This window comes from Yersinia sp. SCPM-O-B-9106 (C-191) (genome assembly GCF_026183365.1).
GTDB lineage: Bacteria > Pseudomonadota > Gammaproteobacteria > Enterobacterales > Enterobacteriaceae > Yersinia > Yersinia rochesterensis.
The window spans coordinates 3,975,465-4,033,135 of sequence record NZ_CP110791.1 but is presented as its reverse complement, the minus strand read 5'-3'; the positions used below and the strand labels follow the sequence as shown (position 1 = coordinate 4,033,135).

Genomic DNA, 57,671 nt, shown 5'->3' with positions numbered 1-57,671 from the left:
AGTTGAGTGGCCGGCGAAGAGAACAGAGAAAATCAACGAAATTAGTAGTTGACTCTGAATGAGGAAAGCGTAATATGCGCACCTCGCGTTACCAACCACGGGTTGCTAACGCACTGCTCTTTAACAATTTATCAGACAATCTGTGTGGGCACTCGCAAGACGATATCGAAGCCTGTTTCGGCAGGCAGAAGAAATATCAAAGTCTTGAAGAGTGACCAAAGCAGTACACATTTGAACTTCGGTTCGAATGCATATTTGCAGAAAGTAATCTTTGAGCATCGCTATGTTAACTCATAGCAAATCAAACAAATCTTAAATTGAAGAGTTTGATCATGGCTCAGATTGAACGCTGGCGGCAGGCCTAACACATGCAAGTCGAGCGGCAGCGGGAAGTAGTTTACTACTTTGCCGGCGAGCGGCGGACGGGTGAGTAATGTCTGGGAAACTGCCTGATGGAGGGGGATAACTACTGGAAACGGTAGCTAATACCGCATGACCTCGCAAGAGCAAAGTGGGGGACCTTCGGGCCTCACGCCATCGGATGTGCCCAGATGGGATTAGCTAGTAGGTGGGGTAATGGCTCACCTAGGCGACGATCCCTAGCTGGTCTGAGAGGATGACCAGCCACACTGGAACTGAGACACGGTCCAGACTCCTACGGGAGGCAGCAGTGGGGAATATTGCACAATGGGCGCAAGCCTGATGCAGCCATGCCGCGTGTGTGAAGAAGGCCTTCGGGTTGTAAAGCACTTTCAGCGAGGAGGAAGGCAGTCGTGTTAATAGCACGATTGATTGACGTTACTCGCAGAAGAAGCACCGGCTAACTCCGTGCCAGCAGCCGCGGTAATACGGAGGGTGCAAGCGTTAATCGGAATTACTGGGCGTAAAGCGCACGCAGGCGGTTTGTTAAGTCAGATGTGAAATCCCCGCGCTTAACGTGGGAACTGCATTTGAAACTGGCAAGCTAGAGTCTTGTAGAGGGGGGTAGAATTCCAGGTGTAGCGGTGAAATGCGTAGAGATCTGGAGGAATACCGGTGGCGAAGGCGGCCCCCTGGACAAAGACTGACGCTCAGGTGCGAAAGCGTGGGGAGCAAACAGGATTAGATACCCTGGTAGTCCACGCTGTAAACGATGTCGACTTGGAGGTTGTGCCCTTGAGGCGTGGCTTCCGGAGCTAACGCGTTAAGTCGACCGCCTGGGGAGTACGGCCGCAAGGTTAAAACTCAAATGAATTGACGGGGGCCCGCACAAGCGGTGGAGCATGTGGTTTAATTCGATGCAACGCGAAGAACCTTACCTACTCTTGACATCCACAGAACTTAGCAGAGATGCTTTGGTGCCTTCGGGAACTGTGAGACAGGTGCTGCATGGCTGTCGTCAGCTCGTGTTGTGAAATGTTGGGTTAAGTCCCGCAACGAGCGCAACCCTTATCCTTTGTTGCCAGCACGTAATGGTGGGAACTCAAGGGAGACTGCCGGTGACAAACCGGAGGAAGGTGGGGATGACGTCAAGTCATCATGGCCCTTACGAGTAGGGCTACACACGTGCTACAATGGCAGATACAAAGTGAAGCGAACTCGCGAGAGCAAGCGGACCACATAAAGTCTGTCGTAGTCCGGATTGGAGTCTGCAACTCGACTCCATGAAGTCGGAATCGCTAGTAATCGTAGATCAGAATGCTACGGTGAATACGTTCCCGGGCCTTGTACACACCGCCCGTCACACCATGGGAGTGGGTTGCAAAAGAAGTAGGTAGCTTAACCTTCGGGAGGGCGCTTACCACTTTGTGATTCATGACTGGGGTGAAGTCGTAACAAGGTAACCGTAGGGGAACCTGCGGTTGGATCACCTCCTTACCTAACGATACGCATTGCGCAGTGTCCACACAGATTGTCTGATAGAAAGTAACGAGCAAATAAGGCCGGGCTGAGAAATTAGTCGGGCTTTAGTACCTTGTTGGGTCTGTAGCTCAGGTGGTTAGAGCGCACCCCTGATAAGGGTGAGGTCGGTGGTTCAAGTCCACTCAGACCCACCAACTCACCATTCCCTGTTGAGTTGCAGCAATAAGGTGATTTGCTTTTTATATGGGGCTATAGCTCAGCTGGGAGAGCGCCTGCCTTGCACGCAGGAGGTCAGCGGTTCGATCCCGCTTAGCTCCACCATATAAAACTATTTCAAAACGTACTGCGGTCGCAAGACTCAGTGTGTTGTGAAATATTGCTCTTTAACAATCTGGAACAAGCTGAAAATTGAAACAATACAGCTGAAACTTATCTCTCCGTAGATGTACTGAGATAAGGATTAACCTGTATTAGAGTCTCTCAAATAATCGCAACACAAGTTGTCTGCAAAGACACCTTCGGGTTGTGAGGTTAAGCGACTAAGCGTACACGGTGGATGCCTAGGCAGTCAGAGGCGATGAAGGGCGTGCTAATCTGCGAAAAGCGTCGGTAAGGTGATATGAACCGTTATAACCGACGATACCCGAATGGGGAAACCCAGTGCAATTCGTTGCACTATTGCATGGTGAATACATAGCCATGCAAGGCGAACCGGGGGAACTGAAACATCTAAGTACCCCGAGGAAAAGAAATCAACCGAGATTCCCCTAGTAGCGGCGAGCGAACGGGGAGGAGCCCAGAGTCTGAATCAGTTTGTGTGTTAGTGGAAGCGTCTGGAAAGTCGCAGGGTACAGGGTGATACTCCCGTACACAAAAACACACTTGCTGTGAACTCGATGAGTAGGGCGGGACACGTGACATCCTGTCTGAATATGGGGGGACCATCCTCCAAGGCTAAATACTCCTGACTGACCGATAGTGAACCAGTACCGTGAGGGAAAGGCGAAAAGAACCCCGGCGAGGGGAGTGAAATAGAACCTGAAACCGTGTACGTACAAGCAGTGGGAGCACCTTCGTGGTGTGACTGCGTACCTTTTGTATAATGGGTCAGCGACTTATATTTTGTAGCAAGGTTAACCGAATAGGGGAGCCGTAGGGAAACCGAGTCTTAACTGGGCGTCTAGTTGCAAGGTATAGACCCGAAACCCGGTGATCTAGCCATGGGCAGGTTGAAGGTTGGGTAACACTAACTGGAGGACCGAACCGACTAATGTTGAAAAATTAGCGGATGACTTGTGGCTGGGGGTGAAAGGCCAATCAAACCGGGAGATAGCTGGTTCTCCCCGAAAGCTATTTAGGTAGCGCCTCGTGAACTCATCTTCGGGGGTAGAGCACTGTTTCGGCTAGGGGGCCATCCCGGCTTACCAAACCGATGCAAACTCCGAATACCGAAGAATGTTATCACGGGAGACACACGGCGGGTGCTAACGTCCGTCGTGAAGAGGGAAACAACCCAGACCGCCAGCTAAGGTCCCAAAGTCATGGTTAAGTGGGAAACGATGTGGGAAGGCATAGACAGCCAGGATGTTGGCTTAGAAGCAGCCATCATTTAAAGAAAGCGTAATAGCTCACTGGTCGAGTCGGCCTGCGCGGAAGATGTAACGGGGCTAAACCATGCACCGAAGCTGCGGCAGCGACACTTAGGTGTTGTTGGGTAGGGGAGCGTTCTGTAAGCCGTTGAAGGTGACCTGTGAGGGTTGCTGGAGGTATCAGAAGTGCGAATGCTGACATAAGTAACGATAATGCGGGTGAAAAACCCGCACGCCGGAAGACCAAGGGTTCCTGTCCAACGTTAATCGGGGCAGGGTGAGTCGACCCCTAAGGCGAGGCTGAAAAGCGTAGTCGATGGGAAACAGGTTAATATTCCTGTACTTGGTGTTACTGCGAAGGGGGGACGGAGAAGGCTAGGCTAGCCGGGCGACGGTTGTCCCGGTTTAAGCATGTAGGCGGAGCGACTTGGTAAATCCGGTTGCTTATCAACGCTGAGGTGTGATGACGAGTCACTACGGTGATGAAGTAGTTGATGCCAAGCTTCCAGGAAAAGCCTCTAAGCATCAGGTAACATTAAATCGTACCCCAAACCGACACAGGTGGTCAGGTAGAGAATACTCAGGCGCTTGAGAGAACTCGGGTGAAGGAACTAGGCAAAATGGTGCCGTAACTTCGGGAGAAGGCACGCTGGCATTAGGTAAAGGGACTTGCTCCCGGCGCCGAAGCCAGTCGCAGATACCAGCTGGCTGCAACTGTTTAATAAAAACACAGCACTGTGCAAACACGAAAGTGGACGTATACGGTGTGACGCCTGCCCGGTGCTGGAAGGTTAATTGATGGGGTCAGCCGCAAGGCGAAGCTCTTGATCGAAGCCCCAGTAAACGGCGGCCGTAACTATAACGGTCCTAAGGTAGCGAAATTCCTTGTCGGGTAAGTTCCGACCTGCACGAATGGCGTAATGATGGCCAGGCTGTCTCCACCCGAGACTCAGTGAAATTGAACTCGCTGTGAAGATGCAGTGTACCCGCGGCAAGACGGAAAGACCCCGTGAACCTTTACTATAGCTTGACACTGAACATTGAGCCTTGATGTGTAGGATAGGTGGGAGGCATTGAAGTGTGGACGCCAGTCTGCATGGAGCCAACCTTGAAATACCACCCTTTAATGTTTGATGTTCTAACTCGGCCCCGTAATCCGGGGTGAGGACAGTGTCTGGTGGGTAGTTTGACTGGGGCGGTCTCCTCCCAAAGAGTAACGGAGGAGCACGAAGGTTAGCTAATCACGGTCGGACATCGTGAGGTTAGTGCAAAGGCATAAGCTAGCTTGACTGCGAGAGTGACGGCTCGAGCAGGTACGAAAGTAGGTCTTAGTGATCCGGTGGTTCTGAATGGAAGGGCCATCGCTCAACGGATAAAAGGTACTCCGGGGATAACAGGCTGATACCGCCCAAGAGTTCATATCGACGGCGGTGTTTGGCACCTCGATGTCGGCTCATCACATCCTGGGGCTGAAGTAGGTCCCAAGGGTATGGCTGTTCGCCATTTAAAGTGGTACGCGAGCTGGGTTTAGAACGTCGTGAGACAGTTCGGTCCCTATCTGCCGTGGGCGTTGGAAGATTGAGAGGGGCTGCTCCTAGTACGAGAGGACCGGAGTGGACGAATCACTGGTGTTCGGGTTGTCATGCCAATGGCATTGCCCGGTAGCTAAATTCGGAAGAGATAACCGCTGAAAGCATCTAAGCGGGAAACTTGCCTCGAGATGAGTCTTCCCTGGGGCTTTAAGCCCCCTGAAGGAACGTTAAAGACTATGACGTTGATAGGCTGGGTGTGTAAGTGCAGCGATGCATTGAGCTAACCAGTACTAATGATCCGTGAGGCTTAACCTTACAACACCAAAGGTGTTTTGGTGATTTGAGAGAAATTAAGATTTTCAGCGAAGTTCCGAGATTGGATTGGCTGGCTGTGTGATATTACATAGCGGGTTAATTGAAACAGAATTTGCCTGGCGGCCATAGCGCGGTGGACCCACCTGATTCCATGCCGAACTCAGAAGTGAAACGCCGTAGCGCCGATGGTAGTGTGGGGTCTCCCCATGCGAGAGTAGGACACTGCCAGGCATCAAATTTAGCGTGCTGATATGGCTCAGTTGGTAGAGCGCACCCTTGGTAAGGGTGAGGTCCCCAGTTCGACTCTGGGTATCAGCACCAGTTACATGGGTTAAAGTTCGGTAGTTGTAGAAAAGAATTTACCTGGCGGCAATAGCGCGGTGGTCCCACCTGACCCCATGCCGAACTCAGAAGTGAAACGCCGTAGCGCCGATGGTAGTGTGGGGTCTCCCCATGCGAGAGTAGGACACTGCCAGGTATCAAATAAAGTAAAGACCCCATGCCAAAAGCGTGGGGTTTTTGCGTTTCTGCTATCCCGTTAATATCTATACTTCTATCTTTTGATAGAGAGTCAGTAGCCCATACTTGTAGTGTTTTATCATCTTAATATCAGTTACTTTCCTATAATTCATTAAAAATCATATTGATAGTTATGACCGATCCTTCTGTTGTTACAGAGGATTTTTGCGTTTCTGCCATATATAAAATGAATACCTGTCGTTTGCTATACTGCATATGCTGAAATTTCAGCAATGAAACATTTTCAGGTTGTCGCAGATTACTCGACTTTTTATCAAAAAGCGGCTATCTTCAGGCATCTAGAAGTCTAAACGTATAAATGGATATATTGAGGATATGGCATGCCAATTCGGGTTCCTGATGAATTACCTGCGGTGAGTTTCTTGCGTAATGAGAATGTCTTTGTCATGACCTCATCGCGCGCAAAAACTCAGGAAATTCGTCCCCTGAAGGTGTTGGTTTTGAATCTAATGCCTAAAAAAATTGAGACGGAAAATCAATTCCTGCGTTTACTCTCTAACTCGCCCTTACAGGTCGATATCCAATTGCTGCGTATTGATAGCCGTGAGTCAAAAAACACGCCAGCCGAGCATCTAAACAACTTCTATTGCGACTTTGAAGACATTCAAGAGCAAAATTTTGATGGGTTGATTGTGACCGGCGCTCCGCTAGGTTTAGTTGATTTTTGTGATGTGGCTTATTGGCCGCAAATTGAGCGCATTATTGCATGGGCAAAAGATCATGTGACCTCGACCTTATTTGTGTGTTGGGCGGTACAGGCGGCATTAAATATCTTATATGGTATCCCTAAAATGACGCGTGAGACCAAGCTCTCAGGCATTTACCCACATCAAACAGATAAACCCCAGGCGCTACTTACGCGCGGCTTTGATGAGACATTCCTGGCCCCTCATTCCCGTTATGCAGATTTCCCCGTTGAGGTGCTACAGCAATACACTGATTTAGATATTCTGGTCTCATCGGAAGAAGCTGGTGCCTATCTATTTGCCAGTAAAGATAAGCGGGTTGCTTTCGTAACAGGTCATCCTGAGTATGATGTCGGTACCTTGGCAGGTGAATATCAACGTGATCTGGCCGCGGGCCTTAACCCACAAATTCCCCTCAATTATTTCCCTAATGACGATGCTTCATTATCCCCAAAAGCATCTTGGCGTAGCCACGGGCACCTGTTGTTTGCTAACTGGCTGAACTACTACGTTTACCAAATCACACCATTTGATTTACGTCATATGAATCCTACCCTCGACTAATTTTTCCCTTCTCTAAATGTCAATAAAGGCGGCTGAATCGAGGCCGCCTTTGTATTTATTGTTCTAATAAGCACCATTAATCCCACCCAAACTGGTCTGATCTCTTTATAAAACAATAAGTTATCGCGTGAAAAATCCGTTAATGGAATCTGGTTCCTATCTGTTTAATATTAATCATCTTGTTAACAGTATGATAATAAAAGATTAAAAAATTATTTTAAATAAAAATGGAAATCGTTTTTGATTTTCTAAATTAATTGATTATTCTTAGTCCTGTCGGGATGAAAAGTAACCATAAAATCTAGCCTTCAATTTCCGGTTGGAATGCATCATCCGATACAAATCCAAGAGTGACGCTGTATTAGCGTTAGTGTGAAAGTTGTGAGATTGGGAAGGGGAAGGGAAATGACACAACAGTTAGTCGGCACGGAGTTAGTTTTCACACAGCATTTTAATGCGGCGGAACGTCAGGTTTTGCCGGATGAAGCTATCGAATTCTTAACAGAATTGGTGGTGAAATTCGCTCAGCCACGTAACGAACTCCTTGCGGTACGGGCATCCTGGCAGAAAGATATCGATCAGGGAGCGTTGCCGGATTTTATTTCGGAAACTAATTCCATTCGTGATGATGACTGGAAAATCCAAGGGATTCCTACTGATTTACGTGATCGCCGCGTTGAGATTACCGGGCCAGTTGAGCGGAAAATGGTGATTAATGCCCTCAATGCCAATGTGAAAGTCTTTATGGCCGATTTTGAAGATTCATTGGCACCAAGCTGGGACAAAGTGATTGATGGCCAGATTAACCTGCACGATGCGGTTAAAGGGACAATTTCCTATACAAATGAATCCGGTAAAATTTATCAGCTCAAACCCAACCCAGCGGTACTGATTGCGCGAGTTCGCGGCCTGCATTTGCCAGAAAAACATGTGAAATATCAGGGTGAAGCTATTCCTGGCAGCCTGTTCGACTTTGCGTTGTATTTCTACCATAACTATAAGCAACTCCTGGCCAATGGCAGCGGGCCTTATTTTTATTTGCCGAAAATGCAATCTTATCAAGAGGCTGCGTGGTGGAGTGATGTTTTCACCTTTACCGAGCAGCGTTTCGACTTACCGCAAGGCACCATTAAAGCCACGGTATTAATTGAGACATTACCTGCTGTGTTTCAGATGGATGAGATTCTCTACCACCTGCGCCACCATATTGTGGGCCTCAATTGTGGCCGCTGGGACTATATCTTCAGCTATATCAAAACACTGAAAAACCACGGCGACCGTGTGTTGCCAGACCGCCAATCAGTCACCATGACTAAGCCTTTCCTCAGCGCGTATTCCCGTTTACTGATCAAAACCTGTCATAAGCGCGGAGCTTTAGCAATGGGCGGCATGGCGGCATTTATTCCGGATAAAGACCCAGTAAAGAATGCGTTAGTGTTGAATAAAGTCCGTGCTGACAAAGAGTTAGAAGCCAGCAATGGTCATGACGGTACTTGGGTCGCGCACCCAGGTTTGGCTGATACCGTGATGGAAGTTTTCAACAAAGTATTAGGGGCACGACCAAATCAATTAGAGGTTAGCCGCGAGCAGGATAAACCGATCACCGCCGCTGAGTTGCTGGAGCCATGTAGTGGTGAACGCACGGAAGAAGGGATGCGCGCCAATATCCGGGTGGCGGTGCAATACATTGAAGCATGGATATCGGGTAATGGTTGCGTGCCGATTTATGGCCTGATGGAAGATGCCGCAACGGCTGAGATTTCCCGCACTTCTATCTGGCAATGGATACATCACCAGAAAAGCCTGAGTAATGGTCAGACGGTGACGAAAGAGCTGTTCCGTAACATGTTGAGTGAAGAAATGCAGGTAGTGAAGCTTGAACTTGGCGCAGAGCGCTTCGATGGCGGGCGGTTTGAAGAAGCTGCGCGTCTGATGGCGCGAATTACAACACAAGACGAGCTTATCGACTTCCTGACCCTGCCTGGCTACGCGCTGTTGGCATAACCCTACAAAATTGAATAATAAGGAATATCGCTATGACTACCTCTCGTACTCAACAAATTCAGCAATTGGAACAGGAATGGAAATCACCGCGCTGGCAGGGCATTATTCGCCCATATAGTGCCGAAGAGGTGATTAAATTACGCGGTTCCGTTAACCCAGAATGTACGCTGGCGCAGCACGGTGCGAAAAGATTATGGGAATTGTTGCACGGCAAATCGCGTAAAGATTATATCAACTGTTTGGGCGCGTTGACCGGTGGTCAGGCCTTGCAGCAAGCGAAAGCGGGGGTCGAGGCGATTTATCTGTCGGGCTGGCAAGTCGCGGCTGATGCTAACACTGCATCAAGCATGTATCCGGACCAATCACTGTACCCGGTGGACTCGGTGCCGGCGGTGGTTAAACGTATCAATAACAGCTTCCGCCGCGCAGATCAGATTCAGTGGTCGAATAATATTGAGCCGGGTAGCAAAGGTTATACCGACTATTTCCTGCCGATTGTGGCTGATGCCGAGGCCGGTTTTGGCGGTGTGTTGAACGCGTTTGAACTGATGAAAGCCATGATTGAGGCAGGGGCCGCCGGTGTGCATTTCGAAGATCAACTGGCGGCGGTGAAGAAATGCGGCCATATGGGCGGTAAAGTTTTGGTGCCGACGCAAGAAGCAATTCAAAAGTTGGTCGCCGCCCGGCTGGCTGCGGACGTGCTGGGGGTGCCAACTCTGCTGATCGCCCGTACTGATGCCGATGCTGCTGACCTGCTGACCTCTGATTGTGACCCGCATGATAGCGAATTTATTAGTGGCGATCGCACCGCCGAAGGCTTCTTCCGCACCCATGCCGGTATTGAACAAGCCATCAGCCGCGGTCTGGCCTATGCCCCTTATGCCGATTTGGTGTGGTGTGAAACTTCAACACCCGACCTAGCGCTGGCTAAACGTTTTGCCGATGCGATTCATGCACAATTCCCTGGTAAGTTATTAGCTTACAACTGTTCGCCGTCATTTAACTGGAAAAAGAACCTGACTGACCAGCAGATTGCCAGCTTCCAAGATGACCTGTCTGCCATGGGTTACAAATACCAGTTTATTACCCTCGCGGGCATCCACAGCATGTGGTTCAACATGTTCGACCTGGCCCATGCTTATGCACAGGGCGAGGGTATGAAGCATTATGTTGAGAAGGTTCAGCAGCCAGAATTTGCCGCTGTTGAGCGCGGCTATACTTTTGCATCTCATCAACAAGAAGTGGGCACCGGCTACTTTGATAAAGTCACCAATATCATTCAGGGCGGCGAATCCTCCGTGACGGCATTGACTGGCTCGACGGAAGAACAGCAATTTTAACCCGCTGTTTGAATAAAAGTGTTTTTTATCATGAGCCTGCATATGCAGGCTCTGTTCCGTAGGGCTGGGGGGTTATCATGGCGGTAAAACTGGAACACTTAATCGCTCAGACAATTTTGCAGGGGTTCGATGCGCAATATGGCCGATTTCTGGAGGTCACTGCTGGCGCTCAGCATCGCTTTGAACAAGCAGAGTGGCATGCTGTACAACAGGCGATGAAAAAGCGTATTCATCTGTATGACCACCATGTGGGTCTGGTGGTCGAGCAATTGAAACATATCACTGACCAGCGCTGTTTTGATGTGGATTTTCTGACTCGAGTAAAAGAGATTTACACCGAATTGCTGCCGGATTATCCGCGCTTCGAAATCGCCGAAAGTTTTTTTAATTCAGTCTATTGCCGGTTGTTCAAACACCGAGATTTAACGCCAGATAAATTGTTTGTGTTCAGCTCACAACCCGAGCAGCGCTTTCGGGAAATCCCCCGCCCATTAGCGCGCGAGTTTGCTCCTCAGGGCAATTTAAGCGGCATGTTGCAGCTGATGCTCAGTGATTTACCGCTGCGTTTGCCGTGGGAAGATCTGCCGCGCGATATTGGCTATATCGTGGCGGCCCTGCGGCAAAATTTTACTGATGAGCAACTCGCGGGTGCCCGCTTTCAAATTGCTAATGAACTGTTTTATCGCAATAAAGCTGCCTGGTTGGTGGGGAAAATGCGGCTAGCGGATGGGGTCTATCCATTCCTGTTGCCTATCCATCACAATGAATCAGGCGCGCTATTTATCGATACCTGCCTAACCAGCAAGGCAGAGGCCAGTATCGTGTTCGGCTTCGCCCGCTCTTATTTTATGGTGTATGCGCCATTGCCCGCGGCGATGGTGGAATGGCTACGGGAAATATTACCAGGCAAATCGACCGCTGAATTGTATATGGCGATTGGCTGTCAAAAGCACGGTAAAACCGAAAGTTACCGTGAATATCTCACCTTTGTTCATCAATCTAACGAGCAATTTATTATCGCGCCAGGGGTCAAAGGCATGGTGATGTTGGTGTTTACCCTGCCGTCATTTGATCGGGTGTTTAAGGTGATTAAAGATGAGTTTGCGCCGCAAAAAGAGGTCAGTCAGGCGCGAGTTTTAGAATGCTATCAATTGGTTAAAGAGCATGACCGGGTAGGGCGAATGGCCGATACCCAAGAGTATGAGAATTTCGTGATTGATAAGCATCGCATCAGTGCTGAACTGCTGGCGGAGTTGCAGAAGGAAGTGCCGGAGAAACTGGAAGATTTAGGCGACCAAATCATTATTAAGCACCTGTATATGGAGCGGCGGATGACGCCATTGAATCTCTATATGGAGCAGGCAAATGATCAGCAATTGAAGGATGCGATTGAAGAATACGGCAATGCTATCAAGCAACTGGCAGCGGCGAATATTTTCCCCGGTGACATGCTGTTTAAGAACTTCGGCGTAACCCGCCATGGGCGCGTAGTGTTCTACGATTATGATGAAATTTGCTATATGACGGAGGTGAATTTCCGCGATATTCCGCCCCCGCGCTATCCGGAAGATGAGATGGCCAGCGAGCCGTGGTATAGCGTGTCACCCAATGATGTATTCCCAGAAGAATTTCGTCATTTCTTGTGCAGTGACCGGAAAGTGCGGCACTTTTTTGAGGAAACGCACAGTGACTTGTTCCACGCCAGCTATTGGCGAGGGTTGCAGCAGCGTATTAAAGACGGGCATGTGGAGGATGTTTTTGCCTATCGGCGGAAGCAGCGCTTCTCCCAAAGGGTTTTAAATTAACGGCGACTGCGCGTTGTCACTCTGAGATGGCGCTGCATGTACACTCCGGGGCACTCTGCGCTGGGCGCACTCAGATTGACTTAGCTCGCTACGCCTTGATTCGGGGGGGGAATATTTCCTTAACCGCGACTCCCACCACCATAAGATTGAGTAATTTCTTTTGCGGCATGAATGACTAGCGCGCCAAGTTCTGTGACGCGATCGTCGGTAATGCGCGATACTGGGCCGGAGATGGAAATTGCGGCAAAGGCTTCGTGGTGTTCGTCGAACAGGCAGGCGGCGATGCAGCGCAGGCCGAGAGCATGTTCTTCGTCGTCAAATGAATAACCTTGCTTGCGGATCAGGGCCAAATTTTCTTTCAGACTGGCTGGACTGGTGCGGGTGTGTTGAGTATAGGCATGCAGCCCTTTCTTATGTAAAAGCTGCACCAGTTGCTCATCTGACAGGGTGGAGAGAAAAGCTTTTCCCGCCCCAGATGCATGCATGGGCAGCTTACCGCCAATCGGCGCTGACATACGCATCAGTGCGGTACATTGCACTTGGTCGATAATAATGGCTTGATAGTCACTGTGATCCAGTACCGCCAAATTCACGGTTTCACCGGATTCATCCATTAAACGGCGCAGCATCGGGTGAACCATAGCCAGCAAATTGCGGCTTTGCAAAAAGCTGCTGCCAACAATAAAGGCATGTGCGCCCATGGTCCAAAGGCCCAAATCACCCACTTGACGGACAAAACCTTGCTGTTGCATGGTAGTTAACAGGCGATGGGTGGTTGAGTTAGGTAAACCTGCCTGTTGGGCTAAATCTGTTAGCGCGACACTTCCTTGCGATTCGGAAATATATTCCAGTAATTTAAGTCCACGAGTCAATGATTGAACCTGACCTGTCGCCGCAGGGGTAGTTTGCGCGGCTGCCTTGGGTTTTTTTCCCCGTTTGATCGGAATCGGTAGCGCCATAAATCAGCCTCTTATCTATTATTATGGAATTCATTTTCGTTTTTCAATTATGCATGCAAACAGTCAAAAATGCTCATCCGATGAGTATGGCTTTCTACCTGAAAAAGTCTCAACTGTGACTGGACTCATTACATTGACAACTTGTGCTAGGATGACTGGCGGTCTGTTAAATGGCTTATTTTTGTAGCAAATGGATTTTTCAGCATATCTGATACAAATAAACAACAAAAGATGCATCAGATAATGGCAAGGCAACAGGGTAAAGAGGCGACAGTGGTGGATACAGTTACGAATAATAAGGTTAAGGAATTACATCAGCAATTAGCACAGCGGATTTTAGTGCTGGATGGTGGTATGGGGACTATGATCCAGAGCTATCGGCTGGAAGAGGAGGATTACCGGGGCGCGCGTTTTGCTGATTGGCCCAGTGATCTGAAAGGAAACAATGACTTATTGGTGCTTTCCAAGCCCGAAGTCATCATTGCCATTCACAATGCCTATCTTGAAGCCGGCGCTGATATTCTCGAAACCAATACCTTTAACTCCACCACCATCGCCATGGCGGATTATCAGATGGAGTCACTGTCAGCTGAAATTAACTATGAAGCTGCTCGTCTGGCCCGAATCTGCGCGGATGAATGGACTGCCCGCACGCCCGAAAAACCCCGCTATGTCGCCGGGGTGCTGGGGCCGACCAACCGCACCGCCTCTATCTCGCCTAAAGTGAATGACCCTGCATTCCGTAATGTCAGTTTTGATCAGTTGGTTGAAGCTTATCGCGAGTCGACCCGCGCCCTGATTGAGGGCGGTGCTGACCTGATTATGATTGAAACGGTCTTCGATACCCTGAATGCGAAAGCGGCTACTTTTGCGGTTGAATCTGAATTTGAAGCTATGGGTGTGCTGTTGCCGGTGATGATTTCCGGCACCATTACCGATGCTTCTGGCCGGACTTTATCCGGCCAAACTACAGAAGCTTTTTATAATTCTCTGCGCCACGTGAAGCCGCTTTCTTTTGGCCTAAACTGTGCTCTGGGGCCAGATGAGTTGCGTCAATATGTCGCGGAGTTATCGCGTATCTCTGAATATTATGTCAGTGCGCACCCGAATGCTGGTTTGCCAAATGCCTTTGGTGAATATGATCTGGAAGCCAAAGAGATGGCCGAGCAGATTGGCGAGTGGGCGCGGGCAGGATTTTTGAATATTGTCGGTGGATGCTGCGGGACGACACCTCGACACATCGCCGCGATGGTCAAAGCTGTCGCTGGTGTGGCACCGCGGCCGTTGCCGGATATCCCGGTCGCGTGCCGTTTAGCGGGGCTGGAACCGCTGACGATTGATGCGAATACGCTGTTTGTTAACGTCGGCGAGCGGACTAACGTTACTGGCTCGGCCCGTTTCAAGCGGTTGATAAAAGAAGAAAAGTATGACGAAGCACTGGATGTTGCCCGCCAGCAGGTTGAAAGTGGCGCACAAATCATCGACATCAATATGGATGAGGGCATGCTGGATGCCGAAGCCGCTATGGTGCGCTTCCTTAATCTGATTGCCGGTGAACCTGATATTGCTCGGGTGCCGATTATGATTGACTCCTCGAAGTGGGATGTCATCGAAAAAGGCCTGAAATGTATTCAGGGCAAAGGGATTGTTAACTCCATTTCGATGAAAGAGGGCGAGGACGCCTTTATCCATCACGCCAAATTAGTGCGCCGCTATGGCGCGGCGATGGTGGTGATGGCGTTCGATGAAACCGGGCAGGCCGATACCCGTGCGCGTAAAATCGAAATTTGCCGTCGAGCTTATAAAATTCTGACTGAAACTGTTGGTTTCCCGCCGGAAGATATTATTTTTGACCCGAATATTTTTGCTGTCGCGACCGGGATTGAAGAACATAACAACTATGCGGTCGACTTTATTGAAGCTTGTGCTGATATCAAAGCCGAACTGCCGCACGCTATGATTTCAGGTGGTGTTTCCAACGTTTCATTCTCTTTCCGTGGCAATGATCCGGTGCGTGAAGCTATTCACGCGGTATTCCTTTATTACGCCATTCGTAATGGCATGGATATGGGTATCGTCAATGCCGGGCAGTTGGCTATCTATGACGACCTGTCGGATGAACTGCGTGATGCGGTTGAGGATGTCATTCTTAATCGCCGCAGCGACAGCACTGAGCGTTTGTTGGATTTGGCGGAAAAATACCGCAGCAGTAAAAGTGGTGAAGTCGCCATTCAGCAAGCCGAGTGGCGCGGTTGGGCGGTGGGGAAACGGCTGGAATATTCGCTGGTTAAAGGGATTACCGAATTTATCGAGCTGGATACGGAAGAAGCCCGCCAGCAGGCCGAGCGGCCAATTGAGGTTATTGAAGGGCCGCTGATGGCGGGGATGAATGTGGTGGGCGACTTGTTCGGCGAGGGGAAAATGTTCCTGCCGCAGGTGGTAAAATCCGCGCGAGTGATGAAACAAGCGGTCGCCTATCTCGAACCTTATATTGAAGCCAGCAAACAGAAAGGCACCACCAACGGTAAGATCCTGTTGGCGACGGTCAAAGGCGATGTGCATGACATCGGCAAAAACATTGTTGGCGTAGTATTGCAATGTAATAACTATGAAATCATTGACTTAGGCGTGATGGTGCCGACCGAAAAGATTCTGCGTACCGCGCGGGAAGAAAAGGTCGATATTATTGGTTTGTCTGGTCTGATTACGCCGTCATTGGATGAGATGGTGAACGTCGCCAAAGAGATGGAGCGCCAGGGCTTTAATTTACCGTTACTGATTGGGGGGGCGACCACCTCCAAAGCGCATACCGCAGTTAAAATCGAGCAAAATTACAGCGGCTCCACCACCTATGTGTCTAACGCCTCACGCAGCGTCGGGGTGGTTTCAGCGCTGTTATCTGATACGCAACGCGATGATTTTGTAGCAAAAACCCGCAAAGAATATGAAACTGTGCGTATTCAGCATGCGCGTAAAAAACCGCGTACACCACCGGTCAGCTTGCAGACCGCACGCGCGAATCAAACTGTCATTGATTGGGCGAATTATACTCCGCCAGTGGCGCACAAATTGGGGGTTCAGGCGGTGGAAGCCAGCATTGAAACCCTGCGCAATTATATCGACTGGACGCCATTCTTTATGACCTGGGCGCTGGCGGGTAAGTATCCGCGCATTCTGGAAGATGAAGTGGTTGGGGAAGAAGCTAAGCGCTTGTTCGCCGATGCCAATGAGATGCTGGATAAGTTGTCAGCCGAAGATTTACTGCATCCCAAAGGGGTCGTCGGCCTGTTCCCCGCCAACAGTGTTGGCGATGATATCGAAATTTACCGTGATGAGCGGCGCGATGAAGTGCTGGTGGTTAGCCACCATTTACGCCAACAAACTGAGAAAACTGACTTCCCGAACTATTGTCTGGCGGATTACATTGCACCTAAATCCAGTGGTAAAGCTGATTATTACGGTGCCTTTGCGGTCACCGGTGGGCTGGAAGAGGATGCGCTGGCCGAGGCTTATGATGCTCAGCATGATGATTACAACAAAATCATGATCAAGGCGCTGTCTGACCGGCTGGCCGAGGCTTTTGCAGAATATCTGCATGAGCGGGTGCGTAAAGTGTATTGGGGCTTTTCACCCAATGAAAATCTGAGTAATGAAGAGTTAGTGCGGGAAAATTATCAAGGAATTCGTCCAGCACCGGGGTATCCAGCTTGCCCAGAACATACAGAAAAAGGCCAAATCTGGCAGCTATTGGATGTGGAAACTCACACCGGCATGAAACTGACTGAATCCTACGCCATGTGGCCGGGGGCATCAGTATCGGGTTGGTATTTCAGTCATCCGGACAGCAAATATTTTGCTGTGGCGCAGATTCAGCGGGATCAGGTTGAGGATTATGCCGCCCGTAAAGGGATGCCCGTCAGTGACGTTGAGCGCTGGTTAGCACCTAATTTGGGCTATGATGCAGACTGATAGTTAACTTAATGATTCGGAAAAGAAAAAGGAGATAGCCGTATAGGCTATCTCCTTTTTTAATCACACTTTTGCTGAGTTATCTGGCTAATATTAGCCTCGAGTCACCCCGGCCATAGCATTTTTCTGTTCAGATCCGCCATGAGCACCAAGCACCGGCGTTTTACCGTCTTTCAAATCACTGAGTCCACTGCCAATCATTTCGGTCACTTTGGAAGAGGCCATTATCCTGGCTCCGCCCTCAGTGTGTTTGCCATTGATATCTTGTAACTCAAGGCCATGGGTTTCCAGTGTTACATCACTGTTCTGGTTAGATATTTTCCCGCCAATCAGTTGTGTTTTTCCACCAACTTTCAGGTTAACCGTTTCTTGACCGCTAATGGAGGATTGTTCTTCAACGGCTTCATTTTCAACGACTTCTACTTCAATTTTGCCTTTGCCATTGCCACCTTTGACAGACTCATTTTGTACTTTGTTTTTGACCTTGTTACCGACGGTTTTTGCGCCTTTTTGCCACCATTTATCTTTAGTTTCTTCCTCACTTGTTGATTCGTCCAAGGTCATTTTTTTGCCCTCTTTGGTGTAACTGAGAGTTTTGACATTATCTTCTTCTTTCGTGGTGAATTTGCTGGATATTTGGTCGTATTGCTTTTTGATTTTGTCGAACAGTTTGTTGGATTTGGTGTCTAGTTTTTTCTTGACCTTGTCTGAGCCGATTGGGCTGGAATCGGCCAATTGAGTGTTCAGACTGTCCTGTTTTCCGTTACTGTGACTGGCACCCAACGCGGTTGAGACATTGACTTTATGCAACTGATCTAAACGGCTTTCGACGACCAGATTACCGCCAACATTGCCATTAATATGCTCTGCTTTGAGCTGAGCCCCCGCCAGCATCAGATCTTTGGCGGTATGCAAATTAATATTGTCGCTGTTTATCTGGGTGTTTTGCTGTGTTATGGCATTCACATTATCAATGTCAACTTTAAGCTTGGCTCCGATATCATGGATTTTCTCATTACTTTTATTATCCGCAATTCCCTTATCATCTTTATTAAAGGTGCTGTTTTGTTGCGCATTGGCCTCTACTCCAAAGCTCCAGTTATTCTTATGCTCTTTGTCCTGAGCGGACTCCAGCAAAATACCGCCCTTATCTGCTGTTAGAGTGGTTTTTTGGCTATTGATATGGGTATTTTGCATGTGAATGGCTTGCTTATCAGCGCTGCCTGCTTTAACCGTCAATGCCCCGGAGCTATTGATAACGCTCCCTTGGTGTTTCGTGGCCGACTCGTCTGTTTTGGCGACATCGACTTGCATACCTGCGCTAATTCCTTTGCCATTATCCGTGCCTTTACTTTTACTGATACCCGCATTAGCGCTGGCTGACCAGGTCATATCCTGTTTTGACCCCTGAGATTCAGCAGCTTTAATATCGACTTTGCCAGCAGCAGCCAGCAGAACATCACCCGTGGCCTTTTCTTTGCTGCCGAATGATGTGCCCGTCAGTGTTAGATCTTTCCCAGCATTCAGTTCAACCCCTTGTTGACCTTGAAGATTGCTGACTTGGGCAATAGACGTGCTGCTTTCGCCTTTACTGTGCCCACCGCCTAATCCGGCACCAAATTCTTTGCTATTGGTGTTAGTGCCGAGATTCATTTTGGCATTAGCATCAACGTTATTATGGCTTTCACTGGTCAGGTTGGTGACTTGATCAAAACGAATATCGCCGCCCGCATTGACCGAGATTTTGCCATCCCCTGCATCCATATTGGTGCCTTGATAAATAGCATCTTCTTTAACATTGATATTGATACCATTTGCTGCGTTCATGCTGCCAACTTGCGCAATTTCACCTGTAACAAGCTGAACTTTAGATCCGCCTTTGCCTTTGCCATCAACGGTAATGTCTTTACCCGTGGTGGTATAAATTCGAATATCAGCGCCGCCAGAGGTTTCTTTGATGTGCTGTTCCACTCGATTAACCGCCGCTTCAGAAGTGTGGCTGGCGGCATTCAACGTGATGGAACCCTTATCTGCTTGATATTCAGTCCCTTGGTCTTTGACCGCGCCCGTCGCATTGATGTTAATGTCGCCGCCTTTGATTGATGTTCCGGTGGATGTGTTGCTACTGAGGCTGGTCTCTTTGGTTCCACCTTTGGCGTAAATATCCAGCCCGGCGTTAGGCCCACCGAACTCATCTGCGGCATCAAGCATGCCCCCTAAATCAAGCTCTTGTGCCTTTTCTACCATATCTTTAATCGGGCGGGTGACCTCGCCGTAGGCAATATTGGCACCATAACCGACATCGACTGTGGTGGTATTGGTGACGGTTTTTTCACTGTTTTCAGCGGCGAGATTATTAACATTGGTCGCATTGACGTTGTATGAACCATCGACCTGATGGCCACTTCCTTGGTTAGTGACATCTTTTGCGGCATTGATATTCAGGTTACCGGCGACCTGTGAACCCGAAACCACGGCGGTGGATTTATCTGTGGTAGCTTGCGTGTCTTCATAACTGACGTTGGCCCCGCTGCCCGCTTTATCCATCCCGCCGTCGTAATGAACATCAACACCGACAGTCTCTTTTTCTTTATTGCTGCTGAGGGTGTCCTGTGCTGCGATGAATGAGACATTTTCACCTTTAATCTCGGCATTACCTTGGGTGGCGGTCAGGTTTGAACCGGTAAATGTGACGTCTTTCCCTGCATCCAGCGTAATTGTGCCGCCCTCAAGGCTTGCGCCGTGGTGTTTAACGCTCTCTGTCTTTTCACTTTCACTGGTATGTTCCAGTTTCAGCCCGGCCTGGTATTGATCATTACCGTCATCCTGGGTAAAGCCTTCGATGGTGAGTTTGGTTTTTTGCTCATCTATTTTCTGCTGTTCTGCCACGGCTTTAATATTAATTTCACCGAGGGTTTCTATGCCCAGTTCTCCGGCACTTTTGACCAAGCTACCAATCACATCGACATTATCTTTACTGAGAATCTTAAGATTCGCATCTGAAACTAATTCACTGCCGGTAATCTCTTCATCACGATTATTGGCTTTATGTGAACTGCCGGTGATATTAAAAGCAACGCCGGTGCGCTCATCAATTTTGGTAGTAGTGGTACTAATGGCATTGTCGATTTTAATCCCGCCCTCTGCCGCTTGAACATAACCATCTTTGGCACCTTTGACTTTACTGCCGGTAATAGAGACACCTTTATTACCAACAACAAGAATATTACCCTCAGCGGTTATTTCAGAGCGGTGGCTGGTTTCTGCATTTTTATCGTTATTATTATGGTCTATACCCCCTAGACCTAAGTTTTGTTCATTTTTGCCGTTAGTGACTATCTGGTTTCGGGTCTTTTGTACATCAATCTTGACTTCATTGGCATTGATTAATAAATCACCGCCAGCAGCGGCCTTAACCCCATTGGTGCTAATTTTCCCTTCTGCGGCCAGCCCCATATTTCCACCCGCGTGTAGCGTGGTTTCATTCAGTGTTTGGGTATCTGTCTCATTATTCCAGGCAATATCTTTGATGGTATGTGCATAATCATGGCCTTTATCGTGGATTGAATTATTATTAATCACACTTTCTAATTTTAAGTCTTTCTTGGCTTTGATGGACAGATTATTACCCGCCTCGATAGAAGCTCCAGAGAGTTTTATATCTCCATTAGTTGATTGAAGAGAAAGGTTGTTCCCTGCAGTGATAGTGGTGCCAATATTTTTTTGTTGTTCAGATTTTTTATTGGAAGATTTATTCCACTTACCTATCCCCAAAAATCCATCAGCGCCATCTTTAGAACTACTCGATTGAGTATGAGTAATTTTTTCTGTACCTAATTGAATATTATCACCTTGCATAATAACGTTTTTACCATCAATGATGGCGGCATCAAGGTGATTATCTCTCTTGGCAACAATAGAAATATTAGAACCTTTAATTTTAGTGCGATCGAGTGTTTGTGTCGTCGAACCATTAAAAGAGGTTTCAATTATATCGCCTGAGGTGAAAATATCACCGGCGCTGATTGTTATATTTTTACCACTTAAGCTGGCGGGAGTAGGGTTATAATTCAATTCAGGATCGGAATCGACATCAAGATTAAGTCTGCCAGGCGTTGAAATCTCTATTGATTCACGGCCAGTATACCCTTTCGACATATTGACACCATTCCCCTCCGCAGTATTAATAATACGAATTCTGTTAGCCACCATACTGCCAAATATTTTACTGTCATATGCGACGCCAGTATAGGCGTCTGATTTGAGTATTTTTCCATCCGCACTGACTTTATTTTGGCCCAATATAATATTGATATTATCTCTGGAATCCATGCTTCCGAGCATATTAATGCGTGGCGCAATTAAATCCAGTGGCCCACCAAAAATTGCATAACCTTTACCAATATTCAATAGGTTGGTGTTATTTCTGGTATCAAAACCTTGTAGATTGCCCTGATCCACTAATGGATTACCAACCACCAATGAAGTCCGATTCGTATTAATAAAACCGCAGCCGTCACAAGTAATACCATTGGGGTTAGCCAGAATATAATCAGCTGCCATCCCAAAGACTTCTTGCTTCCCCAATAATAATGACGGATTACGGCTAATTACTTCATTCAGAATAATATTGGCCGCCTGACCATTTAAATTCTGGTTAGCACTTAATTGCCCTGCGAGTTGTGATTGACCAGAACTGAGGGAGTTATTAAGTACAGCCCCCGCGTTATTAACATTAAATTCATTATATTGGTTATGGGATAAACCGGAGGCCGAGGGTTTGACGATATCGACTACCGTAACGCCGTTGACTGAATTAATTCCGGGATTATGGGCGGGATCGCCCGCGCCGACAATACCAGCGGCATAACAGGTGGCGACTGATACTGAAATAATAGCGACTGCTGCCGCCAGCTTTCCTGCCGGGGAGAGCTTGAACTTATTTTGTGTCATTTTTACTTCTCCATTTTTCATATTATTTGGTGTTGATGAAAACGGGATTTCACTGGCAGCGGTTAATTAAAAGGAATAAGAGAAGCGCGCCAGAACTTGAACCGGATCTTTATTTTCTGATTTACCGGACAGCAAATGACCACGACTGGCTTCAATATCCAGTTTGATATCGCGGTAGCTAACATTGATGCCAGCACTTAAACCCATAGCGCTGCTCCAGCTTTGCGATGATTGCTGAATACGACCTATATCAGCCCCTAACCGTGGCGTTATAGTGGTGTTGCCGAAAGAGAAATTACGCGATAGGGTATTTTGTAAATACCAGCCTTTATCCGCAGATAAAGTATTATGGCTAAAGCCGCGAACAGCATTGCTGTCGGTGACACTCAACCATTCAACGCCCGGTAAACGGTCGCGGGTATATTGGCCATAGAACTGATTGCTAAACAGATAAAAGTCATCGAACAATTTGAAATATTGGTTAGAGGTGATGGTGGCTTTGGCTTTAGTAAATTGGCTATCTTGATAACTGGCTGATAAGTTCTGATCGGCACCCAACCAGGTTAATCCCTGTTCAATACTGAGATTTACATTGAATATACCTGTGGGCAGGATATGCAGATGGTTAACACCTAGTTCAAATATTGTCAGTGTTGGGCTACTGACCGCGATTTTTTGGTCATTAAAATAGTTTTCGGCCTGTTTATAGGTCAGTTGGGCACTTAAGCCATTAATCTGGTCTTGGTCGCGATAGAAAACATAATCAGAACGTAAGCCGTGTTGTTGGGTCTTACCTTGTAGTTCGATGGTATTAAATTGTAATTGCACCGGATAAAGATATTCCGAGTAGCTAGCAAAACCACTGAGGGTTAAGGCCCCATAGGGTACGGAATAAAAGAGTGAATAAGCACGACTGTAGTTTTTTTGAGGGTTGTCGGTGGTACTGGAAATATTTAAACTGATGGAATCTGATAATCCAAATGGATTATCGAAAGAAAATGCATTTCGGCTCAGCCATTTCCCTGTGTTTTTATTACCATAATTATCGAGAGACGCTGTCAGATGCCAGGGTTTTGACCGGGTATTACTGATTTTTAGAATTGACCCGCCAGATTCACTTCCCGGTAATATGTCGATAGTAATCTTGTTGGAGGGGAGACGGTTGGCTTGGTCTAAACTTTGGTCGAGTTGTTTAATATTTAATGGGTGGCCCAGCATGTTGGGGAAAATAGTTTCACCCTTTAATTCTGGATCATCACTTTCAATACTCTCAATAAAACCCTCAGTGACATCCAACCCCAGTTCTCCCTCTTCGTCGGGGGGAATAAACTGGACCCGCGCCATAATATAGCCGTTGCTAAGATAAAGTTGAGTGAGTTCTCGGGCCAGCAGATTGACATGTTCACTATTAATACATTGATCGGGTATGACGCTTAATGACTCTAAATCTGTCGAGGTCAACAAGGTAATACCCTGAATATAAATCCCACTGATAGGGAGGCATTGTGCGTTATCGTCTAATTCCGGGGCGTTATTTTGGGGCGTATTTATCTCTGCTTCAGGCTGCTTAGCATGAGGTTGACGGCGCTCTTCTATTAATTGATTAATTTCATTGCTGTTATTTTGTAAGTTTTGGCGCGATTCATTGATCGGCGAGGGAATGTCCATCCCCGGAGTGGTATTAGCGTAGGCGCCGGTGCTCAATAAAAAACATAATGCGGTGCGTTTTTTGATCATGATATCTGTGGGGAAGAGCACTGACGGAATAGGTTCAGCTCCTCCATCCTTGAGTCAAATTTACGGGCAGCACTATTACCGTCCCTGATAAGTAAAAACGGCGGGGCGGCTTGGGAATTAAGTTATATTCAGGAAAAACTGAAATATAATAATTTTTTGATATTCGCAGACAGATAAATAATGAAATTTATAATTATTTAATTTCTATTCAGGTCAATACAGGATGTTATTGATTAAATTTCAACGGGAGGGGCACAGCAAGATAAAATAGAAGGAATAGATGCCCGTTGCTAGCGGGCATGGTGAATAGGCTGAATTACTCTTTGTCTTTATTTACCGGCTTACCTGACCAATAACCCGCCAGCAGTGAACCAGATAGGTTATGCCAGACAGAGAACAGTGCGCCAGGCAGTGCGGCCAGTGGTGAGAAGTAAATTTTACCCAGAGTGGCGGCCAGCCCTGAGTTTTGCATGCCGACTTCAATCGCCAATGTGCGGCAGGTTGACTCATCAAAGCCAAACAGTTTCCCGCCCCAATAGCCACTTAACAGACCAATTCCGTTATGCAGAATAACTGCAATAATTACCACGAAACCGACCGAGGCAATGTGGCTCTGGCTACCGGCAACCACGCCGCTGATGATGGCGACGATACAGACCATCGACATCGCCGGTAGGTAAGGTTCGATGCGTTTCACGGTTTTGGTAAAGGAGTGATGGACAATTAAGCCCGCAGTAATCGGGATAACCACAATTTGCAGGATACTTTTCAGCATCCCAATCACATCGACGCTGATGGTGGCATCAACATATAAACGAGTCAGCAGTGGGGTCGCAAACACTCCCACCAGGGTCGAAACCGCAGAGATAGTCACGGAGAGCGCGACGTCACCTTTCGCCAAGTAAATCATGACATTAGACGCTGTTCCGCTGGCAACACTGCCCACCAGTACCATACCGGCAGATAAATCCGGTGGCATACGGAACAGCATAGCCAGAATCCAGGCGGTGAGCGGCATGATCAGATAATGCAGGAAAGTTGCCGCCGCAACCGGTGCTGGGCGTGATAACACCCGTTTGAAATCATCCAACCGCAGAGTGACCCCCATCGCAAACATAATCAGCATCAGCAGTGGGCCGACATAAGGGCCAATGCCGATAAATGTTGTGGGGCGGAAATAGGCTGCGATTGAGAGCAGTAATGCCCAGAGAGGGAACAGCCGGGTGATTTTTACTAACATGAGGCGAGAGTCCTTAATCGTCAGTGTTAGAGATAAGAAAACCGGACGAAAGCGCCCGGTTTGTTATTGAAATAGTTTATTATTCAAAGAGATTATGATGCAGCGTTTGTACCACTTTCTCTGCATCATTACCCGGTACCAGGAAGCACAGATTGTGGCTGCTAGCTCCGTAGCAAATCATGCGGATATTGAATGGGTCTAGCACGCCGAACACTTCTTTGCCCACACCGCAAGCTTGCGACAAGTTATTACCAATAATTGCCACCAATGCCAGGTTTTCTTCCACTTCAACCCGGCACAAAGAAGAGAGTTCGGTCAGTAGCGAGCTGGTCAGCAAGCTGTCACCGGTTGATGTCGAACCGGTCGTATCCAGTGTTAGTGCCACACTGACTTCAGAGGTGGTTATCAAATCAACTGAGATATTGTGACGCGCCAAAATGTTAAACACTTCCGCCAGAAAACCGCGTGCGTGCAGCATATTCAGGCTATGCAGGGTCAGCAGAGTTTGTTTGCGGCGTAGTGCCAACGCCCTGAATAATGGCGGATTATAAGTTTCATTGCACACCAGCGTGCCGCCAGCTTCAGGATCTTTGCTTGACCCGACAAACACCGGAATATCACTGCGCACTGCCGGTAATAAGGTGGCTGGATGCAACACTTTGGCACCGAAAGTTGCCATTTCAGCCGCTTCTTCAAAGGCAATTTTATCAATGCGTTTTGCGCCCGGAACCACCCGTGGGTCGGTGGTGTAAATCCCCGGAACATCTGTCCAGATATCAATCCGGCTAACATTTAGCGCTTCACCCAGCAGTGCGGCGGTGTAATCACTGCCACCCCGGCCAAGAGTCGTGGTGCGGCCTTTACTTTCACTGCCGATAAAACCTTGCGTGACGATAATGGCTTGCTCAATACGCGGTGCTAACTGGGTCTGAGCCAGTTCAGACAATGCTTGGGTGTCCGGCTCGGCTCGGCCAAAACGGTCATTGGTGCGCATGATTTTGCGCACATCAAACCATTCCACCTCGACCTGACGTTGGCGTAATAGTTCGACAAATAGCAGGGTCGACATCAATTCGCCGTGGCTGACCAGTTCATCCGTCAGTGCCGCCGAGGTTGCCAGGCTAGCCGCTTCTGACAGCATGGCAATGTTCTCCAACATGCGGTCAATTTCTTCACGGATAACGGCGGGGTCAGAAAGTTTAGTGAGAATACTGTATTGAATACGGCGGATTTCATCTAAATGAAGGGCACGTGTTTCCTGTTCGCAACCATCGGCCAATGCGACCAACAAATTGGTAATCCCGGCTGAAGCCGACAAAATCACCAAACGAACATCCGGGTTCGATAAAACTACATCAGCACTGCGGCTCATGGCATCAAAATCAGCCACGCTAGTCCCGCCAAATTTGGCGACGACAGTTGAGGACGCTGTGCTGCGAGTCTGTTGGGGATCAGTCTGCTGTTGTGAAGCCTGTCGTTGTGAAGCGGAAATCATCTAAAAAACCTCGTGTCAGATGCCATCTCGGGTAGTCGGCTGTATTTTTCTCTGTACAAGGAAATAACGGGTTATCCACTTTCTGTCAATGAAATGGCTATGAGGTATTTTCATATTTAATAATACGTTCCCTCATATCACTAAATTGATTGGATACTGGCCCGAATGTGAGCGGCTGCTATGATTGAAAGTCTTAAGATTATGATTAAAAGTCTGAAGATGGGCTGCCATTTTGAGAAAACAGGGAGCAGATCAAAAGTTGTTTCGAGAGATATTACCTATCGCAAGAAAAGAGATCTCAATCACAGGGTAACAGGATACAATCAGGGTATTCGTTTCATTAATCCTTAAGCCTAGAAGAGCGCCGCTATGAAAAATATTAATCCTAGTCAAACCGCTGCCTGGAAAGCGTTACAGCAACACTTTGAACAGATGAAAGACGTCACCATCAGCAGTCTGTTTGCCAAGGACGACCAGCGTTTTAACAAGTTTTCAGCGACTTTTGACGATCAAATGCTGGTGGATTTCTCCAAAAACCGCATTACCAGTGAAACCATGGAAAAATTGCAAGCTCTAGCCAAAGAAACTGATCTGGCGGGCGCAATTAAGTCTATGTTTGCTGGTGAGAAAATTAACCGCACGGAAGATCGCGCGGTACTGCATGTTGCTTTGCGTAACCGCAGCAATACGCCAATTGTGGTCGATGGCAAAGATGTGATGCCAGAAGTGAATGCGGTACTGGCAAAAATGAAACAGTTCTGTGACCGCGTGATTGGCGGTGACTGGAAAGGCTATACCGGTAAAGCGATTACCGATGTAGTGAATATCGGTATCGGTGGTTCTGACCTCGGCCCTTACATGGTGACCGAAGCGCTGCGTCCATACAAAAATCACCTGAATATGCATTTTGTTTCTAACGTCGATGGCACTCATATTGCTGAAACGTTGAAACCGCTGAACCCAGAAACCACGCTGTTCCTGGTGGCGTCAAAAACTTTCACTACCCAAGAAACCATGACCAACGCGCATAGCGCCCGTGACTGGTTCTTGTCTACCGCCAGTGATGAGAAGCATGTTGCCAAGCACTTTGCAGCATTATCGACCAACGCCAAAGCAGTCGGCGAGTTTGGTATTGATACTGACAATATGTTTGAATTCTGGGATTGGGTCGGTGGCCGTTATTCCCTGTGGTCGGCTATCGGCTTGTCTATCGCGCTGTCCGTGGGTTTTGAGCATTTTGAAGAACTGCTCAGTGGCGCACACGCCATGGATAAACATTTTGCAGAAACGCCAGCAGAGAAAAACCTGCCGATTCTGTTGGCATTGATTGGCATCTGGTATAACAATTTCTTTGGTGCAGAAACCGAAGCTATCCTGCCTTATGACCAATATATGCACCGTTTCCCGGCTTACTTCCAGCAGGGCAATATGGAATCCAACGGTAAATATGTTGACCGTAATGGCAACCCGGTTGATTACCAGACTGGCCCGATTATCTGGGGCGAACCCGGTACCAATGGCCAACATGCGTTTTACCAGTTGATTCATCAAGGCACTAAATTGGTTCCTTGTGACTTTATCGCCCCGGCTATCAGTCATAACCCACTGAGCGATCACCACGCGAAGCTGCTGTCTAACTTCTTCGCACAAACTGAAGCGCTGGCTTTTGGCAAAACATTGGATGAAGTTGAAGCTGAATTTGCCGCTGCGGGCAAAACGCCGGAGCAAGTGGCTCATGTTGCGCCATTCAAAGTGTTCGAAGGTAACCGCCCAACCAACTCCATTTTGCTACGCGAAATCACGCCGTTTAGCTTGGGGGCCTTGATTGCGCTGTATGAGCACAAAATCTTCACGCAAGGGATTATCCTGAATATTTACACCTTTGACCAATGGGGTGTAGAGCTGGGTAAACAACTGGCGAACCGCATTTTGCCAGAACTGGCAGATGACCAAGAAGTGACCAGCCACGACAGTTCTACCAATGCGTTGATTAACCGTTTCAAGAACTGGCGTTAAGCTAACGGGCTAAGCTCCTTGATCCGCGCTTATTAGCCCCTTACTGATGTAAGGGGCTTTTTTTCGGCCCGGATTATTTCACCTACTTTCAATAGGATTATTTATGGCCAAAAATTCGCGCTCACAGTGGATAGCCAAGAATCTACAGCGTTTACTGAATGTGGGGTTGATTGCATTGGCCGCTATTTTGGTGGTCTTTCTGATAAAGGAAACCTTTCATCTTGGAAAGGTACTCTTCGTCAATAATCAGGATGCGTCTTCTTACATGCTGATTGAAGGGATTGTGATTTACTTCCTGTACTTCGAATTTATTGCGTTGATTGTTAAGTACTTTGAGTCCGGTTATCACTTTCCATTGCGCTATTTTATTTATATCGGGATCACTGCGATTATCCGGCTGATCATTGTCGATCATGAAAATCCGATTGATACGTTGATTTATTCCGGTTCCATATTGCTGCTGGTGGTGACGTTGTATTTAGCCAATACCGAAAGATTAAAAAGAGAATAGCGGTTTATTTTAAGTATAAAAATGGCGGCCATTACGGCCGCCCTAAAGACACAGTACCAGAGGGGAAAAAATACCCTTCTTACTTGAAGTTGTCGCGTTGCTAGCTGCTCTTACTCACCCGAATCACTGACCTAAGTCAGCTCATCGGGCTTCACTCGTTTGCTGCCTAGCGACAACTCCAATTACTTTGGGTATTGAACGATGAAATTTTGAAACGTTAACCTTTCACGCCACCGGCCGTGAGACCCCCGACCAGCCAGCGCTGTGCTAGCAAGAAGACAGCGGTGATCGGAATGGCCGATAGCACGGCGGCAGCGGCAAAATCACCCCACAGATAGTTTTGCGGATTCAAATACTGCTGCATACCCACCGCCAGGGTGTAACTGTTCACGTCCCGCAACAATAATGAAGCGACCGGAACTTCAGTAATGGCGGCAATAAATGACAGAATAAAGACCACGGCTAAAATCGGCACAGACAGCGGCAATAGCACCAGTCTGAAAGCTTGCCATGGTGTCGCGCCGTCCAAAGCTGCGGCTTCTTCCAGTGAGTTATCAATGGTTTCGAAATAACCTTTGATGGTCCAGACGTGCAGGGCGATCCCGCCCATATAAGCAAAAATCACCCCGCCATGAGTATTTAACCCGATAAATGGCAGATATTGTCCCAAGCGGTCAAATAAAGCATATAGCGCGACCAAAGACAGTACCGCTGGGAACATTTGGAAGATTAACATCCCTTTCAACAGGCTGCTTTTACCGCGAAAACGCATGCGGGCAAAGGCATAAGCACAGGTGGTAGAGAGGGTAACAATCCCAATTGCGGTGATAACCGCAATCTTGATGGAGTTCCATAGCCACAGCATCACAGGGAACGGCGGCGGTGTCACACTGCCATCGGCGTGTGTCACACTCATACCCAGCGCCAGCTTCCAGTGTTCCCAAGAAATCTGATCGGGAATCAAGCTGCCGGTGGCGAAGTTGCCGGGCCGCAGCGAGATGGTAATCACCATCAGCAGCGGGAACATAATCAGCGCGATAAAGCACAGCATCAGAAAATGGGTGCCCCATAGACGCAAACGCTGGGATTTAGGTTGAACCATAGCCATCTGCATCTCCTCCTTAATCAAAATTCATTTTGCTGGCTTTCAAATTCAGTATCGCAAGTGCGCCTACCAGGATGAAAATCAGTGTTGCAATTGCCGCCGCCAGACCAAAATCTTGCCCGCCGCCGCCTTCAAAGGCGATACGGTAGGTGTAGCTGACCAGTAAGTCGGTATACCCCGCAGGGGTAGTGGTGCCAATCATGTCTGGGCCGCCGTTGGTCAATAACTGAATCAACACGAAGTTGTTAAAGTTAAAGGCAAAACTGGCAATCATCAACGGCGTCAATGGCTTAATCAGCAAAGGTAAAGTGATGCGGAAGAAGTTCTGGAATGGGCCTGCGCCATCCATTGCCGATGCTTCATACAAATCATCAGGAATCGCTTTCAACAACCCCATGCACAGAATCATCATGTAAGGGTAACCGAGCCAGGTATTGACGATCAGTATCATGCTCTTGGCGGTGATAGGGTCACTAAACCAGGCCGGTTTGATGCCAAATAAATGGTTTAGCATCAGGTTAATTTCACCGAAACTTTGGTTAAATAACCCTTTGAAAATCAATATTGAAATAAACGCGGGTACCGCATAGGGCAGGATCAGCAACACCCGATAAACGGCTTTGCCTTTCAGGGAATCCCATTGCACTACACAGGCCAGCACCATACCCACCGCCACTGTCAGCACGACCGTCAGCAATGAGAAAATAATGGTCCAGATAAATATTGAGATGAAAGGCTTCTGAATGCCTTCGTCATGCAGCACTCGTAGGAAGTTTTTCCAGCCAATAGTGACGGTAAAACCGGGGCTGAGTTTTTCATTCTCCCACTGCCCGTCAGCATTGATAGCCTGATAGAAACCGACATCAATATTTGGCCGGTAGATCACGCCAGTCTGCTGATTAATCAATTCCTTACCGTCAGCACCGAGCTTATAGAGCGGGCTGGTACCGGCGAATTGGCGCAGTGAACTCATGCGCAGTTCACCACCACCAGGCAAGATTGCCACCAATTCACTAAGCGCCTGGCGATTTTGGGTAATAATTCGCAAGGAAGCTTGTTCAGCGGTTTGCTCTGTGCTGGTTGGCACAACATTTATTTTTTGCTCGCCTGTGGCATTCAGGCTGAAAGGTTCAGAAACCAGGAGGGTATTATCATCCGGATTAGTGAGCTGTAACCGCCATTGGTCATGACTGGGATAAAGACCAAAAGTATAAGTTTTGCCAGTCTGGAACTGCCGGTCCATCAACACGGATTGGGCGCGTTCAAAGGTTAACTGGTTGGTACTGCTGTAGTTAGTAAAAGCGATGGCGATAGTGCAAATCAATGGGAACAGGACAAACAGCCCCATACCTGCCACGCCGGGGTAAACATAGCGCCAGGCATAAGCACGGCGATTGGCGAAAACATACAGCCCCAGACTCACCAGAATCAGTGTCACAATGGCAAAAAGATATTCACCTTGAGCATACATCAACACAATTAAATAGCAGGTGAATAAGCTTAAAGTGCCAATAATCAGCCACTTAAGTACATCACTTTGCCACCAGGCGGTTTTCTTTTTACGGCTTTCAAACTCGGTGTGGGATAACTGCATAATGTTCCCTTTCATACTCTTCGTACTTGACGTTACAGCGGTGTTAGCTGCTCTCGTTACTCGGCCCATCCATGGCCCTCGCCTCTTTGAGGCCGCTGCAAGCAGCGTTCAAATCTGCTCCCTGCAGATTTGTCACCCGAATCACTTACTTGTGTAAGTTCATCGGGATTCGTTCATTGGCTGCCTTGCTGTAACATCAATTACTTTGAGTATGGTTATAGTGTTACAGCAAGTGTTATCAGGGCGCGGCGAACCGCGCCCCTTTTGCAGGTGAAACTATTATTTGACGATACGTGCCGCTGCATCGTTCAGCGCAGCTTCTACAGTTTGACGCCCACTAATGGCGTTCAACACCGCGCTGCGGGTTGCATACCAGAAGGCCGCCATTTGCGGAATATTAGGCATGATTTCGCCTTTAGTGGCGTTATCCATGGTGGCTGCAATCCGCGGATCTTTTGCCAGTTGCTCTTGGTATGAAATCAATGCAACAGCGCCCAGAGGTTTGTCTTTATTGACTTCAGCCAGGCCTTGGTCAGTTATCAGATAGTTTTCCAGGAATTCAGTTGCCAGTTCTTTATTCGGGCTGGCGGCGTTAATACCGGCAGTCAGAACACCCACGAACGGCTTGGAAGCCTGGCCGTGGAAAGTTGGCAGCAAGGTCACACCGTAGTTGATTTTACTCTTATCAATGTTGGACCATGCCCACGGGCCATTGATGGTCATCGCGGTTTCGCCTTTATTAAAGGCCGCTTCTGCGATGGAATAATCAGTATCGGCATTGATGTGCTTATTCTTCACTAAATCGACAATAAATTGCAGACCGGCTTTCGCACCGGCATTATTCACACCGACGTTTTTGACATCATAGACACCGTTTTCAGATTTGAAAGCATAACCGCCGTCAGCGGCGATAAGTGGCCAAGTGAAGTAGGGTTCTTGTAGGTTCCACATGATGGCGCTCTTGCCATTAGCGCGCAGTGCGGTATCCAATGCTGGAATTTCTTCCCAAGTCTTCGGTGCTTCTTTAACCAGATCTTTGTTGTAAATCAGTGACAGTGCTTCGACTGCAATTGGGTAACCAATCAGTTTGCCATTAAAGCGAACGGCATCCCATGTGAACGGGAACAGTTTGTCCTGGAAAGCTTTAGACGGGTGCAGTTCGGCCAATAAGCCCGATTGCGCGTAGCCACCAAAGCGGTCATGTGCCCAGAAGATAATATCCGGGCCATCGCCAGTGGCAGCTACTTGTGGGAATTTTTCTTCTAGTTTATCTGGGTGCTCGATAGTGACTTTGATGCCGGTATCTTTCTCAAATTTCTTACCGACTTCTGCCAGCCCGTTATAGCCTTTATCGCCATTGATCCAGATAACCAGCTTACCTTCTTCAATTTTGGCAAAAGCAGAGGAAGAGAGCACCAGCGTGGTTAGCGCTGAAAGGGCCAAAACACGTGCGGTCTTACCAATGCCGGATTTTGTGAAGCTGCGAGTCATAATCCAATCCTTTTATCCAATTTTGTGGGTACCGACTTTCTTGTGAGTCATTCATACATTTATTACATGTACTAATACATTACGCTGCCATATTGAGTCACAACTGGATGCACCATCATCCTCCCCCTCTCTACGCCCCCCGACGAGTTATTGTGACCCACTTAACACTGCTGCCTATTCTGTGGTGCCAGACACAATAATGTAGGTCGAAATTTGCGTGGCTGATCACGTATTTGTATTTGTGATGGAACTTCTGCTCCCTAGGGTCGTTCTTTCATCCTCCCATCTCCTCCCCCATGAAAAACCTCGTTACGGATGATTACCAAATAGTGACACTCCCGCATTATCGGCAACATTGAAAAGCGGCACCGTCATTGAAACAGCATCGGTACCCTTGAAACTCAGCATCTTTGCTATGCGTTCACCAACAAAACGTGGTTGTTCGGTTAATTATTACTCAGCCAGATCAGGACGTTGCAGCGTTAAACAACGTGCGGCCCTATACTCAGGCCGCGACGTCGTCCGGGGCAACCTTGTGCAAGCATGGCGGTACGGCGCGCTGCAAGAGAATCATCAGGGGCTGGGAGTCATCGACGGGTCATGCCGGAATTTGCTTCCGCCATTTTTCTTCAGTCAGGTTCATATGAAAAGTTGTTTGCGTAAGCAAAGGAGTAACAGATGGCTAATGTAACGCTGAGCGGCGTTTATAAAGCCTTTGGTGAGGCTGTGATTTCCAGAGACATCAATTTGGAAATCGATGACGGTGAGTTTGTTGTATTTGTTGGGCCATCCGGATGTGGGAAATCGACACTGTTGCGGATGATTGCCGGGCTTGAGGACATTACCTCGGGTGAGTTGTTGATTGGTGGTAAGCGGATGAATGAAGTGCCGCCGTCTGAGCGCGGTATCGGCATGGTGTTCCAGTCATATGCGCTTTATCCCCATTTGTCTGTGGCAGAGAACATGTCTTTTGGCTTGAAATTGGCCGGTGCGAAGAAAGCGGAAATTAACCAGCGAGTGAATCAGGTAGCTGAAGTGCTGCAACTGGCTCACCTGTTGGACCGCCGACCTAAGGCTTTATCAGGTGGTCAGCGTCAGCGTGTAGCGATTGGCCGGACTTTGGTTGCAGAGCCGGACGTTTTTCTGCTCGACGAACCACTTTCCAACCTGGATGCGGCGCTGCGGGTACAGATGCGCATCGAGATATCGCGCCTGCATAAACGCCTGCAACGCACCATGATTTACGTCACCCACGATCAGGTCGAAGCCATGACCTTGGCCGACAAAATTGTGGTGTTGGATGCGGGCAATGTGGCGCAAGTCGGTAAGCCACTTGAGCTGTACCACTACCCAGCTAACCGCTTTGTTGCGGGCTTTATCGGCTCGCCAAAAATGAATTTTTTACCGGTGAAAGTGACTGCCGTTGAACCTCGTCAGGTACAGATTGAACTGCCAAATCCAAATGGTCAGTTAGTGTGGCTGCCGGTCGAAGGTGACCAGGTTCAGGTCGGCGCAAATATGTCTTTGGGTATTCGCCCGGAACATCTGCTGCCAAGCAGTGCCTCTGAAGTCACGCTGGAAGGCGAGATTCAAGTGGTAGAGCAACTGGGTAATGAGACTCAAATTCACATCCAAATCCCTGCAATACGTCAAAACCTGGTCTACCGCCAGAACGACGTGGTGCTGGTAGAAGAAGGTGCAACATTCTCCATCGGTCTACCGCCCTATCGCTGTCATCTGTTCCGTGAAGATGGATCTGCGTGCAAGCGGCTGTACCAAGAACTGGGCGTCTAGTTTCCACGACGTCAAGTGACGGCAAATGTTAAGCACGCATGCCGACAGGCAAATATAACAGGAGATTACTGATGATTACTCTGCGCAAGTTACCGATAGCACTGGCTGTTGCCGCTGGTGTCCTTTCCACTCAAGCTATGGCTGTTGATTTCCACGGGTATGCGCGTTCCGGTATCGGCTGGACGGGAAGTGGCGGTGAACAACAATGTTTCAAAACAACCGGTGCTCAAAGTAAATACCGTCTGGGTAACGAATGTGAAACTTATGCGGAAATTAAGTTAGGCCAAGAATTGTGGAAAGAAGGTGATAAGAGCTTCTACTTAGATACTAACGTTGCGTATTCCGTTTCGCAACGTGATGACTGGGAATCCACTGACCCGGCTTTCCGTGAAGCCAACGTGCAGGGTAAGAATCTGATTGAAGCGTTGCCAGGCTCCACCATGTGGGCTGGTAAGCGCTTCTATCAACGTCATGATGTTCATATGATTGACTTCTATTACTGGGATATTTCAGGCCCAGGTGCTGGTCTTGAAACTATTGACCTAGGCTTTGGTAAGTTATCTGTCGCTGCGACTCGTAACTCAGAATCGGGCGGCTCAAGTGCTTGGATCAATAATTCACGTAAAGATGCAGAGTATACGGTTAACAACGTATACGACGTGCGTCTGGCCGGTTTAGAAACTAACCCCGGTGGTTCATTGGAGTTAGGTTTTGATTATGGTCGCGCGGATACTCAAGAAGGTTACTCGTTAGCACCAAATGCTTCTAAAGATGGTGTGATGCTGACCGCTGAGCATACCCAAAGCATGATGGGTGGCTTCAACAAGTTCGTGTTGCAATATGCTACCGACTCGATGACGTCCTATAACACCGGTCACTCGCAAGGTACGTCAGTAAATAATAATGGCCACTTGTTGCGTGTTATTGACCACGGTGCCATCAATCTGGCTGAGAAGTGGGACATGATGTATGTCGCGTTATACCAAGACATTGACTTGGATAACAATAACGGCAACACATGGTACAGCGTAGGTGTACGTCCGATGTACAAATGGACACCTATCATGAGTACGTTGCTGGAAGCAGGCTACGACAACGTTAAATCACAACATACCGGTGAACGTAACGGTCAATACAAACTGACTCTGGCCCAACAATGGCAGGCAGGTGATAGCATTTGGTCACGTCCGGCAATTCGTGTCTTTGCAACTTATGCCAACTGGGATGAGAAGTGGGGCTATAGCAATACAACCGGCGTAGCACAAGACGGCACTATTGGTACCAACAGCCGCGGCAAAAACAACGAAGTCACCTTCGGTGCGCAATTCGAAGCTTGGTGGTAACAGCAGTGATACAGCCGTCCTTTAGGGCGGCTGTTCTGTTTCGATGAGGCGGGCTGCGGCCCACCTCTAACCAGATAAAGCGATATACCCTAAATAATTCGCTAACTTTACCGACCTTGCCTGGCCCAGTTAGCACCGACGCTCAATGTATGAGGGTACAATAATGAAAAAGAATCTGCTGACACTCTGTCTGGCATTGGCTTTAGGGGTCACCGCGCCTCTGGCAGTGCATGCGGAGCGAACCATTTCTCCGGCGAATGTTTCCATCGCGCCGACTATCAGTACCGCAACATTACAACAGTTGCCTTGGCAGCCTTTAGTGCCGCCGGCGACGCAAGATATCAAACTCACTGCCGCCAGCCCGCAAATCTCTCAAGGGAATGTGGAAGGGGCGGTGGCTGCTTTTGCTTTACCTGCGGATCGTGGATCAATGGAGATTACGCTCAGCAGCTTAGTGACTGATAACCAACTATTTTCCCCGAGCGTATTAGTGTTAGACGAACAAATGCGCCCAGCGGCTTATTACCCGTCCAGCTATTTCACTTATGAAAAAGCGGGCATCATGACCAGTGATCGCCTACAAGGGGTGATGAAACTGACACCAGCATTGGGTCAAAAACAAATTTATCTGCTGGTTTACACTACCCGTGATGATTTGGCCAAAACCACCAAGCTGCTTGATCCGGCTAAAGCTTACGCCATGGGCGTGGGTAATGCGGTGCCGGATATTCCAGACCCGATTGCTAAACATGTTCCGACCGGTAATTTGAGAATTAAAGCTACCGCTGAGCAAGGTTTGGGTAACGTGATGATTGGCTTGATTCAATCCGCTCCGGTGTCGGCTCCCGTCGTGGTGGGCAGCGCGGTGCAACCTGCGCCAGCCGCAGCACCGACAAAACCGGCAGAGCCAATGCTGAGTGAGACTGAAAACTACTTCAACCAGGCGATTAAAGACGCGGTGAAATCCGGTGATGTCGATAAGGCGCTGAAATTGTTGAACGAAGCGGAACATTTGGGCTCAACTTCAGCCCGAAAAACCTTTATTGGTAGTGTAAAAGGCAAGGGGTAAATCCCGGCACTGCCGAATATGGCTGGATGATTGGTGTGCCTTGGCACACCTTTTTTCGTTGGGCTTTTGTAAACGGCTACCGCTCGCTACGCCAGACTGAATGTAGGCAGATAAAAGATAAATAAGAATGTACGAGACTGATAATTGAATCGGCATCGGTATCTTCAATTGCATGGCGGGAGTCATTTCAAGTGACTCTTTATTGTTTAGCTATTCAATTAAAGGAGCTGATAAATGTTAAATAAGCCTCTGTTTTATTTATGTATTTTTGCGTTGCCGTGGTCGGCTCTGTTTGCAGAAGAAAACCTGTCGCTCCACTCCCTGACCCCGCGCACTATCACCACTCAGCAGATTGATTCCCACGCACATCTGCGGTTACCCATAAAGGTGACGGCAAGAGATGATGTGGTATTGGAGAAAATGGCAGCAATATTGCCCAATGTAAATTCTGTTTCTGATCCTGTGTTCAGCCAGGCGATGCAATTAATTGATTATAGTAGAGATTTAGGTCAGAGAACTTGGGCGCAACAATTTCCCGAAATCAGTGATGCTCGGGTGGGCAGAATTGTGGATCTTTATCTTCAACTCTATGATGCAGAAGATGTTGAACATGCGGATAGTTTGGAAGGTTTACTGAATTTAAGACCGGGATTAACAGCGACCCAAGGCTATGAAAAAGCGCGTGTTATCAGTTTGGATCGAGAAATTTTTTTTAAGTTATTCCAAAAAGGCCTGACTCTGTCCACAGAAGAAGAACTCACTCCGCTCGCCGCCCTGAGCTTTGTCTGGTGGTTACAGCAGGAAGGGAAGCCCACGCTGGCTGAATTATCCGCTGCAATTTATCGGGCTGAACATAAAGACATCCGTAAGCAGGCGGCAATACTTTATAACCATTCCCATTATGGTCATCGCTATGGTGATATCGCGGGTATTCCGGCTACGGATTTGGACAATTGGGGCATGGGCCAACTGGATGAACCGGCGCAGCCGGTTTTTAGCGCCAGTAAGGCGTTAAGAGTCATTTATGAAGGGATGAGTGCCCCTCCTGCGATAGTGCAATCGCCGGCGGCTTATCTTGCCAATGGATTTGCACCGAAGAATGCCCAAGGCAGTTACCTAACAGACCAACTGCCAGAGATGATTTTGCAAGGATGCAACTTGGTTGGTTTTGATACGTGCAGCCAGCAGGATTTTACTCAATTTCTTGATCTCCAACATCCCGTCGGCAGTCTGGCATTTTCGCTAAAAACCACACTCAATTTACATTATCAATTACAAGGTAAAAACCTTGATGAACTGGATGGAAAGGATACTGAGCAGTTGTATGGTTTATTGGTCGAAGAAGAAATACATTTACACCAAGCTGGTGGGGTACGCTACAGCCCGACAGTTATCTTCCTCTCTCATTTCAGCCAGTCGAATGAAGTCGAACCCCTAACGGTCGAACAAATAGCCCGCGCATTCAAACATATTGCCGGAGAAATTGACGCGGCTGATTTGCCCGATTCAGCGCAGAGTACATTTATTCGACTGCAACAATTGGCTGACTACATTATTGACGGCACTGCTATTGATTTGGAACAAGTAAGGTTTGTGTCGGACCTCAAAATTCTAGCGCCCTTTTTTGAGCTAAACCCGCCGCTATATGCTCTGACACAGCGCGGATTGTATAAAACTGAGCAACAAAAAATAGCGCGACAATTGGATTATCTCGACATGCGTTTGGCCTATCGCCATCCTCCCGCCGCTTTTGATGAAGATCAGGCGATAAGAGAAATCCTGAGAGAAAAGGGTGTCAGAGACATTTATTTCCCTCGGCAATATACCTATCGGCGGGATCTCCAACATGGTTATCCGCAGAAAGAGTTTGATTCACCTTTTGACGAATTTAAACGGCGGCGAAATGCCAGCAACCACTTTGTTGCCAATATGTCGATGCCGGGTAATAACGGCAGGCCGATAAACGTTTTTGATACGCTGGATGCGAAAAAATCTGAATATTATGCCCAAATCAAAGCTCATCCGGCGCTGAGAGCGCAGGCCATTGAAGCATTAATTGATAGTGGAGAGCGGCCAAAGGGCAGTCGACTGCAACATAAAATCGAAAGCTTGGCCGAGGACTACCAGCCGGAATCTGAGAATACGCGTTTTTGGGGCAATGCTTGGACATCTTTGGAAAATCATTGGGTTTGTAAAGTACCGCTAGCGAATCCGATGTGTACTATCGCCCGGGTTGAAAGCCCGCGCTACCGCAATGATAAGGAGGGTATGGCGGCAGGTATGACGGCTATGATGATGGAGGCTAGCTTACTCAAAGGAATGGAGCGGGGGGTGAAGATGATAGAAAATCCCCCGCCGGGCATAAAAGTAGAGAGTATTGCTGAGCCAGTTCCCACACTCCCTGAACTGAGCCGTCAAACGATACAAAACCCATATGGAACGCCGATTGAAGTCCAATGGGTGCGACTTAAAGACCTGTCGGTCTCCAGTGGTGGGCGCGAAGCTTGGGTTAGGCAGGGCGGAAGCGGAGCCTATTGGGAAGTTGATTTGGCCACCGGCAAAGACTTGGGCGTTGTTTTAAAACAAGGCCCTGAATTTATTAAACAGGGCCGATTACCGGGAGGCGGGTCATCTTCATCAACACTTTCTGGGGCTAAATTTAACCCCGAAATTAAATTAGGTAAAAAGATTGGCCACGGAAGCTCTGGAGACGTTTTCCTTGATGCCAATAACCCCGGTTTTGTATTAAAAAAGCTCTCTACACAAGAGAGTGTACTGTTAACCGAAGTCCACATGAAAGAAGTTGAATTTTTTAATCGCTACTACGGAGAAGGCTCTTCTGAGTTTATTATTCAGGAAAATCAACACTATATCAGAATGTACCGGGTGCCAGGTAAAACGCTGGCAGAGATTACATCTAACGTTTTCCCACCCAATGCCAAGGAACGGTTTTTAAGCATGATGGACGATTTAGGCTATTACAATATTATCCATGATGACTTGAATTTTAATAATGTTTTATATGATAAAAAGACTAACACTTTTTACCCAATCGATTTCGATAAAGCCCATGATGGATATTATTCACCCAGGGAGCTCGATGACGACAATCAACCTTGGGGAGTCACAATAAGGGTTGAATATATCCTTGAACATATTGAAAAATATACTAAAAAATAAATTAAAATGACTTTTATTGCGCATAATAAAAAAGTAACCTGATGTCGCTGGAGAGGCAATCTGCGCTACAATGGTTTTCTATTTATGAATTAGCGGGGATGGGCGCTCTATCCTCAGTAGGAGCGGGCCGTATGTCTACCGGCGATGCATCAATTTTAAAACCAATCCAATGGTGTGCCATTGAGCAACCCAATCTTCCTGCCGATGTCGCTGACTGGCTAATGGAGTTGGGGTCGATGACCCGGCGTTTTGAGCAACATTGTCAGCGAGTTCATGTCGAACCGCGACAGGAATGCTTTATTACGCGCCATGAGCTAGGGGAAGATGCCGAACATTTGCCAGCAAGTGAGCGTTATTGGCTGCGCGAGATTGTCTTATGTGGCGATAATGTCCCTTGGCTATTGGGCCGCACGGTTATTCCCGAGGAAACACTGTCTGGCCCAGATCGGGCGCTGGTGGATTTAGGGACATTACCTCTGGGGCGCTATTTATTTGGTGGTAATAATTTAACCCGAGATTATATTCAAGTAGGGCGGCAGAATGAGCTTTGGGCGCGCCGTTCATTACTGCGCCTGTCAGGTAAGCCCCTGTTACTGACTGAAGTTTTTTTACCGGCTTCGCCGCTGTATTTGATTTAAGGGGTGGTGAGATTTTGGAGAGTGAGAAATTGAAGGGAAGTCATGTTCAGAGCAAATGGCGGGCTTATTGCCGTTTGATGCGGATCGATAAACCCATTGGCTCATTATTACTGCTGTGGCCGACACTGTGGGCATTATGGTTGGCAGGGAAAGGTATTCCCAGCACCAATATATTGATTGTTTTTGTCTTGGGTGTCTTTTTCATGCGCGCCGCCGGTTGTGTCGTCAATGATTATGCTGACCGCAATATTGATGGCTTTGTGAAACGCACCGCATCGCGGCCGTTACCCAGCGGCCTCATCAGTGAGAAAGAAAGCAAAATCCTGTTTATTATCTTGGTGTTGCTCTCATTTGGGTTGGTACTCACGCTCAATAACATGACCATATGGCTGTCACTGGCGGCACTGGCATTAGCCTGGATTTACCCTTTCATGAAGCGGGTGACACACTTACCGCAGGTGGTGCTGGGGGCGGCTTTTGGGTGGTCAATTCCGATGGGTTTTGCCGCTGTGAGTGAAAGTTTACCACTGGTTTGCTGGTTGTTATTGTTAGCAAATATCTGCTGGACGGTCGCTTATGACACTCAATATGCGATGGTCGATCGTGACGATGACCTGAAGATTGGTGTTAAGTCGACCGCCATTTTATTTGGTCAGCATGACAAACTGATTATTGGTTTGCTGCAACTGGCGACATTAGTTTTAATGGTGGCGATTGGCTGGCTGATGCATTTGGGGGGCGCATTTTATTGGGCCATCCTGCTGGCCGGCGCATTATTTGTCCACCAACAGAAGATGATTGCTGGGCGTGAACGTGACCCCTGTTTCCGCGCGTTTTTGAATAATAATTACGTGGGGTTGGTGCTATTTTTAGGGATTTTTATCAGCTATTTGCCCTAAATACACAGCTAGAAAACAGCCAAAAAAATGGCCAGATGATGAATCTGGCCATTGTTGTTTTTGCTTAGCGCGGCGAGGAAGAATTAGTTATCTTCTTTATCCTCTGCCTCAGGCTCTGGCAGTAGATTATTGGTTTCAGCCGGCATACTGACACTTTCAATCGTCAGCTTCACTTCCGGTGTCATCAATGCACTCAGCATATTGTAAACTTCCAGCGTATGTTCTTGAATTGCATCACCGCTATCACTGATATAACCCTCTTCGCGCAATGTGCCCACCAGGGTGGAGAACACGGCCTTATCGAAGAATTCCGGTGCGTTAATCCCATGCAGAACAGACAAGCGCTGCGCCATAATGCGGCTCTCTTTCTCCAACGCGCCCCGATTGATGCTTGGGTTCGCACTGAGTAACGAAAGGGTAATCGCATAGCGTTGCAGGGTTTCGCGCACCCCGGCGGCCAGTAATTGCAGCGGACGAATACGGGCCGGATTCAGCACCAATTCATTCCCTTTGTCGCAAATCAACTGCTGACGCGCCAGTTCATCAATCAGCGTGTCCAGTGTCTGTGGTAATTGTTCTTTACTGTAATGCAGGAATAATTCAGCTTTCAGCATCGGGTAGATCATGCTGATTTGCCGCAATAACTCGGCACGAGTGATACGCCGTTGATACATAACCATACTGGCAATGAGCGATGGCAATATCAGCAAATGCTGGATGTTATTGCGATAGTAGGTCATCAGCACGGCTTGTTCCCGTGGCAGGATGATAATGTCACCAATATTGTCTTTTTCCACCTCAAACTTATTCATATTCAAGGCGTGATTAAGTAACTCTTCCGGCGTCTTATCCGGCACGGTGACATCTTTTGCATAAGGCACATTGCGCATCAGTTGCAAGTAGCAATCGAGTTGCTCGAGCAGTTGCTCGCGAGTGAGTGAGCGCTGACGTGAGGCTAACAATGCCGTCGAACATAAGTTCATGGCATTAGCCGCCGCCGCATTGTTAATCCGAACCATAATCTGGCCAGCCAAATCATTCACTGCCGGTGTCAGCCAGCTTGGGCGCTGTGCTTCGATAGGGTCGATAGCATCACGCCACTGCGGCACATTGGTGTTCAGATAGGTGGTCAACGGGATTGGCTCACCAAAGTTGACATAGCCCTGGCCGAGATTACGCAGCTTGCGCAAGCCCCGCAGCATCTGCAACAGGCTCTCTTTCTCTTTGGTCGCGCCACGTAATTCTTTGGCGTAAGTCCCCACTTCCATCACATGTTCGTAGCCGATATAAATCGGCACTAAGGTGATTGGGCGCGAACCGCCACGCAACATGGCCTGTATTGTCATCGACAGTGTGCCGGTTTTAGGCTCCAGCAGGCGGCCAGTCCGTGAGCGCCCACCTTCAACAAAGTATTCCACTGAATAACCACGGGTGAATAATTCGCCCAGATATTCACGAAACACAGTTGAATAGAGTTTATTGCCTTTAAAGGTGCGGCGAATAAAGAACGCGCCCAGACGGCGGAAAATCGGGCCAGCTGGCCAGAAATTCAAGTTAATACCGGCAGCAATATGCGGCGGCACCAGCCCTTGATGATAAAGCACATAGGAGAGCAGCAGATAGTCCATATGGCTGCGATGGCAAGGCACATAGACGATTTCATGGCCATCTTGTGCCAATTGCCGCACGCGCTCTGCATTGTGGACATTGATGCCCTGATACAAACGGTTCCACGTCCAGCTCAAGACTCGGTCGGACAGACGCACAGCTTCATAAGAGAAGTCGGCGGCTATTTCTTCCATTAGCGTAATGGCGTTTTGTTGCGCTTTCTCGTGAGAGATTTTTTTGGTTCGCGCTTCATCGGCGACTGCTTTTTCAATTGCTTTGGACGTTAACAGTTTTTTGAACAAATCCTGACGGGCCGGTAGGCTCGGGCCAACCGCAGCTAACCGCTGACGCGAGAAATGCATTCGCGCTACGCGTGCCAATTTATGGGCGATGGTTTTATCGGTACCATGCTCACTGGCCATTCGACGCAGTGATACCGTGGTCGAAAAGCGCACAAAACTATCGCGGCCCAGCCACAATACAGCAAAGAATTTCTGCACGCCGTTTAGCACGCGCAGATGTGGCGTACCATGGCCTTCACGCCCCGGAGAGCGGCCAAACATCACCGAGACCGGCAGCATTTGGATATCCAGCTCCGGATTATTGCGATGCAGATCCAGATAATCGTGGAATAGCTTGACCGACTCCTGTTTCGGGGCGTAATAGCGAAACACCCGCGGGCCGTTATCGATAAAGACATGGCTGGGAAGGCTCACGCCATCGATTTCCAATGGAATCAATGGGTCGGGCAGATCCTGCGCCTGACATTGCGCTCGCAAAGTCAGCAAATCAGCCTTAGAATTGTAAGGTAAAACGTACAGAATAGGACGAGACGGGTCTAACCCTAACTCAGTCACAGGATCTGCCGGAATAACCTTGCTTTTTACCAACAGTTTAAGTGGTAAATTCAACAACTTATAATATATTTTACGCCAACCTGACATAACTACATGAAGCCTCTTGTTAGCAATTCGTCGCAAGGATACCAGAAAGTGGTTTTGAGATCTGTGGTGATGAGACAACAGAAAACGGCAAAAATCATCATTAACTTAAGATAAAGGCAATAAAATATGGCGAACCAATCAACAGGGTTAATCCGAATCTATAAAGCAGCGGGTTATTCTGTTAAAGGCTTAACCGCAGCTTGGAAAAATGAAGCCGCATTTCGGCAAGAAATGGTGGCCGCCATACTCGCTATCATACTGGCCTTCTGGCTGGATGTAGATGCAATCACACGGATTTTATTGATTGGCAGTGTTGTTTTAGTGATTATTATCGAAATCATTAATAGTGCCATCGAAGCCGTGGTGGACCGCATCGGCAGTGAATTCCACGAACTATCAGGCCGGGCTAAAGATATGGGCTCTGCCGCCGTGTCTCTGGCCATCTTGTTGGCGCTATTTATATGGATAACTGTGCTTTGGCAACATGCTGGTTAATCAATGCTGTTGATGTAAACAGTGATTAATCCCTGTTTTTATTCACTCTTTGGTTCCCAATACCTGCTTACCTGTATATACTCACAGCAAGACTGTATAAACAAACAGGGGGCGGAATGAAAGCACTTACTACCAGACAGCAAGAGGTTTATGACCTGGTGCGCGACCACCTAGCGCAAACAGGTATGCCACCGACCCGTGCCGAAATTGCGCAGCGTCTGGGGTTTCGCTCTCCTAACGCCGCTGAAGAGCATTTAAAAGCACTGGCCCGTAAGGGCGTTATTGAGATTGTCTCCGGCGCTTCCCGTGGTATCCGTTTATTGATGGAAGAAGAAGATGGCCTGCCACTGATTGGTCGGGTTGCCGCAGGTGAGCCGCTGTTAGCCCAACAACATATCGAAGGGCATTACAAAGTTGATCCTTCCATGTTTAAGCCGAGTGCAGATTTTTTGCTGCGGGTTAATGGGATGTCGATGAGAGATATCGGTATTCTGGACGGTGACTTATTGGCGGTACATAAGACTCAAGATGTGCGTAATGGGCAAGTGGTTGTTGCGCGAATTGATGATGAAGTGACGGTAAAACGTTTGAAAAAACAAGGTAATATCGTACAACTTCTCCCAGAAAATAGTGAGTTTCAGCCGATTGTTGTCGATCTGCGTGAGCAAAGTTTCACTATTGAAGGTTTGGCTGTTGGTGTCATCCGCAATGGCGACTGGATCTGATTTTAACGTTTATTTATATACCCTTCAATGGAAGGGTATATAAAGCATTTAATTCCTCTAATACTTAACTCAATCTAGTTTGAGAATATTCTGATAATAACTTATTAATTGCTGTTTTAACTGAAAATTACGAGTTTTTATTTCCTGTTTATTGCCATGGTGACAGTGATTAATATTAATCTTACTTTGATTGTCAGTATCCTTTGCTATAGTTATTCATACGGTAAGCGAAGCAACAATATTTAATTTAAATTATGACTGTGAATAACTCATTTAAATTAAATTTGTTTTTAGGGAGTAAATATACTTACCGTGTTGAATTAAATAAACTGACGAATCTTAAGGTAACGGAGATATTATGAATAAAGATCAAGTCGACGGTAACTGGAAGCAGTTTAAAGGTAAAGTTAAAGAGAATTGGGGCAAGCTGACTGATGATGACCTGACCGTCATTGAAGGTAAGCGTGACCAGTTGGTGGGTAAAATCCAGGAGAAATACGGCTATCAGAAAGAGCAAGCCGAGAAAGAAGTTAAAGCCTGGGAAGACCACAGTAAATATCGCTGGTAACAGCGTTAAATGGATTTAAACTGATATTGATATAAATCTATCGTGGCTCTCATTTTTCAGAATGCATTTTATTAAATGGCACATTCTATTAGTAGAGTGTTAATTTCTATTGCATCGTAGAGTGATGATTTTTTTAATGAGGATGTTCTGCTACTCCTGTATTTATATCGATATGGACACAAGGAAGTGTCTTACTTATATTTTATTATTTCCCACCTATTCTATATATGATGAACCGCATCCATTATATTGGATATAGGCGGTAAATTTTTTATAAGTGGGTTCCCTTCGAAACTGCCGCCTTTCTAGCGACAGTTTGATTTTATCACCAGAAGGTTATTTCTTTTTCGTCACAATAGAATGGTCGTGGTCACAATGTTCATGACTTTCACAGGCTTCAACTTCTCCACATTCCGCACATAAACCATGAGCCTCAACCACACTATGACGTAGGGTAAAACCCGACTGTTTTGCTAACAGCGCCAAGGCTTCTTCGATGCCGACTGTGGTGCGTTCTGTCACAATCTTGCAGCGATCGCAGATGAAAAGCGCAGAAGTATGAGTTGGTTCTTCAAAATGATGACACAACACATAGCTGTTCGCTGATTCTACGCGGTGAATAAACCCTTGTTCCAACAAGAAATCCAAAGCGCGATAAACTGTGGGTGGTTTTGCTTGCGGCTCAGAAATACGCAGCAGATCTAACAGGTCATAAGCGCTGATTGCACCGGGCTGCTGTGCCATTAATCGTAATACTTCAAGACGTTGCGGTGTCAGCCGGACGTTACGTTGTTGGCACAGGCTCTCCGCCTGGGCAAGCAGCTTTTCCTGATTGATAGGGTTCATCATATACATCCCGCAGCATTCGAATAGTATCGATTTTATCATATTTACTGATAATCGCCGATAGATGAAAAAACGAGGAGCCACGGAGTGTCAAAATTTTGGCAAGTCGCAGCAGTTAGCGGCAAATTTTCACTCTTTGCGCTACAACTATCACTCAGGCAGTCATCGTAAAGTTCTATGTTATAATCCCTGATTCCTTCCCATTGTTTAGTTTGCTCAATAAGTAATATCAATGGGCAATTGATGCAGTCATAACCGATGAAACCACAGTAAATGCACGAAGCTCAGACTTTTTCCAGCACTCAGGCCGAAAAGCCAAGTTATCCCCTGCAACGTTTTTCCGTCGCGCCGATGCTCGACTGGACAGATCGCCATTGCCGTTATTTCCATCGCTTGTTAACTAAACAGACTTTGTTGTACACCGAAATGGTGACCACCGGTGCCATTATCCACGGCAAAGGGGATTATCTGGCTTATAGTGAGCAAGACCATCCCGTGGCATTACAGCTGGGTGGCAGTGATCCGCAGGCCTTAGCGCATTGTGCCAAACAGGCAGAGCTTCGTGGGTATAATGAAATAAATCTTAATGTCGGTTGCCCCTCTGATCGGGTGCAAAATGGCCGTTTTGGGGCTTGCCTGATGGCGGAGGCCAATCTGGTCGCTGATTGCATTAAAGCAATGCGTGATGTGGTTTCTATTCCGGTAACGGTGAAAACCCGCATTGGTATTGATGAGTTGGATAGCTATGAGTTCTTGTGTGAATTCGTGCAAACCGTCGCAGGCCGTGGTGAGTGTGATATTTTCACTATTCATGCTCGTAAAGCTTGGCTTTCAGGACTCAGCCCGAAAGAAAATCGCGAAGTACCGCCACTGGATTATGAGCGAGTTTATCAGCTTAAACGTGATTTCCCGGCACTGACCATTGCCATTAATGGTGGGGTCAAAACGCTGGCTGAAGCCAAAGAACATCTCAAGCATCTTGATGGGGTGATGATGGGGCGCGAAGCTTACCAAAACCCCAGCATTTTGACCCAAGTGGATCGCGAACTGTTTGATCCGAATGCGCCAGTGGTTGACAGTGTGAAAGCCATCGAAGCGCTTTATCCTTACATTGAACAAGAGCTGTCACGCGGCGCTTATCTAGGCCATATAACCCGCCATATTCTGGGTATTTTCCAGGGAATTCCTGGCGCGCGCCAATGGCGTCGTCATCTGAGTGAAAATGCGCATAAGCCCGGTGCTGATGTATCTGTGGTAGAACAGGCGCTAGCGCTGGTCATCCGCCCGCAGCACAGTTCACTGTAATAAATTAACTACAAGTTAGCGAAATTGACCATGCCTGCCTATTTCCCTGGCAGGCAATTTTTTGTCTATAAGTAATAAATTCAATATGTTATCTGCTTGCTCTGGGTTGGCACGTTTCTTGTACTGTATCTTGGTAAACCGTTGATAAAATCTCTGTCGAGATCACTGTGTAAGTGATGCATTTACAGGGGATTAAACAGCAATTAAGGAGCCAGCCATGTTAGAAATTTTCTTTGTTATCGGTTTTTTCATCATGTTGATGGCAACCGGCATCTCCTTGTTGGGTATCTTCGCTGCATTATTGGTGGCCGCTGCTTTTATGATGTTGGGCGGCTTATTTGTGATGATGATTAAGTTGCTGCCATGGTTGATTTTAGCCGTGGTGGTGGTCTGGATCTGGCGCTCAATGCAGAAACCGGCAATACGCCGCTACTGATTATTTTGCTTTCTTGCGGGAGTGATCACAGGCTGAAAGTTTAGTTGCATGAATTGTTAGGAAAACGTGTTTTTTCCTAAACGGGCTTGCTAGGATGCTACCCAACACGATTTGTTATCACATTTTCATCCCTGTCAGAGGTAAAAATAGCCGTATAAACGGCAGGTTCATTTAAGTGAACATGGCTCTGACAGAATACCTAGCCGTACCCCTACAAATGCATCAATGAAACAGTAAAATCAGAGCCTCGAATAATAGAGGCTCTGATTCTTACTTTTATAGCGTAAGATAGATGATTAGATACTCAGTATATAAAATATCAAATAATTAAGAGTCAAAATATTGAATAATTTAACGACATGAATGAAAGGTTCAATCACTAATATTAAAGGTTAGTAAAAAATCGATTGTAGTTGGCGATAATATAAACTATTTGTGCGACAAATGCTTCTTGGGCCAACTTCTTATCTTCTTCATTTTGACATTTTTCTTTTACATCAAAAAAACTTTGTTGCATCAATTGAACGGTAACATCAGCAGATTTTTGAAATGCTGACAGATTATTGTTTTTATTGAATTTATCAAGTAACAAATCAAATTTTTGATCAGCGAAATCTCGCAGTATTTGGAATTCTTCATTGTTAATTTTATTATCACAATAAAAAGCATTCAATAGTGTTTTTATATCTCTATTAATTTCTGAATCATGCATAATTAAAACCTCAGTATATGTAATGAATAATGTTGCTTCAGTATTACACATTGAGAGTATATAGATAATGCAATCAGAGCAATTGGGCTTCAGTAGTCAGCGGTCTGAAAATAATAAAAAAATAACTTTTTAATAATTTATAATGGATAATAATATTTATTATCCATTATTGCAGCAGGAAATTAAGAGATCAACAGACTGGAGCCGGTTGTCTGGCGGCTTTCTAATATTTTATGGGCACGGCGAGCATCACTTAGCGGGAATTGTTGGGCTTTAGCAACATCCACACTAATGTCACCACTGATAATTAATGAGAATAGCTCACGGCTAGCACTTTCCAACTCTTGCCGATTAGTCACATAGGCGTTTAAGGAAGCGCGAGTCACAAACAGTGAGCCTTTTTGGTTGAGTATGGCAAGGTCTACCCCGGTTACTGGGCCAGAGGCATTACCAAAGCTCACCATCAACCCTCTGCGTTTAAGGCTATTAAGTGAATCCAGCCAGGTACTTTTCCCAACCGAATCATATACCACACCCACTTTTTCACCATTGGTCAGCTCCGCCACTCGCTCGGCGATATTTTCGGTGCGATAGTTTATGGTGGCCCAAGCTCCCTTGGATTTTGCCAATTCAGCTTTTTCATCGGAGCCGACGGTGCCAATCAGTTTTGCACCCAAAGCTTTTGCCCATTGGCAGGCTATCAACCCGACACCGCCTGCCGCCGCGTGGAATAAGAATACTTCGCCGGGTTTGATTTCATGGGTTTGGCGTAATAAATACTGCACTGTCAGCCCCTTAAGAAAAGAGGCCGCAGCTTGTTCGAAAGAGATTTCCGCAGGGAGTAGGGCGATTTTATCCGCGTCGACATTATGGACTTCGCTGTAAGCGCCAAGGGCTGATTGGGCGTATACTACTCGGTCACCGACTTTTATCGTGTTAACCGCCGAACCGACTTTGGTGACCAGCCCGGCAGCCTCACTCCCTAAGCCGCTGGGGAACTGTGGCGGTGGATAGAGTCCGGTACGAACATAGGTATCAATATAGTTAATCCCAATAGCTTTGTTTTCTACCTGAACTTCATGTGCCGCAGGGTTCACCGGCGTAAAATCAAGGTATTGCAATACTTCCGGCCCGCCAGGGATGCTAAATTGAATATGCTTTGCCATGTTAGCTCCTCACAATAAGTGTATTTTCACCTTACAGAGTTCTACACGAGGTGCCCACTTCTTGCTAATACCGATAAGTAATAGGGAATTCATAATTACCCATCGGGTATCATCGCGTATACTAGGCGGCACTATTTTCCTATCGTTACAATTATCCTATCGCAACAGAGGTAAAGAGCACTTTTCATGGCAGCAAAAAAACCAACCAACAAGATGACAGAGCCACGCGATCGCCAGATGGAAGGGCTGAAACTCCCGCCTCATTCGCTGGAGGCAGAGCAGTCCGTGTTGGGCGGTTTGATGCTGGATAATGAGCGCTGGGATAACGTCTCTGAGCGCGTAGCCAGCAATGATTTTTTCAGCCGCCCACATCGCCGGATATTTACTGAAATGCAGCGCTTGCTGGAAAATAGCAAGCCGATCGACTTGATCACCTTGTCCGAATCGCTCGAGCAAAAAGGTGATTTGGATTCGGTGGGGGGCTTTGCCTATCTGGCCGAGTTATCAAAAAATACGCCAAGTGCCGCGAATATCGGGGCTTATGCTGATATCGTCCGCGAACGTGCAGTCGTCCGTGAAATGATCTCGGTGGCTAATGAAATTGCTGATGCCGGCTATGATCCGCAAGGGCGTAGCAGTGAAGATCTGCTGGATCTGGCGGAATCTAAAGTATTCCAAATTGCCGAAAGCCGCGCCAGTAAAGATGAAGGGCCGAAAAGTGTCGATCAGATCCTCGAAGCTACAGTCGCGCGGATCGAACAGCTTTATCAGCGGCCACATGATGGTGTTACCGGGGTTTCGACCGGTTTTACTGACCTCGATAAAAAGACCGCCGGGCTGCAAAAGTCGGATTTGATCATTGTCGCCGCGCGTCCATCAATGGGGAAAACCACCTTTGCGATGAACTTATGTGAAAACGCCGCGATGATGCAGGAAAAACCGGTATTAATCTTCAGTTTGGAAATGCCCGGCGATCAGATAATGATGCGTATGTTGGCGTCCTTATCACATGTCGATCAGACCCGCATTCGTACTGGCCAGCTTGATGATGAGGATTGGGCGCGGATTTCCAGCACCATGGGCATATTGATGGAAAAGCGCAATATGTACATTGATGACTCCTCCGGCCTGACCCCGACTGAAGTGCGTTCCCGTGCGCGGCGTATTTTCCGCGAACACGGTGGGTTGAGCTTGATTATGATCGACTACCTGCAATTGATGCGGGTGCCGTCGCTTTCGGATAACCGCACCTTGGAAATCGCCGAAATCTCACGCTCGCTAAAAGCATTGGCAAAAGAGCTACAAGTGCCGGTGGTGGCGCTGTCTCAGCTTAACCGTAGTTTGGAGCAACGTGCCGATAAACGGCCGGTCAACTCCGACTTACGTGAATCAGGTTCTATTGAGCAGGATGCTGACTTAATCATGTTTATTTATCGTGATGAGGTTTATCACGAAAACAGTGATGAAAAAGGGATTGCGCAAATTATTTTGGGTAAACAGCGTAACGGCCCGATCGGTTCTGTCCGACTGAAATTTAATGGTCAATGGTCGCGCTTTGATAATTATGCCGGCCCGCAATACGACGACGAATAGTATCCCTTCGTACTTGAAGCCGCAGGGTTGTTAGCTACGCTCACGCACCCGAATCACTGACTTGTGTCAGTTCATCGGGATTTGTTCGCTTGCTGCCTACCTGCAACTCCAATGACATTGGGCATAACATCTATTAAGTATTAAGGATAAGAAATGAAAGCGGCAACAGCAGTAATCGACCGCCGCGCTCTGCGACATAACTTGCAACAGGTTCGGCGCATGGCGCCGCAAAGTCGCCTGATTGCTGTTGTGAAAGCAAACGCTTATGGCCACGGATTATTAGAAACAGCGCATACCTTACAGGATGCAGATTGCTATGGTGTTGCGCGGATCGGCGAAGCGCTAATGTTGCGATCTGGCGGAATTGTTAAACCGATTTTGCTGTTGGAAGGGTTCTTTGCCGCCGAAGATCTTCCGATTCTGGTGGCTAACCGCATTGAAACCGCAGTACACAGCATTGAACAACTGGAAGCGCTGGAAACGGCTAATCTTTCTGCCCCCATTAATGTTTGGATGAAACTGGATACCGGCATGCACCGCCTGGGCGTGCGCCCGGAACAAGCGGAGGCTTTTTACCAGCGCTTAAGCGCGTGCCGCAATATCATTCAGCCAGTCAATATTATGAGCCACTTTAGCCGTGCGGACGAACCACTCGTGGACACTACCCGCCAGCAACTTGACTGTTTTGATACCTTCGCCGCTGATAAACCCGGTAAGCAATCTATTTCCGCATCTGGCGGTATTTTGCTGTGGCCAGAGGCGCACCGTGATTGGGTGCGCCCCGGTATCATACTGTATGGGGTTTCGCCGATGGACGAACCCTATGCCAGCCACTTTGATTTGTTGCCCGCAATGGCATTGAAATCCAGCCTGATTGCGGTTCGTGAGCATAAAGCTGGTGAACCTGTTGGCTATGGCGGTACTTGGGTCAGTGAGCGGGACACGCGTCTCGGCGTGGTGGCGATTGGTTATGGCGATGGTTATCCACGCAGCGCCCCTTCGGGCACACCAATGTGGCTGAATGGCCGCGAAGTTGGCATTGTTGGCCGGGTTTCAATGGATATGATTTCTGTTGATCTGGGGCCGGACGCCACGGACAAAGTGGGTGACGAAGTGTTGCTGTGGGGGGCTGAACTGCCGGTTGAAAAAATTGCTGCACAGACCGGTATCAGCGCCTATGAATTGATTACTAAGCTGACCTCCCGTGTTGCGATGGAATATTTAGGCGAATAATAATAAGGTAAGCTGCATAAAGATACCCGCCGTAGACAATTATTACCGATAAAGGAGAACAGCGCCGTGTTCCAAAATGTTGACGCCTATGCAGGTGATCCGATCCTGTCGCTGATGGAAAGTTTTAAAGCCGATGACCGCGCACATAAAGTGAATTTGAGCATTGGGCTTTATTACAATGAGCTGGGCGAAATCCCATTGATGCAGGCAGTAAAAGCTGCCGAAGCGCAATTGAGCGCTCAGCCACACGGTACACCGGTCTATCTGCCGATGGAAGGTTTGCAACCTTATCGTAGTGCTATCCAGCAGCTATTATTTGGTGCAGAACATCCTATGTTGGCACAGAAGCGGGTGGCGACAATTCAAACCGTGGGTGGCTCTGGTGCATTGAAAGTCGGTGCTGATTTCCTCAATCATTATTTCCCAGATTCGCAGGTTTGGGTCAGTGACCCTACTTGGGAAAACCATGTTGCTATCTTTAGCGGCGCAGGTTTTAAAGTGAATACCTATCCATATTTTGATCATGACAAGCTGGGCGTAAAGTTTGATCAAATGCTGGCAACACTCCAGCAGTTACCGGCCAAAAGCATTGTGTTATTACACCCTTGTTGCCACAACCCTACGGGATCGGATCTCACTAATGCGCAATGGGATCAGGTGATTGAAGTGGCTAAGGGGCGGGATCTGATCCCGTTCCTGGATATTGCTTATCAAGGTTTTGGTGTCGGGCTGAATGAAGATGCCTATGCTATCCGCGCGATGGCGGCAGCAGAATTGCCCTGTTTGGTCAGTAACTCCTTCTCTAAAATTTTCTCCCTGTATAACGAACGGGTCGGTGGCTTGTCTGTCGTGTGTGAAAGTGAAGAAGCGGCAGGCCGTGTATTAGGGCAACTGAAAGCCACTGTTCGCCGTAACTATTCCAGCCCACCCAACTTTGGTGCGCAAGTGGTTTCAAAAGTGCTGCACGACACTGAATTACAAGCACAATGGCAAGCTGAAGTAGAGCAAATGCGTTTGCGTATTATTGAAATGCGCAGCAGGTTAGTCGATGCTTTGAAAGCTTCATTGCCTAATCGTAATTTTGACTATTTGCTGCAACAGCGCGGTATGTTCAGCTACACCGGTTTCAGCGCAGCACAAGTGGACCGTCTGCGTGAAGAGTTTGGTGTGTATCTGATTGCCAGCGGCAGGATGTGTATGGCGGGCGTCAATCACAGCAATGTTCAGCGCGTCGCGGCGGCTTTTGCTGCGGTGCAGTAAGTCGAGCTTCTAGTTTCTAAGGCGATAGCGATATCGCCTTTTTTATTTATTTTTTTCGCCACCTTTCCGCGACTTATCTCTATATCCCGCTTGTTTGACCCATGGCCAATGGTTGTATGTTGATTAAAGAATATACTAATAAATACGGCGGACGCATGCCAAACGATCATTCATTGCTCACAGTAAATCTGTTGTCATAGGCGCAAGCTAGTCACTAAGAATATGTCACTGATGGCATGTATCACTGATTATGGAATAAATAACTTATGAGGCCCTGTCGCGAGACGCTACCGGCCCATTACAGGAGATATCCCCATGAATCATTCGGCATTACTGGAATACTGCATGTCCAAACCGGGGGCAGAGCAGAGTGACCACGAGGAGTGGCAGGCAAATCAGATTAAAGTGGCCGATGTCATGTTTGCTATGGTGGGTGAGACCCACGGGCGGCCCTCTATCTCATTGAAAACTAGCCCTGAATTGGCAGAAAGCCTAAGAGAGCAACATCCGGAGATCGTGCCGAGTGAACACTTGAATAAAGCGCACTGGAACACGGTGTTTCTGGATGGAAAATTACCGAATTCACAGTTCTATTCGCTAATTGACCGCTCTTATCAATTGGTTTTGCAGGGATTACCGGAACATAGAAGACAGGGGTTGGTCGTCTGAGGGCTAAAAAGAGCCTCTGGGACAGAGAGTTTCCTGCCCCAGAGTGCTAGTTTGATGTTTTATTTACGTTGCAACATCGGTTTGAGGAATCGGGCCGTGTGTGATGCCGCGCATTCTGCGACCGTCTCTGGTGTGCCGGAAACTAAAATCTCGCCGCCGCCACTGCCGCCCTCTGGCCCCAAATCGACAATCCAGTCTGCGGTCTTAATCACATCCAGATTATGCTCAATGACCACAATGGTATTGCCTTGATCGCGCAGCTGATGCAACACCGCCAATAGCTGTTGAATATCAGCAAAGTGCAGGCCGGTGGTCGGTTCGTCCAGAATATAGAGTGTCTGGCCGGTGCCGCGTTTTGACAGTTCGCGAGATAATTTGACTCGCTGCGCTTCCCCGCCCGATAAGGTGGTCGCCGACTGGCCGAGACAAATATATGACAGGCCCACATCCATCAAGGTTTGCAGCTTACGCGCCAATGCTGGCACCGCATCAAAGAACTCGCGCGCCTCTTCGATAGTCATCGCCAACACTTCGTGAATACTTTTGCCTTTGTATTTCACTTCCAGTGTTTCGCGGTTATAGCGCTTACCTTTACATTGATCGCAAGGGACATAAATGTCTGGCAGGAAGTGCATTTCAACTTTAATCACCCCGTCACCCTGACAGGCTTCGCAACGGCCGCCTTTCACGTTAAAGCTAAAGCGGCCCGGAGTATAACCTCGAGCGCGTGACTCAGGTACGCCCGCAAATAGCTCGCGAATGGGGGTAAATATGCCGGTATAAGTTGCCGGGTTAGAGCGCGGAGTCCGGCCAATCGGGCTTTGGTCAATATCGATAACTTTATCGAAATGCTCTAGCCCTTGGATATCACGATACGGAGCCGGCTCATTACTGGTCGCCCCGTTCAACTGGCGCTGCGCAATACTATATAAAGTATCATTGATAAGAGTGGACTTACCCGAGCCAGAAACCCCGGTAATGCAGCTAAATAGCCCGACCGGCAGTGTTAGCGTCACATCTTTCAGGTTATTGCCGCTGGCACCAATTAACTTCAATACTTTGCTTGGGTCACCCGCGACCCGTTGGGCTGGGATGGCAATTTCCCGCTTGCCGCTGAGGAACTGGCCGGTGAGTGACTTAGGAGCGGCCATAATGTCATCAACCGTCCCTTCTGCGACCACTTCACCGCCATGCACTCCGGCACCTGGGCCGATATCAATCACATGGTCGGCGGCCCGAATAGCATCTTCATCATGCTCCACCACAATCACGGTATTACCCAGATTTCGCAGGTGAATCAATGTTTCCAGCAAACGTTCATTATCGCGCTGATGCAAGCCGATGGACGGCTCATCGAGCACATACATGACGCCAACCAAACCGGCCCCAATCTGGCTGGCCAGGCGGATACGCTGCGCTTCGCCACCGGAGAGGGTTTCCGCCGAGCGGGACAGTGACAGATAATTTAGCCCGACGTTCACCAGGAATTTTAGCCGGTCGCCAATTTCTTTCAGTATTTTCTCGGCAATTTGCGCCCGCTGGCCGCTCAGTTTCATATTCTGGAAGAAACTCAGCGCATGGCCGATACTCAGTTCCGAGATTTCCGGCAATGTGGTTTTTTCAACAAAGACATAACGCGCTTCGCGGCGCAGGCGGGTGCCGTTGCATGAGGTACAAGAGCGGTTGCTGATAAATTTAGCCAGCTCTTCGCGCACCGCACTAGATTCGGTCTCTTTATAACGGCGTTCCATATTGTGCAGCACCCCCTCGAAAGGATGGCGGCGCACGGTGGTATCACCGCGGTCATTTATGTATTTGAATTCAATAGTATCTTTGCCAGAACCGTATAACACAGCTTTCTGTGTTGCGGCATCTAGCGAGTTAAATGGCGCTTCGATATC

General features: G+C 47.8%; 36 protein-coding genes, 3 tRNA genes, 4 rRNA genes and 1 pseudogene (1 of these 44 only partly in view). 31 read left to right on the top strand and 13 right to left on the bottom strand.

Annotated features, from left to right (window positions below):
- Positions 1 to 74 precede the first annotated feature (74 nt).
- The 12 genes from OP863_RS18180 to aceK all read left to right on the top strand — a co-directional run bounded on the left by OP863_RS18180 (position 75) and on the right by aceK (position 12,217).
- Positions 75 to 215: a hypothetical protein gene (locus tag OP863_RS18180; protein ID WP_162928760.1), complete on the top strand. Its 141-nt coding sequence runs from the start codon at positions 75 to 77 to the stop codon at positions 213 to 215.
- A gap of 99 nt (positions 216 to 314) precedes the next feature.
- Positions 315 to 1,857: ribosomal RNA gene (locus OP863_RS18175) — 16S ribosomal RNA — on the top strand.
- 102 nt (positions 1,858 to 1,959) lie between these two features.
- Positions 1,960 to 2,036, top strand: a tRNA-Ile gene (locus OP863_RS18170).
- A 51-nt stretch (positions 2,037 to 2,087) separates the two neighbouring features.
- A tRNA-Ala gene (locus tag OP863_RS18165) sits at positions 2,088 to 2,163 on the top strand.
- Positions 2,164 to 2,371: 208 nt separating this feature from the next.
- Positions 2,372 to 5,278, top strand: a 23S ribosomal RNA gene (locus OP863_RS18160).
- Between the two features lie 115 nt (positions 5,279 to 5,393).
- Positions 5,394 to 5,509 (top strand): 5S ribosomal RNA (gene rrf / locus OP863_RS18155).
- A gap of 14 nt (positions 5,510 to 5,523) precedes the next feature.
- Positions 5,524 to 5,599, top strand: a tRNA-Thr gene (locus OP863_RS18150).
- A 41-nt stretch (positions 5,600 to 5,640) separates the two neighbouring features.
- Positions 5,641 to 5,756 (top strand): 5S ribosomal RNA (gene rrf / locus OP863_RS18145).
- Together the 16S, 23S and 5S rRNA genes with 3 tRNA genes alongside form the textbook arrangement of a ribosomal RNA operon.
- A 382-nt stretch (positions 5,757 to 6,138) precedes the next feature.
- Positions 6,139 to 7,068 (top strand): homoserine O-acetyltransferase MetA, encoded by a 930-nt coding sequence (metA, locus tag OP863_RS18140; protein ID WP_265525686.1) that lies wholly within the window; start codon positions 6,139 to 6,141, stop codon positions 7,066 to 7,068.
- 405 nt (positions 7,069 to 7,473) lie between these two features.
- Positions 7,474 to 9,072, top strand: coding sequence for a malate synthase A (gene aceB, locus OP863_RS18135; RefSeq protein ID WP_265525685.1), 1,599 nt, complete (start codon positions 7,474 to 7,476; stop codon positions 9,070 to 9,072).
- 32 nt (positions 9,073 to 9,104) lie between these two features.
- A complete protein-coding gene (gene aceA, locus OP863_RS18130) occupies positions 9,105 to 10,412 on the top strand; it encodes an isocitrate lyase (protein WP_038638480.1) in 1,308 nt (435 codons plus the stop codon).
- 77 nt (positions 10,413 to 10,489) lie between these two features.
- Positions 10,490 to 12,217 carry a bifunctional isocitrate dehydrogenase kinase/phosphatase gene (gene aceK, locus OP863_RS18125; protein WP_038638483.1) on the top strand — a complete coding sequence of 576 codons (1,728 nt, stop codon included), beginning with the start codon at positions 10,490 to 10,492 and terminating at the stop codon, positions 12,215 to 12,217.
- A gap of 119 nt (positions 12,218 to 12,336) precedes the next feature.
- Here the strand turns inward: aceK and iclR are convergent, their stop codons facing one another.
- Positions 12,337 to 13,176: a glyoxylate bypass operon transcriptional repressor IclR gene (gene iclR, locus OP863_RS18120; RefSeq protein ID WP_145591108.1), complete on the bottom strand. Its 840-nt coding sequence runs from the start codon at positions 13,174 to 13,176 to the stop codon at positions 12,337 to 12,339.
- Between the two features lie 273 nt (positions 13,177 to 13,449).
- On the opposite strand from iclR, the gene metH reads away from it, so the two are divergent.
- Entirely contained in the window at positions 13,450 to 17,145 is a 3,696-nt protein-coding gene (gene metH, locus OP863_RS18115; protein WP_145591110.1) for a methionine synthase, read from the top strand.
- Between the two features lie 93 nt (positions 17,146 to 17,238).
- Here metH and OP863_RS18110 read toward each other — a convergent pair whose 3' ends face one another.
- From OP863_RS18110 to lysC, 4 genes are all read right to left on the bottom strand, one after another.
- Positions 17,239 to 22,098, bottom strand: a complete 4,860-nt coding sequence (locus tag OP863_RS18110) for a hemagglutinin repeat-containing protein (protein WP_265525684.1) — start codon at positions 22,096 to 22,098, stop codon at positions 17,239 to 17,241.
- Positions 22,099 to 22,164: 66 nt separating this feature from the next.
- Positions 22,165 to 23,835, bottom strand: coding sequence for a ShlB/FhaC/HecB family hemolysin secretion/activation protein (locus OP863_RS18105; RefSeq protein ID WP_265525683.1), 1,671 nt, complete (start codon positions 23,833 to 23,835; stop codon positions 22,165 to 22,167).
- A 316-nt stretch (positions 23,836 to 24,151) separates the two neighbouring features.
- On the bottom strand, positions 24,152 to 25,075 hold the full coding sequence (panS, locus tag OP863_RS18100; protein WP_038638490.1) for a ketopantoate/pantoate/pantothenate transporter PanS: 924 nt from the start codon (positions 25,073 to 25,075) through the stop codon (positions 24,152 to 24,154).
- Positions 25,076 to 25,154: 79 nt separating this feature from the next.
- Positions 25,155 to 26,570 carry a lysine-sensitive aspartokinase 3 gene (gene lysC, locus OP863_RS18095; protein WP_038638493.1) on the bottom strand — a complete coding sequence of 472 codons (1,416 nt, stop codon included), beginning with the start codon at positions 26,568 to 26,570 and terminating at the stop codon, positions 25,155 to 25,157.
- Between the two features lie 369 nt (positions 26,571 to 26,939).
- Here lysC and pgi point away from each other — a divergent pair, with 369 nt between their 5' ends.
- Positions 26,940 to 28,586, top strand: coding sequence for a glucose-6-phosphate isomerase (pgi, locus tag OP863_RS18090; protein WP_050292228.1), 1,647 nt, complete (start codon positions 26,940 to 26,942; stop codon positions 28,584 to 28,586).
- A 103-nt stretch (positions 28,587 to 28,689) separates the two neighbouring features.
- Positions 28,690 to 29,097 carry a phosphate-starvation-inducible protein PsiE gene (gene psiE, locus OP863_RS18085; RefSeq protein WP_004705335.1) on the top strand — a complete coding sequence of 136 codons (408 nt, stop codon included), beginning with the start codon at positions 28,690 to 28,692 and terminating at the stop codon, positions 29,095 to 29,097.
- 217 nt (positions 29,098 to 29,314) lie between these two features.
- Here the strand turns inward: psiE and malG are convergent, their stop codons facing one another.
- The 3 genes from malG to malE all read right to left on the bottom strand — a co-directional run bounded on the left by malG (position 29,315) and on the right by malE (position 33,287).
- Positions 29,315 to 30,205, bottom strand: coding sequence for a maltose ABC transporter permease MalG (gene malG, locus OP863_RS18080; protein WP_038638499.1), 891 nt, complete (start codon positions 30,203 to 30,205; stop codon positions 29,315 to 29,317).
- A gap of 13 nt (positions 30,206 to 30,218) precedes the next feature.
- Positions 30,219 to 31,796, bottom strand: coding sequence for a maltose ABC transporter permease MalF (gene malF, locus OP863_RS18075; protein WP_145588720.1), 1,578 nt, complete (start codon positions 31,794 to 31,796; stop codon positions 30,219 to 30,221).
- A gap of 279 nt (positions 31,797 to 32,075) precedes the next feature.
- Positions 32,076 to 33,287: a maltose/maltodextrin ABC transporter substrate-binding protein MalE gene (malE, locus tag OP863_RS18070; RefSeq protein ID WP_038638505.1), complete on the bottom strand. Its 1,212-nt coding sequence runs from the start codon at positions 33,285 to 33,287 to the stop codon at positions 32,076 to 32,078.
- A 434-nt stretch (positions 33,288 to 33,721) separates the two neighbouring features.
- Here malE and OP863_RS19970 point away from each other — a divergent pair.
- From OP863_RS19970 to ubiA, 7 genes and pseudogenes are all read left to right on the top strand, one after another.
- A pseudogene (locus OP863_RS19970) lies at positions 33,722 to 33,950 on the top strand (hypothetical protein).
- A 15-nt stretch (positions 33,951 to 33,965) separates the two neighbouring features.
- Positions 33,966 to 35,081 (top strand): maltose/maltodextrin ABC transporter ATP-binding protein MalK, encoded by a 1,116-nt coding sequence (gene malK, locus OP863_RS18065; RefSeq protein ID WP_038638508.1) that lies wholly within the window; start codon positions 33,966 to 33,968, stop codon positions 35,079 to 35,081.
- A gap of 68 nt (positions 35,082 to 35,149) precedes the next feature.
- A complete protein-coding gene (locus tag OP863_RS18060; protein WP_196333105.1) occupies positions 35,150 to 36,424 on the top strand; it encodes a maltoporin in 1,275 nt (424 codons plus the stop codon).
- Between the two features lie 163 nt (positions 36,425 to 36,587).
- Positions 36,588 to 37,493, top strand: coding sequence for a maltose operon protein MalM (gene malM / locus OP863_RS18055; RefSeq protein WP_186368232.1), 906 nt, complete (start codon positions 36,588 to 36,590; stop codon positions 37,491 to 37,493).
- Positions 37,494 to 37,727: 234 nt separating this feature from the next.
- A complete protein-coding gene (locus tag OP863_RS18050) occupies positions 37,728 to 40,673 on the top strand; it encodes a serine/threonine-protein kinase (protein ID WP_265525682.1) in 2,946 nt (981 codons plus the stop codon).
- Between the two features lie 131 nt (positions 40,674 to 40,804).
- On the top strand, positions 40,805 to 41,311 hold the full coding sequence (gene ubiC / locus OP863_RS18045; RefSeq protein ID WP_145591097.1) for a chorismate lyase: 507 nt from the start codon (positions 40,805 to 40,807) through the stop codon (positions 41,309 to 41,311).
- Positions 41,312 to 41,340: 29 nt separating this feature from the next.
- Complete coding sequence (gene ubiA / locus OP863_RS18040; RefSeq protein ID WP_145588728.1) at positions 41,341 to 42,210, top strand: 4-hydroxybenzoate octaprenyltransferase; 870 nt, start codon at positions 41,341 to 41,343, stop codon at positions 42,208 to 42,210.
- 83 nt (positions 42,211 to 42,293) lie between these two features.
- On the opposite strand, the gene plsB is transcribed toward ubiA, so the two are convergent.
- Complete coding sequence (gene plsB / locus OP863_RS18035; RefSeq protein WP_265525681.1) at positions 42,294 to 44,762, bottom strand: glycerol-3-phosphate 1-O-acyltransferase PlsB; 2,469 nt, start codon at positions 44,760 to 44,762, stop codon at positions 42,294 to 42,296.
- Between the two features lie 126 nt (positions 44,763 to 44,888).
- On the opposite strand from plsB, the gene OP863_RS18030 reads away from it, so the two are divergent.
- The 3 genes from OP863_RS18030 (at position 44,889) to OP863_RS18020 (ending at position 46,550) form a co-directional block, all read left to right on the top strand.
- Positions 44,889 to 45,257: a diacylglycerol kinase gene (locus OP863_RS18030; RefSeq protein ID WP_038638525.1), complete on the top strand. Its 369-nt coding sequence runs from the start codon at positions 44,889 to 44,891 to the stop codon at positions 45,255 to 45,257.
- A gap of 116 nt (positions 45,258 to 45,373) precedes the next feature.
- Positions 45,374 to 45,982, top strand: a complete 609-nt coding sequence (gene lexA / locus OP863_RS18025) for a transcriptional repressor LexA (RefSeq protein ID WP_004704739.1) — start codon at positions 45,374 to 45,376, stop codon at positions 45,980 to 45,982.
- Positions 45,983 to 46,340: 358 nt separating this feature from the next.
- Positions 46,341 to 46,550 (top strand): CsbD family protein, encoded by a 210-nt coding sequence (locus tag OP863_RS18020; RefSeq protein ID WP_038638529.1) that lies wholly within the window; start codon positions 46,341 to 46,343, stop codon positions 46,548 to 46,550.
- 336 nt (positions 46,551 to 46,886) lie between these two features.
- Here the strand turns inward: OP863_RS18020 and zur are convergent, their stop codons facing one another.
- Positions 46,887 to 47,396: a zinc uptake transcriptional repressor Zur gene (zur, locus tag OP863_RS18015; RefSeq protein ID WP_032820476.1), complete on the bottom strand. Its 510-nt coding sequence runs from the start codon at positions 47,394 to 47,396 to the stop codon at positions 46,887 to 46,889.
- Positions 47,397 to 47,669: 273 nt separating this feature from the next.
- Between zur and dusA the strand changes: the two genes are divergently transcribed.
- Positions 47,670 to 48,701 carry a tRNA dihydrouridine(20/20a) synthase DusA gene (dusA, locus tag OP863_RS18010; protein WP_038638532.1) on the top strand — a complete coding sequence of 344 codons (1,032 nt, stop codon included), beginning with the start codon at positions 47,670 to 47,672 and terminating at the stop codon, positions 48,699 to 48,701.
- Between the two features lie 217 nt (positions 48,702 to 48,918).
- Positions 48,919 to 49,137, top strand: coding sequence for an envelope stress response protein PspG (pspG, locus tag OP863_RS18005; RefSeq protein ID WP_145589570.1), 219 nt, complete (start codon positions 48,919 to 48,921; stop codon positions 49,135 to 49,137).
- 385 nt (positions 49,138 to 49,522) lie between these two features.
- On the opposite strand, the gene OP863_RS18000 is transcribed toward pspG, so the two are convergent.
- Positions 49,523 to 49,849: a hypothetical protein gene (locus OP863_RS18000; RefSeq protein ID WP_038638537.1), complete on the bottom strand. Its 327-nt coding sequence runs from the start codon at positions 49,847 to 49,849 to the stop codon at positions 49,523 to 49,525.
- Between the two features lie 182 nt (positions 49,850 to 50,031).
- Entirely contained in the window at positions 50,032 to 51,015 is a 984-nt protein-coding gene (locus OP863_RS17995; protein ID WP_265525680.1) for a quinone oxidoreductase, read from the bottom strand.
- Between the two features lie 186 nt (positions 51,016 to 51,201).
- Here OP863_RS17995 and dnaB point away from each other — a divergent pair, with 186 nt between their 5' ends.
- The 4 genes from dnaB to OP863_RS17975 all read left to right on the top strand — a co-directional run bounded on the left by dnaB (position 51,202) and on the right by OP863_RS17975 (position 55,770).
- Positions 51,202 to 52,608, top strand: a complete 1,407-nt coding sequence (gene dnaB, locus OP863_RS17990; RefSeq protein ID WP_038638544.1) for a replicative DNA helicase — start codon at positions 51,202 to 51,204, stop codon at positions 52,606 to 52,608.
- Positions 52,609 to 52,761: 153 nt separating this feature from the next.
- Positions 52,762 to 53,841 (top strand): alanine racemase, encoded by a 1,080-nt coding sequence (alr, locus tag OP863_RS17985; RefSeq protein ID WP_265525679.1) that lies wholly within the window; start codon positions 52,762 to 52,764, stop codon positions 53,839 to 53,841.
- A 66-nt stretch (positions 53,842 to 53,907) separates the two neighbouring features.
- Positions 53,908 to 55,101: an amino acid aminotransferase gene (locus tag OP863_RS17980; protein WP_050292221.1), complete on the top strand. Its 1,194-nt coding sequence runs from the start codon at positions 53,908 to 53,910 to the stop codon at positions 55,099 to 55,101.
- 315 nt (positions 55,102 to 55,416) lie between these two features.
- The gene (locus OP863_RS17975; RefSeq protein WP_038638554.1) at positions 55,417 to 55,770 is read left to right on the top strand and encodes an MmcQ/YjbR family DNA-binding protein; all 354 of its coding nucleotides are present in this window, start codon (positions 55,417 to 55,419) and stop codon (positions 55,768 to 55,770) included.
- Between the two features lie 59 nt (positions 55,771 to 55,829).
- Here the strand turns inward: OP863_RS17975 and uvrA are convergent, their stop codons facing one another.
- Positions 55,830 to 57,671: the 3' portion of an excinuclease ABC subunit UvrA gene (gene uvrA, locus OP863_RS17970; RefSeq protein ID WP_038638557.1), read on the bottom strand. The gene runs 990 nt beyond the window's last position; 1,842 of the gene's 2,832 nt are visible here — the last part of the coding sequence; its start codon lies beyond the right edge, outside the window; its stop codon occupies positions 55,830 to 55,832.

What these genes read in the sequence shown, in the direction of transcription:
- OP863_RS18110 (WP_265525684.1), bottom strand. Translation starts at nt 22,098, where the DNA reads ATGACACAAAATAAGTTCAAGCTCTCCCCGGCAGGAAAGCTGGCGGCA.
- dusA (WP_038638532.1), top strand. Translation starts at nt 47,670, where the DNA reads ATGCACGAAGCTCAGACTTTTTCCAGCACTCAGGCCGAAAAGCCAAGT.
- malG (WP_038638499.1), bottom strand. Translation starts at nt 30,205, where the DNA reads ATGGCTATGGTTCAACCTAAATCCCAGCGTTTGCGTCTATGGGGCACC.
- OP863_RS18020 (WP_038638529.1), top strand. Translation starts at nt 46,341, where the DNA reads ATGAATAAAGATCAAGTCGACGGTAACTGGAAGCAGTTTAAAGGTAAA.
- OP863_RS18050 (WP_265525682.1), top strand. Translation starts at nt 37,728, where the DNA reads ATGTTAAATAAGCCTCTGTTTTATTTATGTATTTTTGCGTTGCCGTGG.
- plsB (WP_265525681.1), bottom strand. Translation starts at nt 44,762, where the DNA reads ATGTCAGGTTGGCGTAAAATATATTATAAGTTGTTGAATTTACCACTT.
- OP863_RS18030 (WP_038638525.1), top strand. Translation starts at nt 44,889, where the DNA reads ATGGCGAACCAATCAACAGGGTTAATCCGAATCTATAAAGCAGCGGGT.
- aceA (WP_038638480.1), top strand. Translation starts at nt 9,105, where the DNA reads ATGACTACCTCTCGTACTCAACAAATTCAGCAATTGGAACAGGAATGG.
- ubiC (WP_145591097.1), top strand. Translation starts at nt 40,805, where the DNA reads ATGTCTACCGGCGATGCATCAATTTTAAAACCAATCCAATGGTGTGCC.
- malF (WP_145588720.1), bottom strand. Translation starts at nt 31,796, where the DNA reads ATGCAGTTATCCCACACCGAGTTTGAAAGCCGTAAAAAGAAAACCGCC.
- zur (WP_032820476.1), bottom strand. Translation starts at nt 47,396, where the DNA reads ATGAACCCTATCAATCAGGAAAAGCTGCTTGCCCAGGCGGAGAGCCTG.
- pgi (WP_050292228.1), top strand. Translation starts at nt 26,940, where the DNA reads ATGAAAAATATTAATCCTAGTCAAACCGCTGCCTGGAAAGCGTTACAG.
- OP863_RS18105 (WP_265525683.1), bottom strand. Translation starts at nt 23,835, where the DNA reads ATGATCAAAAAACGCACCGCATTATGTTTTTTATTGAGCACCGGCGCC.
- dnaB (WP_038638544.1), top strand. Translation starts at nt 51,202, where the DNA reads ATGGCAGCAAAAAAACCAACCAACAAGATGACAGAGCCACGCGATCGC.
- OP863_RS18000 (WP_038638537.1), bottom strand. Translation starts at nt 49,849, where the DNA reads ATGCATGATTCAGAAATTAATAGAGATATAAAAACACTATTGAATGCT.
- OP863_RS17995 (WP_265525680.1), bottom strand. Translation starts at nt 51,015, where the DNA reads ATGGCAAAGCATATTCAATTTAGCATCCCTGGCGGGCCGGAAGTATTG.
- pspG (WP_145589570.1), top strand. Translation starts at nt 48,919, where the DNA reads ATGTTAGAAATTTTCTTTGTTATCGGTTTTTTCATCATGTTGATGGCA.
- malE (WP_038638505.1), bottom strand. Translation starts at nt 33,287, where the DNA reads ATGACTCGCAGCTTCACAAAATCCGGCATTGGTAAGACCGCACGTGTT.
- malM (WP_186368232.1), top strand. Translation starts at nt 36,588, where the DNA reads ATGAAAAAGAATCTGCTGACACTCTGTCTGGCATTGGCTTTAGGGGTC.
- metA (WP_265525686.1), top strand. Translation starts at nt 6,139, where the DNA reads ATGCCAATTCGGGTTCCTGATGAATTACCTGCGGTGAGTTTCTTGCGT.
- aceB (WP_265525685.1), top strand. Translation starts at nt 7,474, where the DNA reads ATGACACAACAGTTAGTCGGCACGGAGTTAGTTTTCACACAGCATTTT.
- malK (WP_038638508.1), top strand. Translation starts at nt 33,966, where the DNA reads ATGGCTAATGTAACGCTGAGCGGCGTTTATAAAGCCTTTGGTGAGGCT.
- aceK (WP_038638483.1), top strand. Translation starts at nt 10,490, where the DNA reads ATGGCGGTAAAACTGGAACACTTAATCGCTCAGACAATTTTGCAGGGG.
- OP863_RS18180 (WP_162928760.1), top strand. Translation starts at nt 75, where the DNA reads ATGCGCACCTCGCGTTACCAACCACGGGTTGCTAACGCACTGCTCTTT.
- OP863_RS17975 (WP_038638554.1), top strand. Translation starts at nt 55,417, where the DNA reads ATGAATCATTCGGCATTACTGGAATACTGCATGTCCAAACCGGGGGCA.
- iclR (WP_145591108.1), bottom strand. Translation starts at nt 13,176, where the DNA reads ATGGCGCTACCGATTCCGATCAAACGGGGAAAAAAACCCAAGGCAGCC.
- psiE (WP_004705335.1), top strand. Translation starts at nt 28,690, where the DNA reads ATGGCCAAAAATTCGCGCTCACAGTGGATAGCCAAGAATCTACAGCGT.
- alr (WP_265525679.1), top strand. Translation starts at nt 52,762, where the DNA reads ATGAAAGCGGCAACAGCAGTAATCGACCGCCGCGCTCTGCGACATAAC.
- lysC (WP_038638493.1), bottom strand. Translation starts at nt 26,570, where the DNA reads ATGATTTCCGCTTCACAACGACAGGCTTCACAACAGCAGACTGATCCC.
- panS (WP_038638490.1), bottom strand. Translation starts at nt 25,075, where the DNA reads ATGTTAGTAAAAATCACCCGGCTGTTCCCTCTCTGGGCATTACTGCTC.
- lexA (WP_004704739.1), top strand. Translation starts at nt 45,374, where the DNA reads ATGAAAGCACTTACTACCAGACAGCAAGAGGTTTATGACCTGGTGCGC.